Origin of the sequence: Couchioplanes caeruleus (assembly GCF_003751945.1) — a bacterium.
GTDB classification, from domain to species: domain Bacteria; phylum Actinomycetota; class Actinomycetes; order Mycobacteriales; family Micromonosporaceae; genus Actinoplanes; species Actinoplanes caeruleus.
This window is the reverse complement of the sequence record NZ_RJKL01000002.1, coordinates 57,672-113,220: the sequence shown is the minus strand read 5'-3', so window position 1 is coordinate 113,220 and position 55,549 is coordinate 57,672. Positions and strand designations below refer to the sequence as shown.

At 68.0% G+C, this 55,549-nt stretch carries 57 protein-coding genes and 2 pseudogenes (1 of these 59 running past the window's edge); 31 read left to right on the top strand and 28 right to left on the bottom strand.

Going from position 1 to position 55,549, the window contains the following annotated elements:
• Positions 1–188: 188 nt before the first annotated feature.
• The 5 genes from EDD30_RS42235 to EDD30_RS37995 form a co-directional block, all read right to left on the bottom strand.
• The gene (locus EDD30_RS42235; protein ID WP_425321287.1) at positions 189–776 is read right to left on the bottom strand and encodes a hypothetical protein; all 588 of its coding nucleotides are present in this window, start codon (positions 774–776) and stop codon (positions 189–191) included.
• 509 nt (positions 777–1,285) lie between these two features.
• Entirely contained in the window at positions 1,286–2,149 is an 864-nt protein-coding gene (locus EDD30_RS38600) for a hypothetical protein (RefSeq protein WP_143162626.1), read from the bottom strand.
• The gene (locus EDD30_RS38005; protein WP_071804586.1) at positions 2,146–6,114 is read right to left on the bottom strand and encodes a polymorphic toxin-type HINT domain-containing protein; all 3,969 of its coding nucleotides are present in this window, start codon (positions 6,112–6,114) and stop codon (positions 2,146–2,148) included. The genes EDD30_RS38600 and EDD30_RS38005 overlap by 4 nt, the downstream gene beginning before the upstream one ends.
• Positions 6,115–6,561: 447 nt before the next feature.
• Complete coding sequence (locus EDD30_RS38000) at positions 6,562–7,050, bottom strand: hypothetical protein (protein WP_071804588.1); 489 nt, start codon at positions 7,048–7,050, stop codon at positions 6,562–6,564.
• Between the two features lie 138 nt (positions 7,051–7,188).
• Positions 7,189–8,904: a S1 family peptidase gene (locus EDD30_RS37995; protein ID WP_071804590.1), complete on the bottom strand. Its 1,716-nt coding sequence runs from the start codon at positions 8,902–8,904 to the stop codon at positions 7,189–7,191.
• Positions 8,905–9,352: 448 nt separating this feature from the next.
• Between EDD30_RS37995 and EDD30_RS42230 the strand changes: the two are divergent.
• A pseudogene (locus EDD30_RS42230) lies at positions 9,353–9,513 on the top strand (SAM-dependent methyltransferase); the annotation flags it as partial.
• A 6-nt stretch (positions 9,514–9,519) separates the two neighbouring features.
• Here the strand turns inward: EDD30_RS42230 and EDD30_RS39650 are convergent.
• Together EDD30_RS39650 and EDD30_RS37985 are read right to left on the bottom strand one after the other, a co-directional pair.
• Complete coding sequence (locus EDD30_RS39650; RefSeq protein WP_071804591.1) at positions 9,520–9,912, bottom strand: hypothetical protein; 393 nt, start codon at positions 9,910–9,912, stop codon at positions 9,520–9,522.
• 771 nt (positions 9,913–10,683) lie between these two features.
• Complete coding sequence (locus EDD30_RS37985; protein WP_211277737.1) at positions 10,684–12,174, bottom strand: tyrosine-type recombinase/integrase; 1,491 nt, start codon at positions 12,172–12,174, stop codon at positions 10,684–10,686.
• A 119-nt stretch (positions 12,175–12,293) separates the two neighbouring features.
• Here EDD30_RS37985 and EDD30_RS40145 point away from each other — a divergent pair, with 119 nt between their 5' ends.
• Positions 12,294–12,515 carry a hypothetical protein gene (locus tag EDD30_RS40145; protein WP_211353786.1) on the top strand — a complete coding sequence of 74 codons (222 nt, stop codon included), beginning with the start codon at positions 12,294–12,296 and terminating at the stop codon, positions 12,513–12,515.
• A gap of 495 nt (positions 12,516–13,010) precedes the next feature.
• Here the strand turns inward: EDD30_RS40145 and EDD30_RS37980 are convergent, their stop codons facing one another.
• Positions 13,011–14,084 carry a tyrosine-type recombinase/integrase gene (locus EDD30_RS37980; RefSeq protein WP_071804593.1) on the bottom strand — a complete coding sequence of 358 codons (1,074 nt, stop codon included), beginning with the start codon at positions 14,082–14,084 and terminating at the stop codon, positions 13,011–13,013.
• A gap of 79 nt (positions 14,085–14,163) precedes the next feature.
• Here EDD30_RS37980 and EDD30_RS37975 point away from each other — a divergent pair, with 79 nt between their 5' ends.
• Positions 14,164–14,337: a transposase gene (locus tag EDD30_RS37975; RefSeq protein WP_123678931.1), complete on the top strand. Its 174-nt coding sequence runs from the start codon at positions 14,164–14,166 to the stop codon at positions 14,335–14,337.
• Positions 14,338–14,384: 47 nt separating this feature from the next.
• Here the strand turns inward: EDD30_RS37975 and EDD30_RS37970 are convergent, their stop codons facing one another.
• Positions 14,385–14,636 carry a hypothetical protein gene (locus EDD30_RS37970; RefSeq protein WP_071804595.1) on the bottom strand — a complete coding sequence of 84 codons (252 nt, stop codon included), beginning with the start codon at positions 14,634–14,636 and terminating at the stop codon, positions 14,385–14,387.
• Positions 14,637–14,891: 255 nt separating this feature from the next.
• On the opposite strand from EDD30_RS37970, the gene EDD30_RS37965 reads away from it, so the two are divergent.
• A complete protein-coding gene (locus EDD30_RS37965; RefSeq protein ID WP_071804597.1) occupies positions 14,892–15,518 on the top strand; it encodes a maleylpyruvate isomerase N-terminal domain-containing protein in 627 nt (208 codons plus the stop codon).
• Positions 15,519–15,524: 6 nt separating this feature from the next.
• Here EDD30_RS37965 and EDD30_RS37960 read toward each other — a convergent pair whose 3' ends face one another.
• The 4 genes from EDD30_RS37960 to EDD30_RS39645 form a co-directional block, all read right to left on the bottom strand.
• Positions 15,525–16,721, bottom strand: coding sequence for an IS110 family RNA-guided transposase (locus EDD30_RS37960; protein ID WP_211277739.1), 1,197 nt, complete (start codon positions 16,719–16,721; stop codon positions 15,525–15,527).
• 1,166 nt (positions 16,722–17,887) lie between these two features.
• A complete protein-coding gene (locus tag EDD30_RS37955) occupies positions 17,888–19,261 on the bottom strand; it encodes a hypothetical protein (RefSeq protein WP_071804601.1) in 1,374 nt (457 codons plus the stop codon).
• Positions 19,258–19,551, bottom strand: a complete 294-nt coding sequence (locus EDD30_RS37950; protein WP_071804603.1) for a hypothetical protein — start codon at positions 19,549–19,551, stop codon at positions 19,258–19,260. The genes EDD30_RS37955 and EDD30_RS37950 overlap by 4 nt, the downstream gene beginning before the upstream one ends.
• 121 nt (positions 19,552–19,672) lie before the next feature.
• Positions 19,673–19,834: a hypothetical protein gene (locus EDD30_RS39645; protein ID WP_170047216.1), complete on the bottom strand. Its 162-nt coding sequence runs from the start codon at positions 19,832–19,834 to the stop codon at positions 19,673–19,675.
• Here EDD30_RS39645 and EDD30_RS37945 point away from each other — a divergent pair.
• Complete coding sequence (locus tag EDD30_RS37945; RefSeq protein WP_071804605.1) at positions 19,833–20,069, top strand: hypothetical protein; 237 nt, start codon at positions 19,833–19,835, stop codon at positions 20,067–20,069. The two genes, EDD30_RS39645 and EDD30_RS37945, sit on opposite strands and share 2 nt — an antisense overlap.
• Complete coding sequence (locus tag EDD30_RS37940; RefSeq protein WP_071804607.1) at positions 20,014–20,436, top strand: hypothetical protein; 423 nt, start codon at positions 20,014–20,016, stop codon at positions 20,434–20,436. The genes EDD30_RS37945 and EDD30_RS37940 overlap by 56 nt, the downstream gene beginning before the upstream one ends.
• 31 nt (positions 20,437–20,467) lie before the next feature.
• On the opposite strand, the gene EDD30_RS37935 is transcribed toward EDD30_RS37940, so the two are convergent.
• Positions 20,468–21,196, bottom strand: coding sequence for a hypothetical protein (locus EDD30_RS37935; RefSeq protein ID WP_143162628.1), 729 nt, complete (start codon positions 21,194–21,196; stop codon positions 20,468–20,470).
• 348 nt (positions 21,197–21,544) lie between these two features.
• On the opposite strand from EDD30_RS37935, the gene EDD30_RS37930 reads away from it, so the two are divergent.
• Entirely contained in the window at positions 21,545–22,405 is an 861-nt protein-coding gene (locus EDD30_RS37930) for a ParA family protein (protein WP_170047218.1), read from the top strand.
• 244 nt (positions 22,406–22,649) lie between these two features.
• Entirely contained in the window at positions 22,650–23,414 is a 765-nt protein-coding gene (locus EDD30_RS37925) for a ParB/RepB/Spo0J family partition protein (RefSeq protein WP_143162629.1), read from the top strand.
• A gap of 93 nt (positions 23,415–23,507) precedes the next feature.
• On the opposite strand, the gene EDD30_RS37920 is transcribed toward EDD30_RS37925, so the two are convergent.
• Complete coding sequence (locus EDD30_RS37920; protein ID WP_244945704.1) at positions 23,508–24,665, bottom strand: tyrosine-type recombinase/integrase; 1,158 nt, start codon at positions 24,663–24,665, stop codon at positions 23,508–23,510.
• Positions 24,662–25,825 (bottom strand): pentapeptide repeat-containing protein, encoded by a 1,164-nt coding sequence (locus EDD30_RS37915; protein ID WP_148088185.1) that lies wholly within the window; start codon positions 25,823–25,825, stop codon positions 24,662–24,664. The genes EDD30_RS37920 and EDD30_RS37915 overlap by 4 nt, the downstream gene beginning before the upstream one ends.
• 110 nt (positions 25,826–25,935) lie before the next feature.
• On the opposite strand from EDD30_RS37915, the gene EDD30_RS37910 reads away from it, so the two are divergent.
• A complete protein-coding gene (locus EDD30_RS37910; protein ID WP_143162630.1) occupies positions 25,936–27,015 on the top strand; it encodes a coiled-coil domain-containing protein in 1,080 nt (359 codons plus the stop codon).
• On the top strand, positions 27,012–27,569 hold the full coding sequence (locus EDD30_RS37905; RefSeq protein WP_071804620.1) for an HNH endonuclease: 558 nt from the start codon (positions 27,012–27,014) through the stop codon (positions 27,567–27,569). The genes EDD30_RS37910 and EDD30_RS37905 overlap by 4 nt, the downstream gene beginning before the upstream one ends.
• 515 nt (positions 27,570–28,084) lie before the next feature.
• Here EDD30_RS37905 and EDD30_RS37895 read toward each other — a convergent pair.
• A complete protein-coding gene (locus EDD30_RS37895) occupies positions 28,085–28,390 on the bottom strand; it encodes a hypothetical protein (protein ID WP_143162631.1) in 306 nt (101 codons plus the stop codon).
• Between the two features lie 96 nt (positions 28,391–28,486).
• The gene (locus EDD30_RS37890) at positions 28,487–29,341 is read right to left on the bottom strand and encodes a hypothetical protein (RefSeq protein ID WP_071804623.1); all 855 of its coding nucleotides are present in this window, start codon (positions 29,339–29,341) and stop codon (positions 28,487–28,489) included.
• A gap of 144 nt (positions 29,342–29,485) precedes the next feature.
• Between EDD30_RS37890 and EDD30_RS37885 the strand changes: the two genes are divergently transcribed.
• From EDD30_RS37885 to EDD30_RS37870, 5 genes are all read left to right on the top strand, one after another.
• On the top strand, positions 29,486–29,962 hold the full coding sequence (locus EDD30_RS37885; RefSeq protein ID WP_071804625.1) for a hypothetical protein: 477 nt from the start codon (positions 29,486–29,488) through the stop codon (positions 29,960–29,962).
• A gap of 72 nt (positions 29,963–30,034) precedes the next feature.
• Positions 30,035–30,604 (top strand): hypothetical protein, encoded by a 570-nt coding sequence (locus EDD30_RS37880; protein WP_071804627.1) that lies wholly within the window; start codon positions 30,035–30,037, stop codon positions 30,602–30,604.
• Positions 30,585–30,989, top strand: coding sequence for a hypothetical protein (locus tag EDD30_RS37875; protein ID WP_071804629.1), 405 nt, complete (start codon positions 30,585–30,587; stop codon positions 30,987–30,989). Before EDD30_RS37880 ends, EDD30_RS37875 begins: the two co-directional genes overlap by 20 nt.
• Before the next feature lie 157 nt (positions 30,990–31,146).
• Positions 31,147–31,275, top strand: a complete 129-nt coding sequence (locus EDD30_RS41695) for a hypothetical protein (RefSeq protein ID WP_280526232.1) — start codon at positions 31,147–31,149, stop codon at positions 31,273–31,275.
• On the top strand, positions 31,268–31,570 hold the full coding sequence (locus EDD30_RS37870; RefSeq protein ID WP_084556360.1) for a nucleoside triphosphate pyrophosphohydrolase: 303 nt from the start codon (positions 31,268–31,270) through the stop codon (positions 31,568–31,570). Before EDD30_RS41695 ends, EDD30_RS37870 begins: the two co-directional genes overlap by 8 nt.
• Before the next feature lie 14 nt (positions 31,571–31,584).
• Here the strand turns inward: EDD30_RS37870 and EDD30_RS37860 are convergent.
• Together EDD30_RS37860 and EDD30_RS38595 are read right to left on the bottom strand one after the other, a co-directional pair.
• A pseudogene (locus EDD30_RS37860) lies at positions 31,585–34,211 on the bottom strand (Tn3 family transposase).
• Positions 34,212–34,392: 181 nt separating this feature from the next.
• Complete coding sequence (locus tag EDD30_RS38595) at positions 34,393–35,724, bottom strand: hypothetical protein (protein ID WP_143162663.1); 1,332 nt, start codon at positions 35,722–35,724, stop codon at positions 34,393–34,395.
• Positions 35,725–36,112: 388 nt separating this feature from the next.
• On the opposite strand from EDD30_RS38595, the gene EDD30_RS38590 reads away from it, so the two are divergent.
• Both EDD30_RS38590 and EDD30_RS37845 read left to right on the top strand, forming a co-directional pair.
• Complete coding sequence (locus EDD30_RS38590; protein WP_143162664.1) at positions 36,113–36,889, top strand: hypothetical protein; 777 nt, start codon at positions 36,113–36,115, stop codon at positions 36,887–36,889.
• A gap of 39 nt (positions 36,890–36,928) precedes the next feature.
• Positions 36,929–37,141 carry a hypothetical protein gene (locus tag EDD30_RS37845; protein WP_071805182.1) on the top strand — a complete coding sequence of 71 codons (213 nt, stop codon included), beginning with the start codon at positions 36,929–36,931 and terminating at the stop codon, positions 37,139–37,141.
• A 555-nt stretch (positions 37,142–37,696) separates the two neighbouring features.
• On the opposite strand, the gene EDD30_RS37840 is transcribed toward EDD30_RS37845, so the two are convergent.
• Entirely contained in the window at positions 37,697–38,128 is a 432-nt protein-coding gene (locus EDD30_RS37840) for an oxygenase MpaB family protein (protein ID WP_084556357.1), read from the bottom strand.
• Positions 38,122–38,562: a hypothetical protein gene (locus EDD30_RS37835; protein ID WP_084556358.1), complete on the bottom strand. Its 441-nt coding sequence runs from the start codon at positions 38,560–38,562 to the stop codon at positions 38,122–38,124. The genes EDD30_RS37840 and EDD30_RS37835 overlap by 7 nt, the downstream gene beginning before the upstream one ends.
• A gap of 292 nt (positions 38,563–38,854) precedes the next feature.
• Here EDD30_RS37835 and EDD30_RS37830 point away from each other — a divergent pair, with 292 nt between their 5' ends.
• Positions 38,855–39,691 (top strand): PilZ domain-containing protein, encoded by an 837-nt coding sequence (locus EDD30_RS37830; RefSeq protein ID WP_170047244.1) that lies wholly within the window; start codon positions 38,855–38,857, stop codon positions 39,689–39,691.
• Positions 39,692–39,992: 301 nt separating this feature from the next.
• Here EDD30_RS37830 and EDD30_RS37825 read toward each other — a convergent pair whose 3' ends face one another.
• Complete coding sequence (locus EDD30_RS37825; protein ID WP_071804710.1) at positions 39,993–41,063, bottom strand: replication protein RepA; 1,071 nt, start codon at positions 41,061–41,063, stop codon at positions 39,993–39,995.
• A 990-nt stretch (positions 41,064–42,053) separates the two neighbouring features.
• On the opposite strand from EDD30_RS37825, the gene EDD30_RS37820 reads away from it, so the two are divergent.
• The 3 genes from EDD30_RS37820 (at position 42,054) to EDD30_RS37810 (ending at position 43,833) form a co-directional block, all read left to right on the top strand.
• Entirely contained in the window at positions 42,054–42,374 is a 321-nt protein-coding gene (locus tag EDD30_RS37820; protein ID WP_071804707.1) for a hypothetical protein, read from the top strand.
• Between the two features lie 187 nt (positions 42,375–42,561).
• Positions 42,562–43,518: a hypothetical protein gene (locus tag EDD30_RS37815; protein WP_148088184.1), complete on the top strand. Its 957-nt coding sequence runs from the start codon at positions 42,562–42,564 to the stop codon at positions 43,516–43,518.
• Between the two features lie 9 nt (positions 43,519–43,527).
• Positions 43,528–43,833 carry a hypothetical protein gene (locus EDD30_RS37810; protein ID WP_071804703.1) on the top strand — a complete coding sequence of 102 codons (306 nt, stop codon included), beginning with the start codon at positions 43,528–43,530 and terminating at the stop codon, positions 43,831–43,833.
• 131 nt (positions 43,834–43,964) lie between these two features.
• On the opposite strand, the gene EDD30_RS37805 is transcribed toward EDD30_RS37810, so the two are convergent.
• The 5 genes from EDD30_RS37805 to EDD30_RS37785 all read right to left on the bottom strand — a co-directional run bounded on the left by EDD30_RS37805 (position 43,965) and on the right by EDD30_RS37785 (position 49,051).
• Positions 43,965–46,289, bottom strand: a complete 2,325-nt coding sequence (locus EDD30_RS37805) for a hypothetical protein (RefSeq protein ID WP_123678927.1) — start codon at positions 46,287–46,289, stop codon at positions 43,965–43,967.
• Positions 46,290–46,914: 625 nt separating this feature from the next.
• Entirely contained in the window at positions 46,915–47,199 is a 285-nt protein-coding gene (locus EDD30_RS37800; protein WP_071804699.1) for a DUF6879 family protein, read from the bottom strand.
• A gap of 215 nt (positions 47,200–47,414) precedes the next feature.
• Entirely contained in the window at positions 47,415–48,269 is an 855-nt protein-coding gene (locus EDD30_RS37795; RefSeq protein WP_071804697.1) for a helix-turn-helix domain-containing protein, read from the bottom strand.
• Positions 48,270–48,290: 21 nt separating this feature from the next.
• On the bottom strand, positions 48,291–48,851 hold the full coding sequence (locus tag EDD30_RS37790; RefSeq protein ID WP_071804695.1) for a DUF6879 family protein: 561 nt from the start codon (positions 48,849–48,851) through the stop codon (positions 48,291–48,293).
• Positions 48,851–49,051 carry a hypothetical protein gene (locus EDD30_RS37785; protein ID WP_071804693.1) on the bottom strand — a complete coding sequence of 67 codons (201 nt, stop codon included), beginning with the start codon at positions 49,049–49,051 and terminating at the stop codon, positions 48,851–48,853. The genes EDD30_RS37790 and EDD30_RS37785 overlap by 1 nt, the downstream gene beginning before the upstream one ends.
• A gap of 216 nt (positions 49,052–49,267) precedes the next feature.
• Here EDD30_RS37785 and EDD30_RS38585 point away from each other — a divergent pair, with 216 nt between their 5' ends.
• The 10 genes from EDD30_RS38585 to EDD30_RS37740 form a co-directional block, all read left to right on the top strand.
• Positions 49,268–49,579: a hypothetical protein gene (locus tag EDD30_RS38585; RefSeq protein ID WP_143162632.1), complete on the top strand. Its 312-nt coding sequence runs from the start codon at positions 49,268–49,270 to the stop codon at positions 49,577–49,579.
• A 71-nt stretch (positions 49,580–49,650) separates the two neighbouring features.
• Positions 49,651–50,310, top strand: coding sequence for a GGDEF domain-containing protein (locus tag EDD30_RS37780; RefSeq protein ID WP_170047222.1), 660 nt, complete (start codon positions 49,651–49,653; stop codon positions 50,308–50,310).
• Entirely contained in the window at positions 50,307–50,753 is a 447-nt protein-coding gene (locus tag EDD30_RS37775; protein ID WP_071804689.1) for a hypothetical protein, read from the top strand. Before EDD30_RS37780 ends, EDD30_RS37775 begins: the two co-directional genes overlap by 4 nt.
• On the top strand, positions 50,750–50,998 hold the full coding sequence (locus EDD30_RS37770; protein ID WP_071804687.1) for a hypothetical protein: 249 nt from the start codon (positions 50,750–50,752) through the stop codon (positions 50,996–50,998). Before EDD30_RS37775 ends, EDD30_RS37770 begins: the two co-directional genes overlap by 4 nt.
• On the top strand, positions 50,995–52,419 hold the full coding sequence (locus EDD30_RS37765) for a coiled-coil domain-containing protein (protein ID WP_244945703.1): 1,425 nt from the start codon (positions 50,995–50,997) through the stop codon (positions 52,417–52,419). The genes EDD30_RS37770 and EDD30_RS37765 overlap by 4 nt, the downstream gene beginning before the upstream one ends.
• Complete coding sequence (locus tag EDD30_RS37760) at positions 52,419–52,835, top strand: hypothetical protein (RefSeq protein WP_071804685.1); 417 nt, start codon at positions 52,419–52,421, stop codon at positions 52,833–52,835. Before EDD30_RS37765 ends, EDD30_RS37760 begins: the two co-directional genes overlap by 1 nt.
• Positions 52,836–52,906: 71 nt before the next feature.
• Positions 52,907–53,326, top strand: a complete 420-nt coding sequence (locus EDD30_RS37755; protein WP_123678926.1) for a hypothetical protein — start codon at positions 52,907–52,909, stop codon at positions 53,324–53,326.
• 16 nt (positions 53,327–53,342) lie between these two features.
• Positions 53,343–53,810: a hypothetical protein gene (locus tag EDD30_RS37750; protein ID WP_071804681.1), complete on the top strand. Its 468-nt coding sequence runs from the start codon at positions 53,343–53,345 to the stop codon at positions 53,808–53,810.
• On the top strand, positions 53,810–54,844 hold the full coding sequence (locus EDD30_RS37745; protein ID WP_071804678.1) for a hypothetical protein: 1,035 nt from the start codon (positions 53,810–53,812) through the stop codon (positions 54,842–54,844). Before EDD30_RS37750 ends, EDD30_RS37745 begins: the two co-directional genes overlap by 1 nt.
• A 91-nt stretch (positions 54,845–54,935) precedes the next feature.
• Positions 54,936–55,549: the beginning of an ATP-binding protein gene (locus tag EDD30_RS37740; RefSeq protein WP_071804676.1), read on the top strand. Its footprint extends 1,429 nt past the window's final position; 614 of the gene's 2,043 nt are visible here — the first part of the coding sequence; the start codon lies at positions 54,936–54,938; its stop codon lies beyond the right edge, outside the window.

Genomic DNA, 55,549 nt, shown 5'->3' with positions numbered 1-55,549 from the left:
GACGCCGTAGCCGATGACCACGCCAAGGGCCAGACCTGCTGCGACGCCGCACCACGTCACGATGGCCGTCACCGTCACGTTGGTGAACCACTCCAGCAGGAAGTGGGGCATCACGCTTTCCAGGGTGGGTAAAGATGTCGGGCTTCGCGGCGGGGTGTTTCCACCGGCGTTGACCTGCCGTAACTCGATCATGGGCGGGCCTGTCCATGCGAACTGATAACGAAGCGATGGCGAAGTGATCGCGAACCTGGTGCGGGTGGCGTCCACACAGGTTCACGGCGACGAGGAACCGGCAGCCGGGCACGGTGCGACCTCCTCGAGGGCGTCCAGGCAGGAGAGGGGTTCCTACCTTCACCAAGCGCATCCGGGGCTGGCTGGCGTACAAACACCTGCTCAACGGCGCTGCCCGCGCACCTCGGGGTGCGCGGGCAGTAGGAGAAGGGAAGACGGCTCGGCGGCCCCAGACTCGTTACCGCTCGAGGCCCGCGGGCTGATGGCCGACGGGCGATGCCAGGTAGAGCGCCAGGGCGGCCAGGGTCAGGCCGCAACGGATCTCGCCGGAGACGATCGCCTGGCGGGTGTCGCCGCTGCTGAGCCAGCGCGGCGCCGCGACCGATTCCATCGCCTCGGGCCTCGCCATGACGGCGGCGCGCACGTCGACGCGTACGACCGCGCAGCTGGACTCGATCAGCCCGGTCTCGGCGTAGACCTCGCCGAGCATCTGCGTCGAGGCGGCCAGCCTCTTCGCGCAGCTCCCGGATGGCGGCCGCGCACACGGTTTCGCCGGCGTCGACCGCCCCGCGGGGAAACTCAGCGAGACGTCGCCGATGAGATACCTGTACGCCGGTACGAGCGCGATGTCGCCGGCGTGGACCGGTAGGACGATGACTCCGGCGCTGCGCCACCGCCAGCGCAGGTAGGTGCCCGCAACGCCGGCCGCCGAGACGACGGCGTCATTGAAGAGCTCACCGAACCGGTTGCCGAAGACCCGCACCTGACGCCGATCCAGTAGCTCCCACCCATCCGCGCTGCCGGGTGCGGCGGATCGGGGGCGGGGCGCTGTGCGTCGGGGGGGACGGCACGGTCTGGGTGACTCCATCATGCTTTCGATGCCCGACTAACCAAGTAGGCATCGAGATCCCTCATTGTTGTCGGACTGCCATGCAACGCCGCCAACGCCTATCGTTGGCGGCGTTGCACGGGAATCGGGCCGGGATACTTCATATGCGGCCTAGCGCCAATTTCGCACGCAATCTCCCTTACTGCCAGCCTGCGTGCTAAACCCCTACTTGCGCCGATCTGCCTCGTTGAGCATGCGTTCCAAATCTTCAGCGATGTACGACTGTCGGTAGGTGCCATCCAAGAGGCCTACTTCCCTAGCCTCGTCAGAGCCGATCAGCCGAATTTCGCCAGAAGCCTTTTCCGCAGCTCCGAACTCGCCAAGATCAACGCCGGGCCACTGCAGGTCCGTTCCATGGTATATCTCCGGATCGGACGGGAAAAGTGCCAACAGATCCTCGTCATGACCGACAACCTTCCACGCCCCCGTGGCAACGAGCCGATCTTCTGTGTAGAACGGAACCCGGAAGATCGCCGACGCCAGGCTTGCCCCTACCGGCCTCGGCACGTCGACCGTTCCGCCGAAGATTCCTAGTGCGGTTCCAAAGCGGTTTCGCGCAACAATCGATGCAAGTCGGAACTTGCCGCTATCAGATGGAATGGCAAGTAGATCGCCAATCCTGGGCTTCGAAATCTTCTTGGGACCGCTGACGGTCAGCCTTGCCACCTCTTCGCCAGTGACATCCCGAAGCAGAACCGCTGGGTCCTTTAGGCCCGACATGACCTTAGGGGCTAGCTTCGAAGGTGACAACGCCTCATCCTTCGACGACTCGACCAGATGGGCGATAAAGGCGGCCGCGTTTACGAATATGGAGTCATTTAGATCGGCCACCGCTGATTCATTGGGGCACACATAGGGCTCACCATTCTTCAGCTTCGCGCTGAAGGTCAGCGGCGCCGGGAAGGCCCCGTAAGTCGCCCAGCCAAGGACCTCGATCAATTCGCCAAGGAACGGCTTTCTCCCGACCTCGTCCGTGAATTTGGTGGTCAGTGCGGCAAGTGTGAAGCTATTCTCATTGTTCTCGCTCACGGACATCCCCCAAGCTTCCATGCCTCGTAGGCCTCATACTCCGCCAACTTGGTGGCGCTGAGCGGATTCTGACGGTTCCCACGATAGTTGCTTCCGTCACGGCCGATATAGGTGCCGTGCTGCTCGGCGAGTCGCTGCTCCATGAGACGCGACTCCCCATACGTCCTCGTGCCGGGTGTCACTCTCATGACATCTCCATTGGCGGGATTGAACCGATCCTTGTGTTTGGTGCGGTGGCGATATTGAACGTTCGCTAGACTCTCACCTGGCCCAAACATCCCAGAATAGTACACCTTTCCATCCTTGTCGACGAGTACGTAGTTACTGAATCCTGGTCGATCGAGGTATTTTCTCCTGCTATCTCCACCCGTGTTGTGGACCAGAACTGGAGTGTTCCCGGCAAGGACAAAATAGGTATGGAAATCAGCGACCGTGAGGTTGTGCATGTACCGCTGACCGCTGTGCAGCTTTGTCTCAATAATCGCGGGAGTGTCAGCACCGAGACTGCGCAGGGCTGTGCCGGGTTGCAGATCTTCGGCGTGAGTCCATTCCTTGCTGGTGTCGTTCCAAAAGGGGTGGCGCTGGGTTGTTTCGAGTACGGCGCGTTGGCCGTTCGTCGTTCGGATGGTGATGTCGGCGAGTTCGGTGTCGAGGTTGCGGTGCAGCGCGGTGACGGGCTTCGGCTGAGTGTTGCCGGTTTGCGGGTCGGTGGCGAGGACGTGGTCGCCGGTGCGGATGTCGCGGATGGCCTTGTGGCTGCCGTCGGCAAGTAGGACGGGGGTGTCGGGGGCGAAGCTATCGGCCTTCTTGCAGGCTTTTTTCTTGAGTTTGTTGAGGTCGCGGAGGAGTTCTTGGCCTCGCATGACGTTGCCTGCGAGCCCTACGAAGGGGATCATGGAGAAGGCGCCGAGTGCGGCGTCGCCCCATTCTCCGTTGATGGCGGAGATGAGGACGTCGGTGCCGTCGCAGAAGGTGCCGATGCCGAAAACGTCGATCATCCCGCACGTGGTCAGGGCGAGCTGAGCGCGCAAACGCGTCCGTTCGCTCCTCTCTTTGCCCCACTGTTTCCAAGCGGCCGTTTCGGCGGGACCACAGATTCCGTTGCCGAAGTGCATCGCGGTGGGGCACTTCAAATCGGTGAGCCCAAGTTGTTTGCTGAATCTCGCGCTGCAGAGTGGCTCCAGGGCCGCTTCTCTGTCCTGGCAGGTGAAGCCGCCTTGCTGCTTCTGCTTGTCCCGGTGCTGTTTGGCGGCGGCGTTCTCTTTGGCCTGGGCCGCCTTCTCGGCGTCAGTAGCTGCTTTCAACGCGGCGGTGGCGTCTTTGCCGGCGGCGAGCGCGGCGTTGCGGGCGTCGTCGGCGTCGTCGCGGGCGCGTTGGGCGGCGTGGACGGCGCGGACAGCGGAGTCGGCGGCATGCGCCGCTGACGTGTCGGCGGCGGTAGCGGCCTTGGCCGCTTGGGCCGCAGCTGTGCGGGCGGTCTTGGCGGACGCGGCGGCCTGGTCGGCGGACTTCTTGGCCTGCTTGTGGGATTTGGCGGCGTCACCGGCAGCAGCGACGGCCTGCTGCGCCGCGGTGTCAGCGAGTTTCTTGCTGGCGTCGGCCTTGGCGGCGTCGCGGTTGGCGTTGGCCGCGGAGATGGCGGCCTTCGCGGCGTCCTGGCGGGCCAGAGCCGCAGAGTGGGCGGTGTCGGCGACGTAGCGTGCGGCGGTCGCGGCGTGCATCGCCGCGGCCTGGTCCCGTTCGGCGGCCCGATACTGCCCGACCTCAAGGAACGCCCGCCGCATGGCGGCGGTGCCTTCCAGCGCGATGTTCGCGGCGGCCTTGACCTCCGGTCCGCCGGTACGGGCCAAGTCACCCACGGCGATCTTCTCGTCGTGTTCAGCGGCCTCGTACTGGCCGGTGCGCAGGAACTCGGCGGCGTCCTGGGCGGTGCCGTCCAGTGCCTTGTTCCCGGCGTCCTTCATGGTCGGGCCACCGGCGCGGATGAGGTCACCGACGGCGATCCGGTCGTCGTGGACCTTGTCCTCATAGTCCTGGGTGGTCAGGAACCGCACTACGTCGGCGTGCGTGCCGGTCAGCGCCTTCTCCGCGGCGTCGCGTTGCGCCGGCCGGGTGGTCTGCTCGGCGAGCAGACCGACGCGGGCCCGGTCGTCCTGCTCCGCCGCGGCCAGGCGACCGGTGGTCAGGAAATGACGCATCTCAGGTTCGCCGCCGGCCAGGGCCTGTTCCGCCGCGGCACGTGTCCACGGCGAGCCGGCATCCATCAGCCGCAACGCCGCCCGCCGACCACGATCGAGCACCACCTCAACGGACGCCCCAGCAGCGGACGCCTCGGCCAGCAGTCGGGTGGTCTCGGCATCCACGCGCTGCAACTCGGGTACGTCGCTCCGGTCCGGCATCGAAGGCACCGCAGCTTCTTCTTCGGCGGCGTCATGGGCCAATTGCATGGCGTCTTCGGTGTCCAGCCGCAACCGTTCGGCGTCGAGTTCCCGCGCCGTGGCCGCCACTTCCGCGGCCTGCACACTGGCGTCCGTGGCGATCTTCGCCGCGGCCTGCGCCTCGGCGGCTTCGGCGTTGGTGTCCTTGGCCAGATCGGCGGCCTGCCCGGCGTTGTCGGCGGCCTTCTTCGCCGCCGCTGCCGCGCGGCGGGCGTGCCCGGCGGCGTCCCTCGCCGCGGCACCGGCCTGCTGCGCCGCCGCCTTCGCCCGGGCGGCCAACCGCTCGGCCTCCTGCATCGCCCGGCGGGCCTGCCCCGCATACATCCGCGCCCGCGCGGCGGCCTGCTTCGCCCGCGCGGACTGCGCCCGAGCCTGCGCCGAGTGCTGACTGGCCTCATCGGCGGAGGCCGCCGCTTGATCCGCGTTGCCGGCCGCGTTCACCACGGCTCTGACCGCGTTCAGCGCTTCTTCGAGCGCGACCGTGGCCTGGACCGATGCCTCGCCGGCATCCTGCGCGTTCTGCGCCGCCGCGTTCGCGGCGTCGGCGGCCTTACGCGCATCCGCCGCTTTCGCTTTGTCCTTCCACGCCGCGTTGGCCTCGTCCCGCGCCCGGGAAGCGGCCTGCCCGGCCCGCGCGGCCGCCGACGCCGCGGCCGAGGCGGCGTTCGCTGCCACCCGCGCCGCCTTGTTCGCCGCCCGCGCCGCGCCGATCGCTTCGCGCATCGCATCCGCAGCCTGCGACGCCGCGTCCGCCGCCCGGCCCGCGGCACTCGCCGCACGCTGCGCGGAGTTCTTGGCCGCCGCGGCTTCACGCACCGCGATCTTGGCTGCCTTATCCGCCGCAACAGCCTGCTTGGACGCCTTGCCCGCCAGCACCTTCGCCGCCGCGGCAGCATGCCTAGCCTGCTCACGGGCCGCCTTCGCCCGCGCGGCCAGCTGCGCCAGCGTCGCGATCTCCTCGTCCCGCGCCTGCGCCACATACTGACCCCGCGCCAGGAACTCCCGGACATCATCGATCGTGCCGTCCAACGCCGCGGTACCGGCAGCCTGCACCGCCGGGCCACCCGCGTTGACGATCATCCCGGCCGCGTAGAAGTCGTCGTGTTCCCGCGCGGTCTCCAACCCCTCGGACAGGAACTCAGCGACCGCATCATCACCGGCATCCAACGCCCGGTTACCCGCATCGATGACATGCGGACCACCGCTACTGATCGCGTCACCGACCCGGATCCGCTCGTCATGCACCCACGCCGCATCGAACCCAGACGCCAGGAACTTGCGCACCTCCTCCGGGTTGGTGCTGTCCAGCGCCGCATTCGCCGCGTCGGCAACCGAAGGCCCACCAATGATGCCCGCCATCCCAACCTGCATGCGGTCATCGTGAATCTGTGCGTCCTGCCATCCCTCATCGAGGAAAGAACGGAGTTCGCCGTCTGAGCTGAGCAGCGCCTTACGCGCTGCGTCGGCCACCACCGGGCCACCAAACTTCGCCAAATAAATGGCATTGGCGCGGTCGTCCGACGTCACTTCCCAATCCGGCTCCGCGGCCCGAGCCGGCGTCGCCAAGAGACTGGCCACCATCGTCGGCACTGTCAGCGCCGCGATCAGCGGCCGACACCGGCGTGCCGTCCTACGGCCATGACGTAACATCACAAACCCTCCACAATCGAGGTGGGACCGCCCGCTATGGGCGTGAAGAGAGAACAGGTCCGCCGGATGAGGCGGTAATCGTGAGGAACGCGAGGTGCCGTGGCTACATCAATCGATGCAGCCACGGCGACAGAAGCCTCGAATGAGAGGGTTTCCGGCGGTCAAATCGTTAGATCGACGAGGCAGCAAGGCAAAGCCGCTTGGTTAGTCCGCAGATCGACAGGCAGACCAAGAACCGGCTCGAGGCTTTGTTCCCCTTGTCACGGCCTTGATGGCGTACAGCGGGTGGGCGCCGACACCGCGCCGATCTAGCTGCTCCGCGCCTTACTTCATCGAACGAAGCTCAACGAGGGTATTTCCGGGGCCGGGACTGACCGGCAGGACGGCCCAGGTGGTGTCCGGGACTGAAACCGGCTCGGGTTCAGGAGCGCCGTTGATTGTGACCTCTGCCTCGACCTTGTGTTCGCCGTCGCCGCGGATCTGGTAGGTCTTCTGCAGCTCCAGGGCAAGGTATCCGTCGGTGCCCTTCACATCGAAGCAGAATTCCTCACGGCGCACGGAGCTACGGATGCGCACCAGGTTCGCGCCGCCGTTCGCGCATTCCACGAGAAGGATGCGTCCATTGCCTCGGAAGAGCTTGATTCCCGGAGTGGCTTCCCCGTTGGGGTAGGTGTAGTCCTCCACGAGGGACCCGTCATTCGCGGTGGTCGGGTTGTCCTCGGCGCTTGCGATGTTCGCCGTCAGGCCGATACCGGCCGCGCCAGCAGCGGCAAGGGCGAGGCCAGCCGTCAAGAGCTTGGTGAAAGTCTTCACTGTCCGATAATCCTTATCTGAGATCTACCGTTTCAGGTGCCACATGACGCGAGGTGCGGGGCACGTGTCGACGTTGGCTGGGCAGGCCTGCATGCCGGTCCATGTCGTGACCGGCAGGGCAGGCGGTCCGTTGTTGCGTCAGGTGCCGGTCGTCAGCCGGATTCGCGTCCAGTCCCAGTTGCCGCGGCCGGAGTCCCAGGCCATCCGCGGGGCGGGTGTGCCGGTCACGTCGGCGAACAGGAAGAGTTTGGTCTGTGCGTTGTCGTTGTTGTAGAACGCCGCGATCTCGGCCTGACCGTCGCCGTCGACATCGCCCGCGACCAGCTTGGCCCGGTTGCCGGCCCACATGTTCGCGGTGGAGTCCCAGGTCATCCGCTTGGTGAGCCTGCCCGCAATGTCGTCGAACAGGAAGAGTTTCGTCTGCACGTTGGCGTACTGGTGGAATCCGGCGATCTCGGTGCGCCCGTCGCCGTCGAAGTCACCCGCGACGTGGTCCGCCTTGCTCCAGTCCCAGTTGCCGCGGCCGGAGTCCCAGACCTGGGCCGGGGTGGGCTTGTCCATCACATCGGCGAACAGGTGCAGCTTCGTCTGTCCGTTGTCGTTGTTGTAGAACGCGGCGATCTCGGCCTGGCCGTCGCCGTCGACGTCGCCCGCGAGCAGCTTGGCCCGGCTGGCGTCCCACTTGGTCGCGGTGGAGTCCCAGGTCATCCGCTTGGTGACCGTCGTGGCGAGGTCGTCGAACACGAACAGTTTGGTCTGCGCGTTGCCGTAGTCATAGGACCCGGCGATCTCGTCGCGGCCGTCGCCGTCGAAGTCACCCGCGACGTAGTCCGCCTTGCTCCAGTCCCAGTTGCCGCGCCCTGAGTCCCAGGCCAGCTTCGGGCTGGTCTTGGCGTCGGCGGAGGCGAACAACCACAGCTTGGTCTGCGCGTTGTCGTAGTTGTAGAACGCGCCGACGTCCTGCGTGCCGTCGCCGTCGAAGTCGCCCTCCACCGCCTTGACCCGCGCGCCGCTCCAGGAATTCGGACCGGAGTCCCAGCTCTGCGTCGCCGTGAGCGCCGAGCCGCCCTGGTTGGCGAAGGTGAACAAGGCGGTCCTCACACCGTCGTAGCCGTAGAACGCCCGGATGTTGTCGGCGGTACGCGCGGTGGTCTGGGTGATCCAGCCGGCCACGTCGTCCACGCGGGTGTCCACCGCGTCCTTGCCGGTGTCGGACGAGCCGAGGCAGCCGCTCTGCCCGGCGGTGCGGTGAATGGCGACCAGCTCGACCCGGCCCCCCGTCTCGCGCAGCAGCGGCCCGCCGGCGTCGCCCTTGCAGATCCCGGCCGCGGCGTCCTGGCGTGCCAGGTCCACGGCATCGACACGCACTCCGCTCACCGCGAAAGCGGCGACGTGCAACTCGTCGGGCAACCACTGCGTCTTGGTACGGCCGAATCCCGCAGCGCGCAGCACCTCGCCGATCGCCGGCGCGGCCTTGCTGATCGCCACCGGCGTGACACCAGTAACTCGCGACTGGAGCTTGGCCAGCACGATGTCGCGCTCAGCGTGCGGCACGATCCGGGTGACGGCCAGCGGCTTCGCCGCGCTCACCACGCGGCCTACGGTCACCGAGGCGGCCCGAGGCGGGGCCCCGGCCACAACCGGCTTGCCCGGCTCGGCGAAACAGACCGCAGACGTCACGACCCACTGCGGCGCCACCAGCGCACCCGAACAGGCACGGACCCCGCTGACGTCGATTCGCGCGGCGAAGCCGTACGCGTCGTTCGGCACATTCGCGCTACCCCCGACGGCATGCACCGGCGTCGCACCGAGCAATCCCGCACCCAGGGCCGCCAGGACGGCGCCCACCACCATTCGCGATCGAGCAAGCCTTATCAATTTCGTTCCTCAGGTCAGAAGCGTCCCGACGGCACAGTCACAGCCGGACGATCGCGCAGCCTAGCCTGCCGAATCCACCCATCGACACCGATCCCGATCTTGGTGATCTACGACCAGATGCGGCCCACAATGGGCGCTCACCGAGGGTGGCGCTATCGACCATTGCTCACAGGGAGATTTCGCTATTGCCACTTTCCCTGGTGGCTGCGTGCGCTGGCCAGGCGGCTGCTCAGCGGGCCGGGACGGTCTCCCGTCACAGAAAGTCGATCTCGCTGCGTAGTTTCCAAGCCCGCCCGCCGTGCAGGGCCCAAAGTCGCAGCATCGACCGCGCCGGGTGTGATGGGATGCACACGACAGGAACGCCGGATGGCGAGCCTGTCAAAGGGTCACGGGTCATAGGCGCAGACTTCGGCGAGTGGCTGCTAACAGAGCGATCGCCTTCAGCGAACTGGCTCGCGTCGTCAAGCCCGGGGGCTATCTGGTAACCGCGTTCAAGGCCGGAGACGGCAGCTCCAGCGTCGAGGTCGAAGCATCCGCCGTGGTGTCGAATTCGACGCCTACTGGCTGTCGCCGGAGGAGATGGACCCCGGCTCACCGCCGACGCGGGGCCGCGACGGTGGCCAGCAGCCGGACCGGGGTGCCGTCGGCCGGCAGCGCCTGGCCGACGTCGACGCCGTCGGTGCTCAGCCGCTCCAGCCGGATGATCTCGGCGGTACGGTCAGATTTATGAGCACCGACGAGGATCGCGACCGTCTTGCCGAGCAGCTCCGCGGACTGCCGGTTCGTGAGCTCGTAGATGTGCTGCGGCGCGTCCTTCCTCGCTATGCCGAGGAGAGCTACGGGATGCGGACCAACCTCGTGTTGGCCACCGTGACTGTCACCGAAGGCGAGGACGGCACACTTACTGATTTCGTGGCATGGCCCGACCGTGATTACTACGACGGTGGACTCGGCCTCGACCAGGGCCTGTGGGAGGACGGTCACTGCGAGCGGTGCGGTATCGATGTGACCTCGAACGCCAAGCGAGCGTTTTGCCCGGCGTGCGGTGGCAGGTGTGCGCTGACCTGATTTTGGAGAGCGGCGGCGGATGAGTGGATATCAGCTTGCGGCGGCCGCGGTCGGGAAGGCTCGAGCCGAGTTGTAGCTGGTGCGCGCCGTCAGGCAATGGTGCCGATCATGCGGTTGAGCAGGTGGCGCTTGCCGGGCAAGCACTCGCCAAGCGGCACACATTATCGGCGGCATGAGCGGACGTCGTCCGCTGACCTGGATGTACGGAGCACACGTCGTTCTTGCTATGGGATCCTCAGTTCCGGAAACGGGTCGAGGAACGGGTGCCGCCATGCGCGATGGTCAAGGGTTGGATGTCGCTGAACAGCTCGTCTTCCAACCGCTCGAGGACTCGCCCCTCCCCTTGTGGGAGCTGCGATGGGCTGAGGCGCCTTCCTGGGAAGTAGTGGCAGAGGTTCTGGGGCCGGGCTTGGTCTCGTTGGCCGACCGCGGCCTCATAGAAGTACGCCGCTTCAATTCCTGGCCCTCCCCATGGGAGCAGGGCGTTCAGGTGGTAGGTGACGACCTTAAGCGAGAGAGCGTTCGCGCTGAGGTTTGGTCGGGGGACTCGACGGCCGGAACAGTCGCCGCGCATATCACCCAAGCCGGTATTCAATCGGGCCTTCTGTAGCCAGTCGGCCTTGATCCGTATCCGCTCTTCAGCAGAAAGAGCGAGCTGGCAGATGGCGGCGTCATTCCACCTCACACTTACTCATCGTGACGGCGTTTCGTGATGGCGAGAATCGGGAGCAAGGTTGCAGTGGCAGGCACTCCGATCTGTCGCGGGGTCGAACCAGTCGGGGTGGGAACGTCGACGAGCCGCTCGAGCAGCTGCTCGAGAGCGACCTGACCGTCGTCGACCGCGGCGCGCTCGTCGTCGGTGAGCGGGATGCTGGCCAGCATGCGTTGGAGGTTGTCCTTGGCCTCGAGCAGCTGACCTTTTGACGACGCTTTCGGCGTGTAGAAGTCGCATCGGGCGCAGGCCATACGGTGCTGGCATTGCTCGAAAAACGTGTAGGTGCAGTAGCCGTGCCCCATGTCGTAGTACTGCCAGGGCTCGCCAGCGGCTGCCGCGCCGCTGGCGACGGCGTCGCGGTCGACGAGAACCTCGATGGTGCGTTGGTTGCGGGCGAAGTATCCGGCGTCGTTATAGGCCCTGGCCAGCGTGTTCGGGGTGATCTTCGCGTAGTGCTGGGTGGATTCGGGGCTGCGGTGGCCGAGCCAGGCTTGCAGCTCGAACAGGGTCATGGGTTCCTTGGCGTTGTAGAGCTGGCTGGCGATGGTGGAGCGTGCTCGGTGGCTGGTGATGTTGCCGCGGACATCGGCGGTGGGGACGCCGGCCTTGCGGCAGAGCGCCGGGATGATCGTGCCGTTGAGGTAGGTGTTGGCGACTCGACGGGCTCTCGTGGCGAAGAGCAGGTCGACGTGCTCGCTGGTCTTGCGGTCCAGCATCTTCGGCTGCTGCGGCCGGACGCTCTGCCATGCCTCGATCGTCTTGCCCAGCAGCGGGTCGACGGGCTTGGTGAACGACGTACCGGTCTTATGCGTGGGGACGTCGAGCAGGCAGACCGCCTCGCGGGCCAGCACCTCGTCGGAGTCACCGGGAATGGGGAAGCCGTCGTGCTGCCAGCGGACGCAGCCGACGCGGAGGCGGACGATCTCGTTGCTGCGCAGACCGCTGGACAGCCAGGTCAGCGATAGAGCTCGGAGGAGTTCGAGCGGGTAGCGCAGGCTGTTGAGACTGGTAGGCAGGTCTTCGGGTTCGATGTTGAGTCCGGCCCACAGCAACTTGGCCCAGATGTCATCGGCGATGACGCGGGGATCGGGTCCGAGCATCGCGTGGATCGTTCTGGGCGTGGACAACGCGCGTAGGGGGTCGAACCGCCGGGGGATCCACTCGCATTCGTGCAGGTCGCGGAAGAACGCCCGGGTCGCGGTGAGGTAGCCCGCCTTGGTGTGCGGTGCGACCGGCTGTCCCGCCCTTTTCTCGTGGGCGGCGAGCTGCTGGACGTAGTCTCCGACACGGAGATTGTTGACCGCGGCGACCCAGGCCGTGCAGGTCTGCCGGGTCCATTGGCCGGCTCTGTGATCTGCGGGTGTTCGGTGGCGAGCCAGCGTCCGACCTTCGACAGCAGGGAGCGGTGGTTGTTGCGGACCTTGGGCGACAGCGTGGAAGTGGTGTGCCAGCGTTCGACCCATTCGGTCCACGATCGTGAGGCGCCCTCGATTGCAGGCATCCGACGGCGGTTCGGAGGCGGCGGCGAGGAACAGTGGCCGAGGGCGGCCGCTGCCCGCTGGATCCCGTATAGAGCGCCGAGATGCCGCTCCGGCATGTCAGGGTGCTGCCGGATCCGGTGGAACGCTTCGGTGGTCAAATCGTGCAGCATCGGGCTGCGGTTGAGAAGGAGCGCCTGACACAGGACCGGAGAGATCCGGGAGTCGACATCGTCCTCGACCTGATAGCCCCAGCCACGAAGCACGTGCGCCACCTGCTGCTGTGCATCGTCGACAGGATCTTTGCCGAACACGCGCCAGGCTAGCGGCAGGCGATGGAAACGGCCCAGCCGGTCGAACTCGGTGAAGCCGCTGAGCAGGAAGGCGTAGGCGGCCAGGTATGCGCGCGGTCATACCGGCCCATCCGGGCGCGTTCGCGGCGAACTGGCTGGCAGTGCTGCCGATCAGAGCGAGCCAGTCCTCGGCCGACCAGGCCCAGACCGTCCGGCCGTGTTCGACAGACCGCAGTAGAATCAGGGCGATGGCGTCGTCGACGCCACGGCGGTACCAGCCGTCCTCGGGACACCACAGCGATGAGCGCACGTCATCGAGCGGGCGAAGCAACCGTCCAACGCCTTGCCAGTGAGAGGCCTGCGCGTCGTAGCCACTGGGGCGTCGGCGAAGGTCCGTCCCCAAGCAGACAAGTACCTCTCGTTCCGCGTCGGCGAGTTCGGGACGCCGGTCGTAGCGGTCCGGGCGGACTGGCCACGGCCAGGACCGGGCCGCGTCCGTCGCGACGGCGGACGCCTGGAGCAGCGCGGTCATCGCGAGGCCGCCTCGCCGGCGGGCTCGCCCAGGCGGGCCAGCATCTTCACTCGCCAGCCATGGATCTGCTCCATACCGCGGTTGAGCTTGGCAGCAAGGTCACGGCCGGACAGGTGGATGTAGGTGAGCGTCGACTCGGTGTTGCGGTGGCCGGCGAAGGTGGCGATCGCGTGCAACTCCCAGCCCATCCGGGCCAGATCGGTCAGGCACAGGTGTCGCGTGGTGTGGGTGGAGAACCGGGGAGTCTCGGCGGCGAGCGCGATGCGTCGGATCACCTTCGACCACGTCCACAGGGTCAACGGCTGGGCGTGATTGCGCCGTGATTCGGACAGAAACAGCAAGCCGCGGGCCCGGCTGATCGTCGCTCGGTGCGCCAGATATCCCGACAGCAGGACCCCGGTCGGCGCCGAATACGGCACGACCCGCTCCAGCCGGTTCTTGGTCGTCTCTGCCCGCACTCGCAGCGTGCGGTGCGCGGGGTCCAGGTCGTCGGTGCGTAGCGAGCACAGCTCCTCTCGGCGCAGCGCCGCGTCGTAGGCCAGGGCGAGCATGACGCGATTGCGGATGGGCTCGGCCGCGGCGACGTCCAGAATCGTGAGCCACTGCTGTTCGGTCGGGATCCACGGCAGCTTCGTCATTCTGGGGACCAGTCCGCGCTCGTGCCCGCCCCGGCGTCGGCCCGGCGTGTAGCGGCCGCGGCTGACTGGGTTGGACTCTCGCAGCCCTTCCTCCATCAAGTAGTCGTAGAATAGCCGGACCGGTACCAATCGCTGCTGGATCGTGGCGTTGGCCAGGCCGGATCCGGAGTCGATCGAGATCACGTTGACGCCGCGGTGACTGGGACGTGCCGTCAGCTCTCGCACGTAAACGGCTATGTGCGCGCGGTTCGCGGTGAGCGGGTCTACGCCCGTGCGGTCGCACATCGTCAGGTACTCGGCCAGGCCGCGGGCGTAAGCATCGATCGTCCGTGGTGCCCGGCCGAGATCGGTCCAGACTTGCAGCCACTCGGCCGCCCGCTCGTGGCGCCCGAGCACCGGCCACTTTTGCTGCAACATCGTTTCAGTGCTCAACAGCTCACCTCAGTTCCGTGGTCGTACGACAAGCAAGGATCTCCCTGCCGTCTGATTCCACGTAACTAATAGCTGGATCGTGGAACGCTCACTGTCCTGGCTGATGCGCGCCCGCCGCAACTCCCGCGACTACGAACGCATACCCGAGCATGCCGAAGCCCACATCACCTGGGCAAACATCACCCTCATGACCCGCCGGATCACCCGCGCGAAGAAGCAGGAGGCCACCCTTCCTGCGACGCTGGCCGCCTAACGGTTCTACGCAGAACCCCGCTACCGACTCAGCGCGACGGCGCGCGGCTAACGCATCAAACGGCGGACGGTCGCTGCGATCGACAGCACGATCGCCGCGATCGTCAACACAATGGCGGCCACCAAGCAGACCCACTTCACTGCCGCCGCGGCTAACAGCGCTGCCTGGCTATCCCAGGAGCCCCACAAATACTGCTCGGCCACGAGGCCAACGATGGTCAACACGAACGCCGCTCCCGCTGCCAACCACAGCTGGGTCGAGCTGACGCTGCGCTTCCCACTCGTCGGTGTCACGTTCATGGATACAGCCTGCCATCCAGGTTCCCGCCCCGTGCACTCACCCCACGTCACGCTGATCATGGCTCTCAAGGCGTTCGGTATAGCGTCACGGTGACGCCATACCGAACGCCGGGCCCACGACTCTCGGTCAGCCCCAACCGCACTAGCTGCGAAACAGGATGCGAGACTTCCCAATGTCGTTGTCAAGCGGCGGGTGGCGGCAGGGTGGGCGTGATGGGACGGCGCGGCGAGGTTGATCGGCCTACTCTCTGCACGATGATCCGACATGCCTTTCTGGAAGCCGCTGAGGCCGCCGCGGCCCTGCTGCGAGAGCCGGTCTTGGCCGAGCGATGGTCCAGTCCCAGCGCGCTGTCCGACTTCTCCACCGGCGGCCTCGCCCGGCACCTCGCCAACCAGATCACCCACACCGTCACCTATCTCGCCGCCGCGCCTGGCCAGTCCGCTGTTCCGGTGCTGGAGCACTACACCGGTAACAGCTGGGTGACCTCGGGTGTTGACAGCGCCGATAACGCCGACATTCGCCACCGCAGTGAACAGGCCGCCGCCGCGACGACGCCCGACGATCTCGCCGACAGCGTCGGCGCCGCGTTGCACGAGCTGCGGGATTCGGTGCCGGCGCAACCTAAAGGCCGCATCGTCGATCTTGGCGCCTGGGGCCTGACGGTCGATGACTTCCTGCTGACCCGTGTGATGGAACTGGTCGTGCATGCCGACGACCTGGCCGTCAGCCTGGACATGGCCACGCCGTCGATGCCCGACGCCGCCACCGAGGCGACGATTCAGCTGCTCAGCCGCATCGCGGCATGGCGACACGGGCCGATCAATGTGGTCCGGGCCCTAGCTCGGCAGGAACGGGCACCCGTGTCGATTGCCGCTCTCTAACGGTGCTCACACCGGGGCGCTGACAGCCTCTTGGGTTCGGTAGAGCGACCCGTCAGGCACCATGGCCCACAGCACGTTGGCTCGGCGTCGGGTCAGGCAGAGCAGGGCCTGTTGGTGGTTTCGGCCTTCTTGGCGTTTGCGGTCGTAGTAGCTGCGTGAGGCGGTGCAGGTTCTCAGGCTGGCCAGCGCGGATAGGTAGAAGGCGCGCAGTAGGCCGCGGTGGAAACGGGTGGGGCGGCGCATGTTGCCGTTGACTCGGCCGGAGTCACGTGGCACCGGCGCCAGGCCGGCGAAGGTGGCCAGGCGGTCCGCGCTGCCGAAGGCTGTCAGGTTGCCGCCGGTGGCGGCGAGCAGCTCCGCTCCGAGGCGAGGTCCCATCCCGGGCAGGCTTTCGATCACCTCGGCACTCGGATGCTGCGCGAACCGGGCCTCGATGAGCGCGTCGACCTGAGCAATCTCGGCGTTCAACGCCAGCACACCGGCGGCGAGGCGGGCCACGATCGTGGCCGCCAACTCCTTGCCGGGCAGCGCGGTGTGCTGGGCCTGGGCGGCCTCGACCGCGACGCGGGCGAGGTCGGCGGCTGCCCGCACGTGGCGGCCGGCCAGCCATGCCTGCAGGCGCCGCACCCCCATGCGGCGGATCGCCCCGGGTGTTTGATAGCCGCTGAGCAGGATGACCGGTCCCTGGTTGGTCAGCGTCAGCGCCCGCTCCAGGGCGGGGAAGATCTCCAGCAGCTGGGCGCGGAGCCGGTTGATCTGCCGGGTGCGGTCACACACCAGATCCGTGCGGCGGGTGATGAGGATCCGCAGGTCCACCGTCACCTCGTCGCCCGGGCGGATGACACCGAGGTCGCGGCGCATCCGGGCCTGGTCAGCGATGACATACGCGTCCTTGGCGTCGGTCTTGCCCTGCCCACGGTAGGACGCCGAAGCACGATGCACCGCCAAGCCGGTCAGGTAGACCATCGGCTGCTGGGCGGCCAGCAACAAACCGATCAGCAACGTGGCGCCGCCCCGGTTGACGTCCACAGCCCACACCACGTCCTGCGAGAGGGTCCGCACGTCGCTGACCAGCCGCAGCAGCTCCTTCTCGTCGTTGAAGACCCGGCGCGACAACAACCGCTTGCCCTCGCAGTCGATCACCACGCAGTGATGATGTTCCTTGCCGATGTCCACACCGGCCCAGATCTTCGGCATCGCCACCTCCGCCAGCCGCTCGTCGTGATCAGCCCGCAGACGACCTCGCCGGCACTGTCCTACAAAGCGATCAAGCCGCGCATCCCAATCAGCGGTCGAGTCGTCACGGAGTCTCGGGCGGCCAAGTCTTTGAAGCCATCCCGCGGCAACAGCCACTGAGCCATACCCGAGACCCTGGGGTCAACCGGTCCAACGAACGACCGCTGCGACCCGTCTCTGCAACGTAGGACAGCCACTGAGACAGAAACACCGAGGGCGGGTGGCAACCGCACGCGGCTGGATCGATCTTCGCCATGACCGACGGGGTGCAGGCGGGCCGCTGCGGCACGTGAAGTCGGGCGGCCAGGGCCTCGGCGGATTCTCTCGGGGGCAGCGGTCGTCGACGGCCGCGAAACCTCACGGCGCGGTGTCCGAGCAAAAGGTTCGCCGCGCCCTCAGCGCGGGTATTCGGATGCGTCCGCGTCGATACGCGCCGACGATCGGTGCGGGGTTGCTACCCCGGCGCCGCGGTTGCCAGGAGCGGGTTGCTACCTGCCGGGCCGGCGACTTGCTACCCCAGCTCGGGGCGAGTTGCTACCCCTGCAGCCGGCAACTTGCTACCCCCAGGCAGGTCTATTTGCTACCCCTGCAGCCGGCGACTTGCCACCCTCACGCGCGGGTGTTTCTACCCGTCGGCGCTAGCAACCGGCTGCCCGGTCCGCGCGCGGTTGCCACCCCCACCGCCGCCCATATGCGCCGCTGGCAATCGGCGGTGTTTCTACCCCTCGACCGGCACGTGTTGCTAGGCCCTTGAGCTGCCGTTTTCCACCCACCGTCGTCCACCGCCGAGGCCACTTGCCTCCCCGCCAACGGCGGTGTTTCTACGCTCAGAGAGCAAGGTGTTTCTACCCCTGGCACGGCAGGATTGCCGCCTTCTCTAGGACCAGTTGCCGCTTGATCGGGCGCAGGTTGCTACCCCCTTTGCAGAGGCGGACTTGCCACCCGCCAGCGGGGGCGGTTGCTACCCAGCGGTCGAGTCACTTGCCACCCCGACCGCCCCCGGTTGCCACCCGGAGGCCGACGCCCACTTCGCGCCGGGCAGGCGCCCGGCCGCAGTCCTCACATGAGGAAGGGACGGCCCCGGCCGGGAGTGCAACCTCCCGGCGGGCGCCGTCCCTCCACCCTGCAACGGGTCAGCGTGCCATCGCGGGTTCCCGGGTGCTGTGGCCGCCGGCGGCCGCGGCGGCCGGCTCCGGCGCGGTGCCGCTTTCTCTCGACCGGGAAGGCTGCGACGGCACCGCGGCCGGCGCGGGCTCGTCGGCGTTGTCGCGCACCGCTCGGGTGCCGGTGTCGGCCGACGCGGCCGCCCCCTCCTGCATCCGCAACTCCTGCAGGCGCTGGGCGGTGAGCAGCCCGTCCTTGCCTGCGGTGCGGATCTTGCTGAGCGTGCGCAGGGCGATGCCCGTGCGCTGGCGCAGGATCTGATTGGTGGCCGTTGGTTCCGCGGTCATCGTCAGCCAGACAGTCAGCCACTGCGCGTAGTACTTCGCCGTGCTGGGGACGGCCGGCTCCGCAGCGCGCTTCTCAGAGGCGGTCGACTTCTCCCCGCGAGCGGCATCGTCCGCGGCGCGAGGTCGGTGACCGCTGACCGCCGCCGGTTCCTCCTGCGGTGTGGGCTGCGGCTGCGCCAGAGCCGGCGCCGCCGGCGCGACCGCGCTTGGGGTTACGGCGGCGGCGACGGTCGGTGTCGGCATCAAAGCCGCCAGGACTCCGGGCTGGGTAAGCTGCTCGGCCTGCCCGGCCCGGTTGACCCGGCGTTGCACCTCGGCGAGGTCGTCGTCGGTGGCGGTGAGGCTGAGTCTGGCCAGCTCGGTCTTGACCTTCACCTTGCGCTTCTCGTCCAGCTCGCCGTTGTGCAGCCGGTGCGCCAGCATCGCCATCTTCGTCAGCCGCCGGTCAGCGATCATCTTGGCCAGGTCGGGATCCTCGTCCGGGATGAACCAGCCCCGCCGCTCGGCGATCCGCATCGGGCTGTGCGCGAAGCGGCTGCGGCGCGCGCGCTGGCCGGCGGCGGTCAGCGCCGCCCACCACATCAAAAAGATCATGACGGGAATGGCCAGGCGCAGAATCTTCTCGGTCGTGGTGGGCGCGCCGCTGGCCACGACCACACCGGACATCAGGGCGATCAACGCCGCCACATAGAGCATCGAGCCCGGATGGCCCGGGGTGATCACCTTACCGTCGGGCCCGTACACGGTAGTGTTGCGGTACTGCTCCGCGGCGAGGCTGGTCGCCGTGAGGAAGCAGATCTCGAACACCGCGAAGACCAGCACCGCGAACAGTGCCGGCAGGCGCAGGGTGTCGATGGCGATGTACCACATGCCCTCGGCGTTCAGCATCAGCGCCAGGTTCATCGAGGCCGACAGGGCGATCGGCCGCAGCGGCCGCCCGCTCCGCTTGACCCGCACGATCATGACCAGCAGCAGCACCAGGCCCAGCACACCGGTCCCGGCCAGCAGCGGCACGGCGTAGTCGTACGCAAACGTCGTCAGATCCGCCCAGCTCACCGGGCATCCCCTTCCTCGACCGTGTCCAGCGTCGCCGCCTGCACCGCCTCGCGGCGTTCGCGACGCAACTGCTCCAGGTACGCCGGCAGCTGGTCACGGTTACTGATCGCCAGTAGCAACAACGCGTCGATCACCTCGTGCTTCTTGATCTGCGCACCGCGGCGCAGCCACTCCTCCTCGACGGCGGCCGCGAACCGCCGCACGAGGTCGACCCCGTGATACAGGGTGTCGCGCTTCATGGCGGGGAACACCGCCTCCGACGACGCCGCGTCTGCTACCGGTGCGCTCATCGAATCCCCCGCGCTTCGAGAACAATCATGATCGCGGCAGCCTACAACAAGTAGGACATGTACTACGTGTTGGACACGGCGGACACGTACAACACGTTGGACACGGGACGGGGGACTCCCCTCAGCCGAAGAACCCGACCATGGCCAAGGTGGTCATCCCCGGAGCTCCTGGAAGATCCTCGGCGCGCACGTCCGGCTCGACCGATACATCCCCGGCACCTCGCGGGCCGACAGCGGAGGCGGCCAGCACCAGCGCCTGCTCGGGCGTAGCGTCACGAATCATGGGCGCGGCGATGCAAACCCCCGACGGCACATGGCGGGTGGAGCCTTACCTGCGCCCCCGTACGCGCTCGTGGTGGTATCGCCTGGTCGGCCCGGCGAGCGACAACGTGATCGAGGATCTCTCGATCGGCGCCGTCGAGCGGCTGCTCACGGAGATGGGCTACGACCTGGCCGATCTCGTTGACGTCCCCGCACCCGGCGGCGGCTCTGACCGGCGGTCGAGCGAGAGCGCCTGACCGAAACTCTGCGAAGCACTCGTCGACGAATCTGGCGAAAGGACTTGTACGTGAGCGACTGGAACGGGGCTTCCAGCCGCAGACCTCCGTCGTCGGCAAGACACTGTCCGCGGGAACCGTCGCCTACGGGCTGTATGCCAACCCCAAGAGCGGCAACCAGGGCAGCATCTTCACCGACGGGCAGATCACCGGCTGGGACCTGCACCCCGGCGGCGACCCGGGCGAGGACGCCACCAGCGACGAGGTCCTGCTCAGCTACCTGTATCGCTCCAGCGCGGCCGGCTACGCCTGCGCCTACGTGGACCTGCGCCCACCGAGCGCCCGCCCGGTCACCGGCCCCGCGGACACCTGGGTTCTGTTGCCATAGCGCGACTACTGGCGCGACTGATCCGGCCGAGTCACCAGAGCAGGCGCAGCCCCTGGGCCAACTGCTCGCGCACGACAGGGTTCGAAGCCGGTCGCGCCACCGCCGGACGAAGCAGGTGCACGGCCAGGGCGACGGCGGTACACAGGTCCTGCGTCGGGCGCCGCGAATTCAGCAGGGTGCCGGCCGCGTCGATGTTGCGGACGAGCTCGTCGTGAGCCGGCCCGTCGTCGACGAGCTCGAGCAGTTCCTCGCGGCAGTCCACCAGTGTGTCGGCGAGCGCGCGCAGCTGCGCGCTGTGCGCGTCCAGCCATTCGCGGGCCCGCCCCTCGTCACCAAGACTCCGCTCCCCCGCCGCGGCGCGCTTGCGTGTGAGCCGCGTGCGCCGGTCGTAGACAGCCTGGCGACTGCGCAAGCCCATCGGCGCGCCGTAGGTGACCGGGTGCACGCCGAGCTGGTAACCGGTCTGGAGCACGGAGAAGAGCCGCCGCTCGTACCGGGCGGTCTCCCGTTGGCGCTGATACTCCACAAGCACCGCCCGGTGCTCCAGCTCGGCCGCCCGCACAGAGGGCCCGACCCGACGATGCGCCTCCGTGTACTCCACCACCGCGTCGACGTCGAGATCGTCGAGCACGGTCGCAGGGAAGGATGCGTCCAGATCCGGGTCGCCGGCCTCCAGCCGTAGCTGCCGGATACAGGCCGCTGCCTGCGCGGCGTCAGTGATGCTGTAGCGCGGGACTGGCACCTGAGGAGTACGACTCACACGTCCAGCATGACAGGTGTAAAGATAATCTTTACACCTGTCGCACCCCTGGCGACGCCCGCTGCTCCCTATCCCGTGACCTGGGGTTATGCACGACGACCCTGCACTTGATTGAAGCCGAACCCCGCCTTCATGACGGCTCGGCGCCGGAGCCCCGAAGCCGCGGCGCTCGCAGCCCACCCTGCGGTTCTCCCGTTTTTACGGCCGTAAAACCGGGTTGGATCGTTCCCGGTTCGCCGCACTGGAGTGAGACGCGCAACGAGGCGCCCTAAGCGTGGTCAGGTGCGTGCGCAGGTAGCGGTGTGGTAGTGAAGTGACGCAAGTTTCTCAATCCATGGAGCCTGGGCCGTGACTAATGATGAATACCTCGAGTCAGACCTGCCCGATGAGGTGCCAGGCGGCCGGCACAGTGCCCCAGTGCCGGAGCGCGGCAAGGGTGCATGGTTGGCGCAGTACGGCCTAACCCCGAGCGACCTGGCGGGCTTCACCGTAGTGGTAGCGGCGTACAAGGGAGGGGTCGGCAAGACGTTCCTCGCGTACGAAATGGCCTACCTGCTGGGAGCCGTCCTCCTCGACCTGGACTGGGACAAGGGCAACGCCAGCGGAGCGTGGGGCTACCGCGAGGAACAACGCGTCAACCGGCCACTTCTGGACGCGCTTGAGACCGGCCGTGTGCCACGGCCGCTGGCCGGTGGACCGTGGCGACCCGACCTCGTTCCCTGCGCCAAGGAGTTCGGCCACAACCAGCCCTCGGCCGAGCGCATGACGAAGACCATCGAGCGCTGGACGGCGCAGTGGGGGCAGGAACTGCAGTGCCCTGTGGTGATCGACACCCACCCGGGCGGGACGCCCTCCACATTCGCGGCGGTCGCGGCGGGCAACCTCGTGCTGACGCCTGCGGTGCTCCGCGAGCGCGACATGGCCGCCACGGAGGACATGCTCGAGGAGCTGAAGTCCTATCCCCTGCTCATCGTGCCCAACATGGTGCCGCTGAGCCCGCCGGAGCGCTACATCACACGGCTGGAGCACGCGGCTGGACGCGCTCAGGCCCCCATTGGACCGGAGATCAGTGAGTACAAGTGGCTGGGGGGCCGGACCCGGCGCATGGCCGTGACCGCGACCGACCCAGTGCCCAAGCGGGCGAGTTCTCTCGTAAGCGAGCTACACAAGTTGGGGGAAACGGTGGTGGGTTATGCCCGAGCAGCGTGACGAGGTGGCGCCGGTTCAGCCGGCGAAGGGCCTCCGTGACCGCAAGGCGGCTGCGGCAGCTCGCCGGCAACCACGGAGCGTGCCGCCGCCGGCCCACATCCGTCCGGAGCCGGTGACGGTCACTCCCCTAGCGGCTGCCGTAAAAACCGGCGCCCGCCCGACGGTCCCTACCCAGACGACGGTCGCGGCCGACTCTGTGGCCCCCGTCCCGCCGGCGGGCTCGTTCTCGGCTCCCATCGCTAAGGTGGCGCCCAACCCTCGCAACACCCGCGACATCGACACCCGCCCGGACAAGCTTGCGGGCCTGCGGGCGTCGCTCCGCGAGCTTGGCCAGATGCAGCCTTCCGCGTGCGTCACCAGGTCGTCGTACCTCGCCCTCTTCCCGGAGGACGAGGAGACGGTCCCCCACACCTTCGAGTGGGTGCAAGTCGGCGGCGGCCGCCGCCGGGCAGCGCTACTCCTCGAGGGCATGGAGACCATTGAGATCCGGGTTCGGGACAGCCTCGCGGCGACCCGCGTCTCCTTCATTCGCGCGATGGCCGACGAGAACCTCGCGGACGAGTCCCTCGACGTCGTCGAGGAGGCGTTGGTCGTGCAGCAGCTCCTCGCCGAGCTTCAGTCCGGCAACGCCGTCGCCGAACTCCTGGAGCGCACCCCCGGCTGGGTTTCACAACGCAAGAACGTCCTCCTTCTGCAACCCGAGGTTCAGGAGCAGATGCGCACCTCTGGCGAGGCTCGCCTGTCGCTGGAGGAGGTCAGGAAGGGCAAGTGGCACCTGGACAGCCGGGAAGAGCAACTGGCCAACTTGCAGGCTTGGCGCCGCCGCCGCGGCCTGATCAACATGGACGCCGAAGCAACTCCCCCGCCAGCACCACGGCCACGTGTATCTCGAGTTCAAGCTGCGATTCAGCGCCTGGGAAAGACCCCAACGGCGATCGCTCAGACCCTGCGATCCGAGCTCTCCGCCGAGCAACGCCGGGAGCTGGCGAACGAGCTCCTGCGCGACTGACCGACCTTCGGCACGTTTTACGGCCGTAAAGAGCCTGTCCTCAGGACGCTCTTTACGGCCGTAAAAATTCTGCTGCGATCTCACAGGGAGGCGTCAGCCAGCTAGCACCGCCGGGGGAGTGAACCCCCGCTGACTGGCGCGGCGGGCGCCGAGGATGAGGGAGGGGTCGCGGTCGAGGTTGTGTCGGTCGCGGTCGTAGCGGCGGGTGGTCCGGGGGTCGGCGTGGCCCATGGCGTCCTGGACGTCCTCGAGCGGGACGCCGGCCTCACGGGCGGCGGTGGCGAAGGCGTGCCGCAGGGAGTGCGGTGACAGCCGGTCGGCGGAGGCGATGCCGGCGGCTGCGGCGAGGCGTCGGAGCCGGATGAAGACGTTGGGTTCGGCGAGCCGGCCGGCGGCGCCGTCGGTGCCGGTGGTGGCGAACAGCGGCCCGGTGAGCTCGGAGACCGTGACGCCCTGGGCGGCGGCCCGGGCGGCGAGGTATTCGTCGATGGCGTCCGAGGTGTGTGAAGGCAGCGGCCGTTCCCGCTCCTCTTTGCCCTTGGCGAGGAAGCGCAGGGTGCGCTTGCCGCTGTTGTGGGTCAGCTCATCAACGTCGCGGTCCAGTGCCTCGCTGACACGCAGCCCGAGGTCGGCAAGCAGGCGCAGCAGGGCCCGGTCGCGTAGCGCGGCGAGGTGCCGGGCGCGACGGGCCGGAGTGGGCTGGGCCTCGGCGTTAACGGCGCGGTTTGCGACCTCGTGATCGGCTTGGTCGAGCAGCGCGTCGACCTCATCAGAGGTGAGTCCGGCGGTGGGGGAGTGGCACGACACTCTCGGTCGTTTGAGACCGGCGGCCGGGTTGCGGGCGACCTGGCCGTCGGTGTTGACGACCAGGTGGGTGTACCAGCTAGACACCGAGGCGAGGGCTCGAGCCACAGTGGCCGCCTTGGCGGTGCGACCGGCCGGGCCCTGCAGCTCGCGCCAGACCCGGTACTGGGCCAGGTCGGTGGGCCGGGCGGTGAGCGGGTCGAGGCGTTCGCGGTCGCACCAGTGCAGGAACGTGGCCAGGTCGCGGTCGTGGGCCTTCTCGGTGTGCACGGATTCGGCTTCGAGCAGCCAGGCCGCGGTGAGCCGGCGCACGCTGTACCGGGAGCCGTCGTCGGCCGGCAGCCCCGGGTAGGCGGCGACTCGGGCGGCGACGTGCGCCATCCGGGCGCCCAGGGTCGGGCCGGACCTCGGGGCCGTGGCTACCGCCTGTGTGGCCTGCGTGGTCATGACAGGTCCTTGGGTAGAACAGTGCGCTTGTCAGTGCGGCAGTGGGCGAGCTGGGTGGACGTTAGGCCCAGAGCAGCCTTGAGGTTGGCGCCGCTCAGGTTGGCGCCGCTCAGATCGGCGCCGCTCAGATCGGCGTCGGCCAGGTGAGCGCCGGCCAGGTCAGCGTCGGCCAGAACTGCGTCGGTGAGGTTTGCGCCGGAGAGATCAACATTCCACAGCTCCGCGGCGGTCAGATCGGCTCCGGTCAAGTCGGCGTCGGTCAGGTTGGCGGCGGTCAAAAACGCGCGACGCATGCGAGCGCCTTTCACTGAGGCACTGGACAGATTGGCATGGCGCAGATCGACTTCGAGGAGCAGCGCTTGGTCTATGACGGCCTCGTGAAGGTCGGCGCCGTGTAGGCGCGCATATACAAGGTTGGCTCCGGTGAGCGTGGCCCGGATGAGGGTGGCGTCCTGCAGATAGGCATGAGTGAGGGCTGCGTCGACGAGGCGGGCTTGATAAAGGTTCGCCTTGACCAGTCGGGCTCCACGCAAGTCGGCGTAGTACAGGCCGGCGCCGGTGAGGTCGATCGGGCGGGTTTCCTGCCGGTGTGGTCGACGGCCCAGCACGGTGAGGGCGGCCTGGACGTCGGTGGTGGGAGACGGCCAGTCGTATCCGTCCGGTGGGTCATAGACGACACCGTCAACGTCGGGAGTCGGTGCAGTGCGCTTGAGGCCGATGGTCTGGTCGCGGACGAAGGCGGCGAGGACCTCGACCACGGTGGGGTGCTCGCGCTCGGACTCGGTCATGAGGTGTTCGAGGGCGTAGATCCCTCCGAGGCGTTCGGTGAGCTTGTCGGAGGCGAGCTGGGTGATGGCTTTGGTGTAGCGGTCGGTGAGCTGCCCGCGGCGGGTCAGGAAATACGTGCGGGCGGTGAAGCCGGCGCCGGTGGCCAGCACGAGGCCGCCCACCGCGGCGAGCAGCACTTGCCGAGTGGCGTTGCGCGCATCCGCCTTGTCCTTGCCCTGCAAGTGCTTGGCCGGGGTGGCCCACCACGCGATTGGCCCGAGCAGCGCTACCAGCAGTCCGGCCGCGGCTAGCAGCGCCAAAGGCAGCCAGAAAGCGGGGGAGCGCAGTACCCGTCGTAGTCGAGGTACAGAGGGAGAGCCCGCATACGCCATCTCCATAGGATAACAGTCATTATCCTATGGTACTTACTCTTGCGCAGTTAGAGTTATCGGACTGGTTAGCCGGGTTAGAGTTTCTGCTAACTAACTTGTAGTCTTCCGGAATGAGTGCGGAGACGGCCGGTGAGCAGGCCAAGACGCTGCCTTGTGAGCGCTGCGGGCGTCCGATTCCGCAGAACAGCACTGGTGGACCGCGGCGACGGATGTGCAAGCAGTCGCCGGATCACCCGGGCAAGTCCTGCCGCGAGGTCGCCGACGCCGAACGCGACGCCCTGGCCCGCGTCGGGCTCGGCGAAGCCGCCACCGCCCTGCGCCCCGAGCTGGAGGCGCTCCGCGAGCTCGTCGGGCCCTTCGGCGGAGCCATCGCTGCGCTCGAGGCCCGCCTCGCACAGATCGAGCAGGTCGCGCTCGACCAAGTCCAGGACGCCCACGACCAGCAGCTACGCGCCGAGGCCGCCCAGCGCACCGCCGAACGCGAAGCCCGCGAGGCCGAGCAGCGCACCACCCGCGCCTACGAGGTACGCGACGAGGCCATGGCCGAGCGCGATCTCGCGGTGGAGGACGCCGGCCGGTACCAGCGCGAGGCTGACGCGGCGATCAGCCGCGCCGTCGAGGCCGAGCACCGGCGCGGGCAGGCCGAAGGCGCCGCGACGGAGCAGCGCCGTGCTCTCGACGCCGAGGTCGAGCGCCGCACCGCGGCGGAGGTCGAGACCGATCGGCTGCGCGCCCAGGTGCAGGCTCAGCAGCGGGAGCTGGCGCAGGTCCGCGACGAGCTGGTCGACGCGGAGCGCCGGGTGGGGGAGGCCGGTACCCGGGCCCTGGCCGCCGAGGCCGAGATCCGTAGCCACGAAACGGAGAAGGCCGCGTTGCAGGCTCAGGCCGCGCGCGACGCCGCCGCCCTCGAGCAGCTGCGCCGCGAGCACGAGGAGCTCGACCATCGGCTACGCCAGGCCGACCAGAAGGCCGACGCCGCGGCGCAGCGCGCCGATGCCGTGCGCAGCGAACTCGACACCGTCCGCGCCGAGGCACAGCGCCGGGCCGACGACCTGGCCCATCAGGTCACGGCCGCGGAGCAGGCCCGCGACGACGCCGAACGCCGTTACACCGGCCTGCTCGCGGCTCTCGCCGGCGGCGGCTTTACCGCCACGGCCGGCGACCAGCCTGCGACAGGGGAGCGGCGGTGACCGGGCCGCTGCCCGCCGGGATGATCGGCTACCGGGGCGACGACGACGTGGTGCTGCGGCTCGCCTTGTTCGAGCTGTGGAAGTCGCGCTGCCACATGTGCGACCAGCCGCAGCTGTTCGGCAACACGCACATCGACCACATCATCCCGCAGAAGACGACCGACCAAGAGCTTCGCGACCTCATCACCCAGCACGGCCTGCCCACCGACTTCCACCTGCACCGGCCCTCGAACCTGGCCTTGATCTGCTCTAACGACAACAAGCGCAAGGGCGCCCGCCTGCTTCCGCTGCACTCCCGCGCGATGACCGACCTGCTTGACTTCGCGAGTAGGCATGCCGCCGAGGTGGAGCGCTTGGTCAGGGCACACGCCTCAGCCAACGGGGTGGCCCGGAACCTGATCCGGTCACCACCGCGGACTTACATGAACCGAAGACCCGCGACGCGTTCCTGCGGCACAGTCCGACGATCGTGCAGCACTCGGGTTCAATCCGGTTGCAGCAGGAATCTCGGGATTCCTGCGTCGTGTCCAGCTCGGTACTTGTTGATGGCCTGACAGGGACCGATTGGCGCTCGTGCTGGTCCGAGTGGCCCAGTGCCTGCGTGACGCTGCGTGAGGGACCATTTTGCTGTGCACGAAGATGCCCAATCGTGGAGCGACCCTGACCAGGCCTACCAAACGGTGACTAACTGGTTCCCACCTGGCGCCGGGCCACTACCGCCACGGGCAGGGCGGCCGCCAGTCGTTCTTGCCAGCGGAGTGCCTGCGGGTCCGCCGACAGTGATACCAGTCGTCATCTGGACCATCTTTTTCGGTGTTTTCGGCATAATTTCCGCAGCTCTTCGCGGCGACAAGGCTCGGCGACTGGGCGCAGACCAGAGCCCGTATTGGATCGCCTGGGGGGTCACCTGCTTCCTGAGCATCGTGCTGTGGTGGCTGGTAGGCCAATCAATAGTCGCCACCGCGTAGCCGCGCCGGTGGTCGGTGGGGTGTAGTGGCGCAGCGAGAGCTGGGTCAGTTCGAGCAGTTCCTCGATGCGGCAGCCGGTCCAGCCGCAGGGCTTCGACTTCTCAGCGCACGTCGTGCGAATGGGCCGCCGAGTCTTCACCGTGTTCCTCGTGCCACTTGCGGAAGCGAGTCTCAGGCCATGCCTCGGGCATGAAGTCGGCGGGGATGGAGTCCCGCAGAGCCGTCCCTCGGGCGATGTAGAAGCCGTGCTCTACGGCCATCACGATGAGCGAGTCGAATTCGATCTCGGCCCTCTTCAGCTCGTACTTCGCGTCGATGCCCCTACTGCCGGGCGCTTCGAGCGCGTCGGCCAGGCGGCGCTTCACGCGGCCGACGAAGAGGTCCTGTAGTTCCGTGTAACTGATCATGTCACCTGTCACTGTGGGTACGTTACGCAAGCCTCTGACCTGCGGAATCCTTCGAGAGGGCCGCACCCGGCTGCCGCCCGCGATGCGGCGAGTTCGTCACCTACGGCGATTGCCCTGCCGAGACGGCATGAGCTTGTAGAGATTGGCCCGGTCTGTGTACAGGTTGCGCGCCAATTCAGCGATGTTCATCTTCTTGTCTGCGTCGGTGTCATGCCTGTCGATGCTCTCCAGGATGATTCGCAGCGATTGCCGGGCTTGAAGCAGAGAAGCGTTCGCTGCCTCGCGTTGGATGAAGGCCTCAGCGACCTTCCGCATGCCCGGCGGCACAGGGATGTCGAAGTTGTTGCGGACTTCTCGGGCGAGTTGAGTCGCCTTGTTGGCGTATCGGCCGTGGGCTTCCAGCGGCTCCTCGTCGACCCAGAACTCGATGGTGCCGTTGTGCTTCGTCCGAATCGTGTACCAGTTCTGGGCTCGAACGACAAGGACAGCGTCTAGCCCCCAGCCGGTGAAGAACCGCAGCTCGGGAGAGTTGATCGCCAACTTCAGCAGCAGCCGTCGTGCGTCCGCGCGAGCTTCGTCTACCGACGTGTAACCGGCGCGGACGGACACTAGTTCGTTGGTCTCTTCGAAATGCCAGGATGGCCACTCATCGAGGTCGGCGCCCATCTCATCGTGGTACTTGAAGATTCCGTTCTTCTTCGCTTGGCGGTCGCCCGGGACCTCGGTGTAGACGATCTCCAGGACGGCTGGACCGTATTTAGGCAGATCCCATACCTCGATCAGGGTCTGGTCGATCCGGTAGAACTCCGGCGGGTCGAGGGCGGGAACCTCGCCCTCGTACTCGTCGCTCGTGATCCGCTGGATTGCTTCATCGATGGGGATGCGTGCTTCGTCGTTCAGCGGTTCGCGAACGGTCTCGGTGAGAGATGCGAGGGCCTCGGGGTGTTTCAAGAGTGCCTCCAGGTGTGTAGTAGGTACACGGTACACACCATGGGGTGACGATTGTCAAGGGCACTCCAGAGCTGTACGAACGGCCACACCTGACCGGGTGATTACCTGGGTAATCACAGGTGAATAGCGGCTATATTAGAGGTCATGTCAGACTTCGTTCCCGTTCCTGTTCCCGCCCACCTCGTCACCGATGTGATGGCCTACATCGCGCGCCGGACGTCGGGGCAGCAAGCCGAGCGCACCGACGAGGAGTTGATGGTCAGCAACCGTTACGGCCGGTTCCCTGACTGGCCCGTCGAGCGCCTTCGGCAGGTGCTTCTCTCGGCGGAGGCCGGTCCGCGGGCTATGGCTGACGTCTTGGACGCTCTCGGACCTCAGCCGGAGGAAAAGGTCGCTCTCAGCCGGCTTGCCGCTGCTACTGGCCGTAAGCCTGACTCGATCAAGAGCTCGCTCGCAGCGTTCACCAAGTGGGTGAAGAGAGAACTCAACGATGGGACTGAACCACGCAATTGGCCCGTCAATTACCAGGCACTACCGGGCGAGCACGTGGCGAAGGAAACCCACTACTGGATTACTGCGGTCACTGCTGAGCGGTGGCTGCGCTTGCGACGCGATGGCTGAGCCTAGAAAGCGCAGGACTAACCCGGCGCAATCTTCCCGGTCTCCGATCACGCTGACGGTGCAGGAGATCACATGAAGCCCGGCCAGGGACCACGCATCATCGCCACCGCCGCTGAACTCGCCGCCACAGCTGCCGCCTTTGCCCCGCAGGTGCCGGTCGTCATCGACGTCGAGGAGATCGAACCCGGCGCCGACCCGGACCAGCGCGACACCTGGGTCGTGCTGGCCGATGCCATCACCGTCCCCGCCGGCGACGACGGCAGGCCAGCCGGTCCGAAAGCGCACCGTGAGTTCCGGGAGAACGCGCCGGCGGTCGTGCAGAGGCTCGCCGAGATCGACGAGGACGCCATCGACTTCCGCATCACCCGCATCATCATGGTCGACTTCGACGAACGCGACTCGATGCCCGTCGCCCTGACCCTCGACACCCGCGGCCGCGCCGCGGAAGCCGTCATCAAGGACGTCTTCGGCTCCACCCTGCCCGACGCGCTGCGCGGGGGCATGGTCCTCTTGGCGGAGCAGGCCGATGCCCACGCCGAGGCCATCGTCCAAGGCTGCCGGCGCGGGAGCGACAACCGTCAGCGCGGTCGAGCCGGTATCGCCCCTCAGCGTCGAGCTCACGGTGACGGAGCTACGGCGTGACGGCGCCCGGCTGATGGTCGGCCTCGCCGGCGAACTGCACGGCTCGTACAGCGCCACGCTGACCCGGAACAATCCGTGGGGCGACGGCACCGACGACGTGCCTCTCACCGCGTACGTCGACCTGGCCGTCGAATTAACGATCGGCTGGGACCTCGCGGGTATGCCCGGCACCCCGGATCAGGCGCAGGTCGAGGTCACGGCGGACCTGCTGCAGCAGGCAGACGACGACCTGATGGCCGACGCATACGATCAGCGCGACGACGCCGCACCGCCGAAACAGGCCCGTTCGGAGGCCGAGGCAGCGGTCCGGCTACTCGAGGCTGCCTTCGGGCAGCGCCCCGGCGCCACGGACCAGGGCGGAACAGGGACGTTCAAGCGCTCGTGACATCACAATGGAACATCGCCGGCGGAATCACACTCGGCGCGCTGTTGACTCGCGCAACCCCCGGCGTGCAGCCCGACTACCTTTCCCTGGTGTCGAATCGCCAGCTCGACCGTTGGGGAACAACGGAACGGTCAGTAGCGCTAAGCATGATCTTGCGGTGATCGGCACGGTTGCGACAGCGGGAGCCCTTGGCAGCGAGCCGCGCGAGTGGCTGCCTGCACCGAGCAAGGATGATGGCGAGATGTCTCGCGAACAGAAGATCGTCTACGGCAAAGCTCGTGCGTGATCGTATTCCGGAGATCATCTCCGCCGGTGGTCAGACTCCAAAGGTCCGGGTGCTGGGCGCCCAAGAGCTACTTCCCGCGCTGATCGCGAAACTGCACGAGGAGGCGGAGGAAGTCGCCTCCGCCGAGCCGGCCGCGCGACTTGGCGAACTCGCCGACATCCACGAAGTGCTCGCCGCTCTGACGGCCGCACTCGGCTTCACCGAGGCCGAAGTGGATGAGGCGGCCGCCAGCAAGCGCGCCGAGCGTGGTGCGTTCGCGCGGCGCCTTTGGCTCGACGAGGTGCTCATCCCCTGACTCGCAGAAACGTTTCAGTTGCGAGACGGTTCGCCGTCGACGAAGGCCAGCACATGCAGCGTCTTGAAAATGCGCCCATAGCCGGCCAATGCCTCGCCGAGCTGGGTAAGGTTCCCGCCGGCCGACAGCACCCGCAACACGTCGTACGCCGAGACCTGCCCGGTGTGGATCGATCCGACGATGCGCAGCATGTCGGGCCAGTGCCGGCGAATCCGGCCGAGGTCGACGACCCCGCGGGCGGTCGCGTTCAGCGGACCGTAGTCGGCGGTGCGGTCGATGCGCCACAGCTTGGCGTCGGGCAGGTCGGCCAGCTGCGGCCGGTAGTCAAAACCCAACAACTGAAGCAGCCCGAAGACAACATCGCTGTAAGAACCGGCGTCGGTGATGATGACCTCCGGGCGGCGGCCGCCGTCGCGGCGGTACAGCAGGTCGATCAGGTGCATCGAGTCGCGCGGGGTGCCGGACAGCACCATCCCGGCGGTGCCGACGGCCTGGTCGCTGACCATGTTCAGCCAGGTCGCACCGCGGCGCTGGCCAGCCCGCCGCCCCACGCCCGGGCCACGCCGATGCCGTCCTGAGCGTCGATCAGCACCACGTTCGCCGCGGCGTAGGTCTCGGGCCGCAGGTAGTTCGCATCGACGTGGCTGATCCGGCCCCGGGTCAACGCCGACACCCCCTCGGAGACGACCGGCACGAAGCCGACGTTGAGCGCGTGCGCGGTCAGCGTCGCCGCGATCGTCACGTGCAAGTCGTCAAGGCGGGTCGCCGACCCGGACAGGGCGGTGAACGCGCCGGCGAAACCGGGGTACCAGGCCATTACCTCCAGAATCAGCTCACCCAGATCGATGCGCGGCAGCATCGCCTCCACCCGGCTGCGCAGGTCGACCAGGCTCGGTGGATCCGGCACCGCGGTGACCTTCTGTGCGTGCAGCCGGCCTTGGTCATCCAGCCGGGCCGCCGTGTCCACACTCAGCCCGGCCGCCACCTGCCGCCACGCCTCATTCAGCGCCGCGGCATGGCCGGCCAGCAGGTCGCGGGGTTCCTCGGGCAACTGCAGCGCGTTCAACGCCGGCGCTTTCGCCTGTTCCCAGGCATCGCCGTCGAGCAGCCGGGCCCGCGGGTCACCCCAGTGCTCGGACACCGCGGCGAAGATGTCACGGCGCTTGAGCCGCTGATGGAACTGCTCGAGCACGCAGAACACATACGCGGCCTTGTCCACCGTCTCGGCCGGCCGCTCCTTCGGGAAGACGAGCCGCTGCCACCACCCGGACGGCACCACCTCCACCTCGATTCGGCGGGCGTCGAGGAACCCGGCGGCGACCTTGCGACCCTGCCGCGCATCCAGCAGTTCCGGCAGCCCGTTCACCGCGTACAGCACCGGCGCGGCATCGGCCGTGGCACCGAACTCGATCACCTGGCACAGCAGCGGCACGAAACCGCGCACCGTGGCCATCCGCTCCAGCAGATGCGCCCGCCACTCCCCGTCCGGGTCGGCGTCCACCGGCGGCAGGATCTCCGCGATCCCGGCGACCGCCGCGCGCAGCTCGGCTCGGGACACCACGCTGTCGATCGCGTCCCACACTTGCTCGAGGCGGACCTGCTCGCCCCACTCGGCGGCCTCCAGCACCCCGACCGCGGCCGCCAACTTTCCGGCGTGCCGCGACACCTTCGGATAGCGGCGTAGCTTCTCCTTCTTCGACTGCCGCTCCGCCCGGCTCAGCAGCTCCATGGTCATCAACACGTCGAACAGCTCCAGCGCGTCGTCGACCGACGTTGCCTCCAGCGCCCGGACCGTGGCCAGCAAAGTCGCGAGCTTCCGCGCATACGGATGCCGGCGCAGCGTCGGCGCCTTCGCCTCCAACCCGTACCCGGCGAGCTCCCACACCCGCCGCCGCGGCACCACCCCGACATCCACGCCACCCAGGCCGAGGCCGGCGACCTCGCCGGCCCGTTGCAACGCCCGGACCATCCCGGTGCCCGACGTCCTGGTCACCGGCGTCCGCAACCTCTCCAGCTGCGAGAATCGGGAACCGTCCGGCACGTCGAGCAGATCCTCCAACAGCCGGGCCTGATCGGCCGAGACCAGCTCGGACAACCGCTGATACAGCCGGTCGGTGGCCTGCGCCCGCACCTGCGCCACCAACCGAGCCAGAGTGCTCACCGCCGGCAGCAGCACCTTGCGCTCACGCAGCCACCCCACCGCCGCTTCGAAGATCGCCTTCGGGCCATCGCCCGTCGTCCAGGCCCGGTCATCAATCCAGTGCACCAGGTCCGACTCGGCCGTAGTGAAGTCGCTGTATCCGTACCCCCGGGCGATCTCCCATTGGTGCTCGAACCGGGTCTGCCTGCGCCGCAGATACTCCTTGACCACCGATGGATCCGCCGCACCGACCTGCCCAGCGACGTAGTCGACTGCCTCGCTCGGCACATCCAGCGGATCCTCCAGGAACAGCCCCAGAGCCCGCACTGTGGCCACTTGCAACCCGAACCCGATCCGGTTCTCATCCCGGCGACGTCGAGCGACCAGGTCCCGATCAGCGTCATCAAGGAAGAACAGCCCCTCCAACTCTGTGGGCGTCAACGTCTCTGGAAATCGGCCGTACGCGGCCGCCTGCTCATCAGTGAGGAACTCAACCGGCACAGGCCAAAACGGTACGAGAGATCGAGGCCGATCGAAGTCCGACTAACGGTCAGCCGACCGTGACGACCGACCTACCCCGAACGTGTCCAGCGGTATGCCCGAACCAACATCATCCTTAGCGCTACTGGCCGTTCCGTCGTCCCAACGGCCGATCCCTGGGGGCAGGCTGCCGGCGATCAGTTCAGCGGTTTAGGACCGGCTGCGCAACGCAAACCTCGTCTGGCTCATCTCCAGCCGTAATCTGAAACCGGACGAGCTCTCCAGGGGTGACGGACACCGTGACCCTGTCGCCCGGGCCATACGTGATCGGATCCGGCGGGTTGTCCGCTGAATTCCGGCTGTAGGCCTTGGTCGTCACACCATCCACGGTATTGCCGATCTGCACGAAAGCCCCGATGCGGGCGCTGGCGTTGTATCCCGGACGGTCATGCACCCCAATGGTGAATGTCATCGTCTTGACGTCGGCCGGTGTCACGGCCTCCCAGATGGCCTTCCCGTCGGTGGGGGTGAACAAGATGGAGTTCGGCAGCGCGGCGCCGCCTACGGTCCGGCATGTGGTGACCTTGGCATTCAGTGACGACTTCGGCGTGACCGAGGTTAGGTATTCGAGTGCGGACTGTGGAGCCGACGTGGTCGTCGGGCGTGGCGAGGTTGGCTGAAGGCCCACAATCTCGACCCTTCCACCCTGGTCGTCCCCCGTCCCGGTACCGGGGCGGGTCTGCCCGTCCGAAGTGGTTCCGGGGCTTCCGTTTCCACCGTCCGGACCGGCCGGTGGTGCGGAGGGGGACGTTGCGGGGCTGCTCGAGGCGGCACCGGGTGCGGGGAGGGCGTTGCCTGTGGGGCAGCCAGCCGCACTGCAGGGGGGCGGCACGGGATTTGCACGATCCCAGGGCGTGGTCATCACCATTCCAGCGACCAGCAGTGCCGTGGTGGTGAGCGCGAGGAGTACCGCGATCCGAACAGGTCCGTTCAAGGAGTGGAGACGGGAGCGGCTCTCATGCCGATCTGACGTGGTCGCCACGCCCAGCGGGGCACCCGTGGGGGTGGGAACGAGCTTCGCGGCAGATGCCCTCGGCTCTACAGCAGGCAGCGCAGTCGTCTCCCGCTTGGTCGCCGGTTCGGGTATCTGCGGCGCATCGGCGGGCTGCGGCGACTCGGCGGCCGCGGCGGGAGCCTGCCCAGGTCTGTCGGGCTCCGTGGGCGCGGAGTCCGGTGCAGCGTCGCCGTACAGCCCCTTGTAGCACTCGGTGATCGCCAGACGTTCCGTCTCGGAGGCCGAGCACAGCGTCAGGTACGAAGACAGGGTCTCGAAGGTAATCTTCTTTTCCCGAAATATCCGCTTGACGGTGGCCTCGGAAAGATTATCTAGATTTGCCCCTGCGGCGGATTTGGCAATTCCCGTAGGTGATGTCTTGTTGAGTCGGGCCTTGCCAAGGGCGAGGAGGAGTTCCATGAACCCCTGTTTTGAAGTGAGCGATGCCGGGTCGAAAGACCGCTCTGAATCAGCTGACATCCGGCGGATCCTAGGGCAGGGGCGCTGGTAGCAAAAGAGCGCATCAGCGCTCTTGTTTCGCCTGGACTCTCGTCTCATGCCTACCCCATGAATCACGGGGATGTCACGGGCCTAGCCGTACGGGACGTGGGCCGTTGGCTCTGACCCCCTCTATGACCCTGGGTCCGCTGACCCTGGTCCAACCCGGGTTGGCAGGTCACGACCCCCACCCTGGCCAGCGCTAACTAATTGGCCCAGGAATGGACCATTGCGAACCTGGGGGATGGACGGACAAAACTGGAGATCGTCCCGCCGGGCAGCCAGAGATATTCGGCGACAGACATCTTTTGCCCGGCTCCTATCGCGTGGGCCGCTGCCGCGCTCCGCGCATTTTCGCGAAGGAAGTGGAATGAACACCTCTCCCAACCCGACGGGTGGGACGCGCCGCACCGCGTCTCCTCCACGTGTCCTGCTCCTGTTGCTGGTGGCTATCAGCACGGCGCTGACCGCCGCCCTTGTTCCATCGACCCCCGCCGTTGCGGCACCCAGCCCGCAGCCCGGCAGCCTGCTGCGCCGTCCCGGTGTCGTGCCGCCGCACTGGAGGATTCTGCCCCGGCCCGTCGTGCCGCCACCGGCAAGGCTCGACTGGTTCACGGCGATCGCGCATCCGGCGGCGAGCGATCCGTGCCCGGACCCGAATGCGGCTAACCGGTCTTTGCCTGCCTTGACTGACTATCGCCGAGACGCGCTGTCCGGCGGGCTTCGCATGGAGAGCTGGATCCGCGTTTCCCGCAACGTCGGCAAGGTTTCCGGCGAGCCGACCCGCATTTGGTCGGTGGCGAAGCCCCGCGGCTATCACGGGTCGGTGGTGGTGGTCCTGCACAACAAGTGCGGCGACGTCATCGGTGTGACCGCGCCGCGCCGCTGGGGGGTTGACGGAAAGTGGGTTATCGGGGGCACCCATGATCGCCGGGCGTACTGGGAGCAGGATCTCGGCGTGGAGATCACCAGCCGAGCCACTTCGATGAAAATCATTCACTCACGTGATTCCGATTCACTCGTCACCACGGTTCTGCGCTATCTGAAGGAGTCGTGTCAGATCTGGGACGTCACGGTGACGCCCCTGACCGGGAAGCCGTGCCCGTTCCGGATGCCGAAGATCCAGATCCCGTGGCCCAAACGCTGACGCCGAATCCCGACCACGTGATCCAGTAGGAGGTTGACGATGAACAAGAAGCATGAGGAACTGGCCGGTCAGTACGCCAAGCGCATCGCTGTGGCAGCCGCGGGTAGCGGTGCCGGCCTGCTGGCTAGGAAGGCGGCGGTGGGCATCGGCCTCGCCGTGGGTGGTCCGGCCACAGCCCTGCTGGCAGCAGTGGTCAGCACCGTCGCGAGCGCCGCTGTCGCCGACGCAGTGAGCGACCTCGACGAGTCGTAGTCCGCCACCGTTACGGCCTGCCGCACACAACCCGCCGGGGGTGACAACTCATAACGAGTCGTCACCCCCGGCCTATGTGTCTCAAGTCGCGGTGGCGTCGCGATCCGCTCGGCAGTGTCTCGCTGATCAGCGGTGGCTGTTCTATGGAGCCAGCGCGCCCTGGAATGTGGCATGGACCAGGACGACAAGACGATGGCCCTCTCCCGAGCCGGCCGGTTCGAGGCGGTCATGGCTCGCTACGAGGAGTGTCCCTGCCGTCATCTGCTGCGCGTGCAGGCCGCCTTCCTCCAACTCGACGAGGCCGAGCATCACACCACCACCAGACGATCAGTGCGGCGGCGTAGAGCATCTGGTCCTGTCCGGTGGCTCGAGGGGCGCCCGGGTGCAGAGGCGGCTCGGTCCGCGGTCTCGAACCAGGGCCGGGCGCGGGCCACCTCGACGGCGTCCAAGGCGATACGCAGCGCGTTCTGTGCCTGGTCAAGGTACTGCGCGGTCGTCGAGACCACGTACAGCCCAGACGATCCCGATTCAGATGCTCACCACAGGCGCCTGGCGTCAGCCGGGTTGCTGCGGTCCGCTGGGTCCCAGCGTGGCGAGGTCGTAGCCGTCGGGGTAGGTCTTGCCGGTGATTCCCTCGTCGAGCCAGCCGCGGGTGCGGGGCCGCGCTCCGTGTCGCAGCCATGCGGCCCGACCGCCCAGTGCGGCGGTCAGGAGGGCCTTGGCCCAGCGGGGTGGCGGGGTGACTCCGGTGGCGTGGCGTAGCGGCGGGTCCAGCATTGTGCGGATGATGCCGCCGGACAGGAGTGTCAGGGCACGGGAGGAAGCACCGAGCAGGCCCTCGGTCGCCGCCATCAGTTGCGCCGCGGCCGGGGTGTAGGCGAAGCGCTGCGCCTCGTAGGTGTCGTAGAAGGTCTCGTAGGCGTCCCACGTCGTCGGGATGTCGGTGATGTTCATGCGCCGGCCCAGCGTGGTGTAGAAGGTCAGCATGGCCGTGCGTTCGTGACAGCCAGCGGCCGCCAGCCGTGCTGGTCGATCCATCGGGCGGGCGCGAAGAGGAAGGTGCCCAGCACGTACCGGTAGTCGTCGTTGCTGATGGTGAACCGACGGTGGATCTGGTTGAGCCGGCGCGTGGCGGTGCGCCCGTACGGATGGTCGAGCCCGTACTTGATCAGGGTGTACATGAGGATGCCGGTGTCGTCGGCGCGGCGGTCGGTGCGGTGGATGGTTTCTCCGGTTGCTGCCAGGACCTCGGCGATGGAGGGCACGGCGAAGGTGCGCCAGAACGCCAGCAGCAGCCCCATCCGGGTGTCGAAGGGGAACTCGTACAGCGCGGTGGCCTGGTAGATGGCGTGGTAGTCGGCGACGGGGTCACGGCGGCGGATGTCGGCGAGGCGGTCGTAGCATCCGCGACGGTGCAGCATGGAGGTCATCCTTGGTCGGTGGCCGGCACGCTGGGTTCGGGTCGTGGAGCGGGGATCTGGTCGAGGGCATGTCGCGTACCTTCTGCGCTCCCGGTACTGAGGTCAGGAGGGGGCGCCGACAGCGCTGCAGATGCAGGAGCGAGGCCGGCAGACGGGAGTGGACGTCTCTCAACCCTGGTTCCGCAGGTGGAGCACGGTTTGGAACGTGCCGGAGCGGCCCCACCAGCCGTATGCGCCTTCGCGCCAGGCGAAGCCGCGGCGGCCGGAGTCGGCCGCGTGCGGACGTCGGCCCGTGTTGGCCGCCGACGACAGGGTCGCCGTAGCGTTGCTTCGTCCGCGAGAAGATCCTGCTCGGTTCTACGCTGATCGGGTGGACAGTTGGGCAGAGCGGGTCGGTTCGACGGTCACTGTCAACGGCGTTTCCGCCGTCCTGATCGCGGCGGATCCGACAACCGGCACCCTGGACGTCGAAGTTAAAGACGATCTTGGGGTCAGTCCGTTTGATGTAGTACAGCTGATCCACACGCCGCCGGTAAGCCGATGGTGGGCGGCGGTGCGAATGGTCGACGACGGACGGGTCCGACTGGGCCGCCCTACCCGTGATGACACCGACCGGCGCCAGTACCCGCGACGGGAACTGAACCTTCCGGTGACGGTGTGGTGGCCCGACACCTCGGTGGACAGCGTCGGTCACACCCTCGACGTGTCGGTCGGCGGCTTCGCCGCTGTGCTCGACCACGCACCACCGGAGGGAGCCGACGTGGCGGTGCGGATAGACGGCTCCTATCAGCCGCTGCTGGCAATCGCCCGGTGCATCACCGTGCAGGACCGACAGGCCCACTTCGCCTACACCGACATCGGCATGCAGGAGTCGGAGCTGGCCAAGCACCTGGTATTCACCCGCCCCGCCCGCACCTGGGACGGCACCAGCACCGACGCGGTTCTGTGGTCCAGCGTCGGCGCCCAGCCAGTCACCGCCAAGCCGACCCGGATAGCCTGCGTGGTGTCCGGCGCCCAGCAGTACCCAGCCCGCAAGGAACACGTGGTCCTGAAGATCAACGACGCGCTACTTCGGGCGAGGGTGGTCACGGTCGCCGGCGGGGTGGCCCGACTCGCTTGGCTGGACTGACCCGCCCCGGCCACCCGGTCGAACTTCTGGGCCCGGATGCGGGCATGGCGATGGCCTGTCGTACGCCAGTGCCGTGCCCGGCAGGCAGACGAACAGAACACCCAGCTCAACCGCGCCGAGGCCGGCAACGGCCCACCGCAGACCGGACACAACCGCGGTATCCGCTCATCCGAACCCCGCCTCGCGGCCGACGGCTGCGGCGCCAGCGACAACCAGCGGCGAGCACAGGCCCTGCCAACGCCTACCCCGCGAGCCTAGAACCAACACCAGCGCACTGAACGGGCGACCGTTGGCCATCTGGTTACCGGGTGCTCCGCTGGCAACGGTCTGGCTGGCTTGGCACCGGAGATGCCTCGTCCGCTGCTGCGGCGGCGGTCCGGCGTGCGGGCAGGCTGGCCGCGGCCTGAGCGCGCCGCAACCCGTGCATTCCGCGCTCAGGCACGTGCGGCGGGCTTGGCCGCAGCTCCAGGCCGAACTTCGTCTCCTCGACCTTCGCCTGGTGATAGACGGCCAGCACGGTCGGGAGCTGGGCCAAGATGTTGCGCTTGTTCTCGGCCACCGCGCGGCTGCGGGCGCGGTTCGGGGCACCGACATCGGGCAGGCCGTTCTTGCCGAACTGCGCGGTGAGTTGTTCCCACGTGAGCGTGACCGGCTTGGTGAGCTGCCGCAGTCGGTAGGTGAGCCAGGCGTACAGGTCCATGGCCAGCGCGCTGTCGCCGAATATCCGCAGGGCATCGAGATTCAGCGGGAACGAGTGATCGATGATCTCGTCGTAGAAGTCCTTGGACAGCTCGATATACGACCCTTCGACCGGGTGGGTTGGGTTCTCTCCGCTGCGGTCCCACCACACCTTCCACGAGCGGGCGATGCGCATGCCGGCGCCCTCGTCGGTGAGGTAGCGCGGGTCGTCGTCGAAGTCGCGCTCGACGACGAGCTGGGCGCGCACCAGGCGCCGAACCTGCTCACCGACGAGGGTCTTGGATCCGGTGCGGCCGCCGGAGGCGGCCAGGCCGAGTTCCTTCATGAACCCGCTCTGGCTCGGACCCAGCTCGATCATCGGGGTCTTGTGCCGGACCGCGTAGCCGCCGAGGAACGCCAGCAGCAGACGGCCCTTCGGTCCGTACGGCAGGCCGACGTTGCTGCCGTCCTTCGGGTTGATGCCGGCGGTCCAGGTGGCGGTCCACCCGTTGTGACTGCGGCTGAGCACCCGGTGCTCCTCGACGGGCCGGACCTTCGGAAGGGTCGGCTTCACGCCGGGCAGCAGGCACATGGCGGTCACCAGCGGCGGGAAGCCGATCGGCGGATCCGTCCGAGCGTCCATCTCGGCGATCTGCTCGAGCAGCTCCATCTGCGTGAAGGTCGGCCGGGCCATGCCGCACAGGCTGCCGTAGCGGCGAGGGTCGATCAAACTTTGTTCGGGGTGCGCGTGTCGCGCCGGCCGGGCGGGGCGGCGGCATGCTCGGCGCCGGCGCGGGCGGCCGAAGAACTACAAGCAGGCTACGAGGATCAACTACAAGGGGCCGCCGAAACAGGCCTTTGAGCTGCGTAAACGTGGCAGCGTGACGGGCCATAATGCCAGGCGGTACGGGCCGTAATGCCAGCCAAGCCCGGCTTTTGACGGGCCGTAATGCCAGCAGGATCAGCGTTGTCCACAGGGGCGCGAGGCGGGTAGCCCGGCTTTCAGGCCGTCTGGGACCGGCCGTGACGGGCCACAATGCCAGCACAACCCGGCGAACCTGTGGACAGGGACGGGCCATAATGCCAGCACAACCAGCAACACCCGTGGGCCTTGCGTAGCTCCTGCCGCGATGTCCGGTTCAGCGTACGGGCGGTAATGCCAGCCGACGCGAGTATCGCTCATGTGACGGGCCACAATGCCAGCACAACGTCTCCGTCATCCACAGATCGGCCGTCGTCGCACAGCCGCCGGCGGCGGGAAGTCGACGGGCCATAATGCCAACCACCTCGGCCTCGTCGCGCTCGTCCCCTGCGGTGCGGACCTGTACCTCCTCGAGCGGGAGGAGTGCGGCAAATCCGGCAGAGTTCCCACCCTCGGAGCGGGCCGTATGACGGGCAACTATGCCAGCGGTGAGCTGGGCAAACGAGGGAATCGTTCTAGTGCTCCAGCCGGATTGTGATCATGTCCCGAGGAGGGCTTGTCGGGCGTAGTGGCCGAATCCTGGCTCTGGCTTGGTGTCGGCGGATGGACCAGAGCGGCGGGCCCGGCGCGGCGGCGGGCGGGTTCGATGATCACGACGTTGCACAGGTGGCGTCGCGACCCGGATTCGGGGGCGCTGGTGTGGCTGACGCCCGCCGATGATCGTGGGTCGGCGAGGCAGAGGATGCCCTGTACCCTCGTGCGATGTCGTTTCGTGAGGAGCTTCGGCACCAATTCGCGGCGGAGTCGGAGAGTGATGCCGTCGGGCGCATCCGGTTCTACGCCGCCGGACTGAACATCCTGGGTGGCATCTTCGCGTTCGCCCTGATCTTCATGATGGTGGGCGGTCGCCTGTCGTGGGCCGCCGCACCCGGATGCGCGCTCCTGATCGCCGGTGCCGTGTGGGGAGTCATGGTCCAGCTGACCAGGGACGTCTTCGCGGGGCGACAGCGCCTCTGGTGGGCGTGGGGCTGCACCGTTCTCGGCGTCCTGGAAATCGTCGTGGTGGCGAATCTGGCGTCCTGAACGGAACGGCTGTGCAAGTCAAACGGGGGAGAGGCAGTTCATGACGTTCACCGTGGTCCCGGAGGGTCTCGACGGATACGCGAAACAGGTCGACCGGGCTAGCGGGGACGCCCGCGCGATCGGCGGTTACCTGCACCGGTACCCGCCGCCGGACGGAACGTGGTCCAGCGGCGGGTTGATGAAACTCTTGGGCGAGAACGGGCCCCGCGCGTTCGCCGCCGCGGCAGCGAACCTTCACAAAGTCGGCACGTTGCTCGAATATGACCAGGACGGGCTGACCGATTCCGCCGCCTATTACCGCCAGACCGATGCGAACGCCGCGGCGCGCATGGACGCCACCCTGCCCAACCGTCCCGACCGCGCCGGCTTGACGGCGCTGGAGCAGGCCTGGGCCGGCAACCCCTGTGGTCCCTCGTTCGCCGACTCCCGCGATCCCTCCGGCCGCTTGGCCGCGGTGGGTGACGTCGAGCTGAGTCACCCTCTGGCCGTCCTGGACAACATCAGCATCTCGCACTGGGCGCTCAAAGGCATCGACTGGGTGTTCGGCTACGACATCCTCGGCGAAGCGACCGACTTCTTCCTCGGCGACTGGCAAGCCCTCGCCAAGGCCGGCAAAGCACTCGGCAACGCCGCGGACGCCACCACCGACCTCGGCTACAACCTACAAGGCGGAGCGATCTCGCTCCGCACGCAGTGGCAGGGCCATGCGGCCGAGGCCGCCGACCAGCACTTCACCGACATCGCCGCGAAGCTGGACGCGATGGCACATCCCATGCGCGTGGTGGCCAAGCAGTTCGAGCTGGCGGCCGAGGGCGCATACAACGCCGGCGAGGCCGTCTCCGGCATCATCAAGGGACTACTCGACGCGGCCATCATCGCCGGTATCGCCGCCGCGGCCGGCACCGTCACCGCGGAAACCGGCGTCGGCGCCGTCGTCGGCTACGGCGTTGCCGCCATCGAGGTCGCTCGCATGCTCGACATGTGGGCCGAGGCCACCAAGGTCATGGCCACCGTCTACTCCGCCACTCAAGCCCTCATCGGCGTCGCGCAGACCGGTGTGGCCAGCTTGGAAAGCGTGCAGATACCCGAGGTCGCGGGCGGTAGCTACCGCAATCCCCTCGCCCCCGAAGGCCCTCACCGATGAGGAGCATCGATGCATGACAGTGTGTACGAGATCGCCGGTGACCCTCGGGTCGCCAAGTTTCTGCGCACCAGCCTGACCGCCCTGGCCAACGGCTCCGATCCGCTGCTGCAGGAGCTGGCCGAAGGCGTGCTCTCCGGCCAGGTCAACCTCCGCGAAGCCGTCGCTTCCGACGCCTACGGCGAGGCACTCAGCTCAGCCTTCGAGCGCTTCTCGGCATACTACGACCAACTCGATGACGACGAGAAGCAACGGCTGACCAGCGAGGCCGCACAGCAACTCGACGACCTCCTTGATGAACGGCACCCCAAGCCATGACCAAGATGTCGCATCTGGCGCCTTGGAATCAGTCGCTTGGCGGCTATCAGGCGTAAGAATTGATCAAGTTGTGTGAGGCTCGCCCAGCCCTCGCAGTGCAACCTGGTTCACATGTCAGATTCCGAGGTCGTCTACGGATGACCTGCCGCGCAGCGAGGGACACGGTGGGAGAGACCGCTGCCCGGCTCGTGGACCGTCGGCCAGTCAACGAAGCCTGCACGATCATCGACCGTCGGCCGGCTCGCGCGAGCGGCGAGCTCGGCCTGGGCCGGGGCCATCTGCTCACGGTCGGCGACCTCGCCGGACCGGACACGGGCGGGACCCTGCGCACCGGCGGCGACCTTGCGGGCGGCGGCGAGCCCGGCGCGGGGGCCGGATCGTTCCGCGGCCGCGGTGGCGTCGCGCTGGTCGAGCTCGGCGCGTAGCGCCGCGGTATGCGCGGCCATGGTGGCCCGTTCGGCGGCGTGGAGTTCGCGTTCGTACGCTTCTCGAACCGGGGAGTGATGCGGCACCTGCGCAGTCGGGTGGGTGAGTGCCCGGTCGAGGGCCCGGGCCAGGTAGCTCAGTGGAGAGTGGGCGTCGCCCGCGGCGATGACCTGCCGTCGTTCGGCGGGGCGGCCGGTCAGGCCGTAGTGCTCGACGAGGTGCACGACGTCGCCGGCGGTCCAGTCCGGGCCGAGACGACTGCCCAGCGTGGCCGCGATCATGGCCAGCCGGCGGCCGTGTTCCCGGGCGGCGTTGCGGGGATTGCGGCGTCCGTCGTCGGCGTCTTGCAGGAATCGCCCGAGGTACTCCCAGCCGTTGGCCAAGGCCTTGGCCAACGGCTTTGCCCACCCCATGACCGCTGAGCGGCCATGACGCTGGGGCGGTGTGGAGCACATTCTGTAAGCCGTCCTAGGACGGCTAGACCCTGTGAGCCGGACCTCGTCCTTTGTCGGTGCTGGGCGCGAAGCGCCGCCGTTGTGGTGTGTACCCCGGCCGTGAGGCCGCTGCGTTTCGGCTGCGGTGACGTCGTCTGTAGCAGGGTGACCCCTGTAGAACCACAAACCGGAAGAGATTCTCTTCGAGAACCCCTTCGGGGAGTGGTCGCAGAAATTCGCCCACCGTCCTGCTTGGTCAAACGCGTTATCCACAGCCTCCGCGGCCGCGTCGCGGACCGTCCGGCGCGCCTGCGGCGGCACCCGAGCCATCGCGTCGGCCGGCGGGGCCGCGGCCAGGTTCGCCCGGCCGCGGGCTAGCACCGCCGTCTTCGTTGCCTGCTCGGCCTCGACGGTCCATGCCGGATCCACGGCCGCCTGCAGCGCCAGGTCGTCACGGCGCCGCTCGGCCTGCCAGGCTCGCGCATCGAGGACCTCGGCCTCGATCGCGGCCGCCGCCGCGACCGCCTCGTCCAGCTTCGCCTGGCACTCGTCCACGAGCGCGCCGGCGCGCTGCAACAGCTGCGCCAGCAGCGCAACCGCCGCCCCTAGGTACGGCGTCGCGGCCACGGGGGAGCGGTGCAGGGGCTGGAAGTCGTAGACGGCGCGCTGCCGCGGCCGGCCGAGCGCGCGGCGTTCCGCCACCGCCAGGATCCGGCCCTTGCGGGTACGCCTGGTGCAGCCGAGCTGGACCGTGCGGGCCCACCCGGTCGTCACCGTGCGCTCGGCGACGCCGGCCATCTGGGCCGTCCAGTACAGACCGGCCATCGAGCCGCGGCCCGACTCGCAGCACGCCGCCACCGCCATCACCGCCACCACCCGCGGGTACTGCGGCCGCCGGCCCCGCCGGCTCAGCCCCCGCCTCGTCCGCTCGGCGGCATCGCGGGCGAGGAAGTCCGCCAGCAGGTACGCCGCGCGGGCCCACCGGCCCGGACCCCGGGCGATCCGCAGCTGCCCGCGCGGGCCGGTCTTGGTCAGCCGGGCCTGCGCCGCCACCACCCGCGCTACCCGCTGACGCCACCGGGTCACCTGATCCAGGCGCCGCTGCGCGCGCCGGACCGCACGTAATGACGCCTCATGCGCGGCCAGCAGATCATCGACCCGGGCGGCCTCCGCCGCCGCCTGCGCCTGGTCGTCCTCATGCATCGCCCGCGCCGCCGCCAGCCAGGTGGCCTGATCACCGCACCGCCAACAGCCCCCCGCACCGTCCGACCGACCGCACGCCTCGCAGGCCAGCCGCGCCACCGCGGCGGCGTCCACCACGACCGGGGACGGCCCCCGCCCCGCACGGTGGCGGGTCCGCCGCTCACGCCGGCGCCAGCAGCTCAGGCACAGCGGGCTTGGATCACCCGGAACTCGATTCGGCAGCCCGAGCCGCGGCGCCCCGCTCCCGCGGGCCCGGCAATCGGTGCACCGCACCCGCAGTCCGGTCCAATGCTGCACCCGCAAGGCCTCGGGCACCTCGACCTCGAGCGCCATCTGCCCCGGCACCACCGCCCGCGCCGACAGCACCCGCAGATGTGCCTGACACGCCTGCACACCCGCATCCACCGCCGGCAAGAACCGCCCTGCGGCATAACACGCCGCGCACCAACCGTGAAGATCATCACGGGAGCGTGGGTACGCCATCACGGCGGTCATGACGCGGCGCCCACGTCATCACCGAGCGCACCCCGCACGGGAACCCATACAGAACCCAAGGTCAGCTTGGGTGAGACCACAATCGAGGTGGCAACAGATGCCATGGCACCGGCATCGCCGGACACGGGCAACGACGAGACGCGGGCGGGGCGCGCGCAGCATCCACCGGACACGCACCGGGCGTGTCTGGAGACGAAGAAGCACCCAGCCCGGAGGGTGGGTGCTATTCTTTCCTCCGAGCCTGAAAGCCTCAGACCCTGAACTCGCGGCCAAACGAACTGGGGTCTGGGGCTTGCTTTTTTATGGACTTAGATGTCGGGGTTTCTGGCCCTCCAAGATCAGGTCATGATGCGTCCGACGGATCATACGGCGCGGCCCGTTCGAAACCGGGCATCGACACGCGTCGGCTATGGCGATCTCGTGCGTGGTGCCGCCGTCATCCGCGCGAATTTCTATGCATGCCTTGCAGTGCTTGGTCAGTCGGGCTGTCCTGTTCGGACTTCCGTCTCCGAGCTGCGCCAGGTCAGGCAGCCGCACGTCCGTCGCTCTGACCGCGTGCGAGCGCGACTACCTTCCGCCTGAAAGCTGCCGCAGCCGCGACCGTGGCAGGCTCGGTCTCCAACTCGACGCGATGGCGATAGCCCGTCTCGGTGAAGTGCATGATCATGACTCGGGCGTCCGGCGTCGCTTCGTCGAACAGCCACCAGTCAGCATCAAAGGGAGCGGGCGAAGTCTGGGCCAGGTCGGTTCGCTGCAGGTAGTCGATCTGCTCGCCGGCCTCGATGTTCCACTTGTCCATCCAGGCCATCTAGCGCTGATAGTCGGTGATCGGAGAGTCGACTATGCGGACCCGCCACCTGGCGCATCCATGCCCCGATGTTGCGTGATGCTCACAGTGCTCGCCTCATGATCAATGACTACGTCTTGGGACCCCCTCCCGATCAGCTAGGGCGGTCGGTCGTCGCTGCGTGGGACCGTCCTGGCAACGTGCGCCGTACGACGTTTCTGAGCCGATGCCAACCGTCATCTAGGCAGCGCATCGCGGGCTTGAACCACGAGTTGTTTGGCCGCTTCGCCTTCGACAGCGTCTTCCCACAGGTCGTCGATTGCAGCGACGAACTGCTCGGCTTGCGTGCCGTAATAGTGGGTCTCAGCCGCGAAGGTTTCGACCGCGACGACGGTCTCCTCCTCGCCGATGAAGGCAGCGGTGGTGTTTTGCGGAATCCGACGTAGCTGTGTCCGTGTTGGCAGGATCCCGAACCGGACGTTGGGCATGCCGATCACCGGAATCAGGCGTGTGAGCTGGGCGCGCATTACATCGGGTGGACAGAGCAGCCACTCGAGGACCGGCTGTGCTAGCAGGAACTCGAAGCGGCGGTCGGTGTAGAGCAGCTCCTGGCGCTCAAGCCGGGATGCCACAGCTTTGTCGACGTCCACGACGTTCAGCTGGTGCAGGCGGACCATCTCGTCAAACATCGCCCGCGCGTACGCCGAGGTCTGCAGCATCCCCGGCACGGCCGTCAATTCGAAATCCTTGATGGTGTGTGACTGGCGAGCCAGTTCGAGGTAGCCCGCCTGGACCGGCCCCTGGCCGGCGCGCATCGCGCTTTTCCAGCTGCGATGCTCGGACTCCGCGTCTACCAAGATGTCGATGAGTTCGTCGGCGACCTGTTCCGGACCGTTTGCGGCGACAACCCAGCGGCGTACGTCGTCGGCACTCGGTTTGGTCTTACCTGACTCAATGCGGCTGACCTTCGAGTGGCTCCACCCGGTGATGGCGGCGATTTCTTGCTGCTGCTTACCCGCCCGCACACGTAGTTCGCGCAGGCGGGCTCGCAGTCCTTCAGGCCCGTCGAGAGCCTTTTCTAGGGGGTTCATGGTGCGTGGTGTCCTTGATCGCTAGGCGGCTGCAGGCCGAGCGTCGCTCAGCTCGCTGTGTCGGATCGCCAGATCCCGCCACGTCGCTGCCTGGCTAACGGTCGCCGCGTCGGTTGTGCTTAGGTACTGCAGTCGGCGGCCGTCAGGGTCATGCTTGATGAAGATGAGTTGCTGGTCGTCGATCAGCCACCAGTCCCCGTTGACGCCTGCGGTTGGCAGCAGGCCGACGTCGAGCGCGCGCTGTCGTGTCATGTAGCGGATGGTTTCGCCGGCGCCCACGTTCCAGGCGTCGCACCAGCGCTCGAACTGCTGATACGGCGTAGGTGGATCTTCCTGGACCCGAACCCGGGCGACCTGTACGCCGCGACCGGTCTGCTCTCCGATCCGACTGAACCAGTCGGCAAGCTCAGGCACGACCGTCGGAGCCTGGAACTCGCCGACCGCCCAGCGGTCGACAAGGCTCTGCTCATAGTCCTCGATGTACGCGGGCTGAAGTTCGAGCCGGAAAGCCGATCTTGCGGCACCGTGCAGCGCGGCGAAGAACTCGCCGCTGCCGATCTCCCGCCACATCGAGTTGTTCATCAGCGGCTGGCCAGCCGGTTCAGAACGTTGGCGGGCACGAACACCGCGACCTCATCCTCGCCGAGGTCACGCAGTTGGGCGATCTCGCCCGGCTGGAGCACCTTGCCCTGCACGACGAACCCGTCTTCGACCTCGTAGAGGGCGGGGCAGTTGCCGCCGACCGATTCGCTGTCCTTCCACATGAACTTCAAGGTCCGCATGGGTCTCCTCCCAGATCTGGTACCGCTCTTCGCATCTTTGCAGTCTCCTGCACGTGCACGCAAGGGCCCCGCCCGATCCGCCGCAATTGGCGGATCCGAGCGGGGCCTTCCTGCTGAAACGGCGGATCTGGCAGCTTCATTCTATGTGCACTTGCATGCACTTGCGCTGCGTGCGACAGTCCTTAAGAGAGAACGTTCCCGGCGGAGGAGGAGCGGGTGCCTCGCGAATCGATCAGCATCACGTGTCGCAACTGCGACCGTGATCGTCTTGCCAGCGACTTCTACAAGTCGGCCACGGAATGCATTGAGTGCAAGAAGGACAGGAGTCGTCGAAACCGCATGGCTGCGGCTCGCAAGCTCGTTCTTGCGGAACGACTTCTTGATCTCCTCACCGACCTGATCAACCAGGGCTGGCGTCCGTCTCTGTGTGCACACGGGCGGATGTCGGCCAACGAGGAGCGCCTCGGCGCGGAGGTGGGTCAGCTCGCGTCAACGCAGCCGCGTCAGACCAAGGCGGTGAACGCATGATCGCCGAGATACTGGCCGCGGTGAGCGGTCTAAGCGCGTCAGCGCTACCAGCCGCGTTGATCCTGCGACGGATGCGCCGCAGGTTGGCCACGACCCGCTGCCAGCTCGACGAGGCTCGGCGCCAGCTCGGCCGGGCCGAGCATCAGGCGAGACACGACGCGCTGACCGGACTGGCGAACCGTCGCGGTATCGAGGCTGACTTGACCGCCCGGATGGTCTCGGGCGACTCGTGGGCGCTGATCCTGCTCGACCTGGACGAGTTCAAGTTGATCAACGATAGGTACGGCCACGACGCCGGGGACCAGGTGCTCGTGGAGACTGCGCGTCGTCTCTGCAGGGTGGTGCACCCGGGGGATCTGGTGGGTCGGCTGGGCGGCGACGAGTTCGCCGTTCTGGCCGCCTCACCGGTGGGTGCGATCTCCATGATGCTGGCCCGCGACGCGGTCGCGGTGCTGAGCCAGCCGTTCCTCATCGACAGCGGCATCCGCATGGAGGTGACGGCCAGCGTCGGCCTGGTACAGGTGATGCCGGGCGACGACCCCATGACGCTGATGCGGTCGGCGGACGTGGCGATGTACCGGGCGAAGGCCTCCGGCGGGGGCACCGCGGTGGAGTTCGGGCCGCTCGAGCGACGGGCCGCCGGGGGAGAGGCCTACCGGCCGCCGCAGCGGCTGCGTGACATGCATCCGCACCGGGTCCCGTCGGAGCTTGGGGTGGTGGTCGCGCGATGACCGCCGTCCGCGCTACCGCGATCGAGTCCCCGGACTGGCGTGCGATCTTCCCGGTCCCGCCGGACGCCCGGCTCTACACGATGGGTCCGTACTGCCCGATCGACGACACCGTCCTGCAGGAACAGGTCGACGGTTTCCGGTGTTCGAGCTGCTCGGCGGCCTGGGACTTCTTCGGCCTGCACGGGCGATGGCCCGCGGCTGCGCCGCGGACTGCTGTCTCGCTGCCGGTAGTGGCGGCCGGCCTGGCCGGATATGCGATGGCCGCCGCTGGGATGGTCGCAATACTCGCTCGGCTCGGCGAAGGCGTGGTGTGGCTGCTGGCCGCCGTGATCGGCGTTGCTGCGGCGTACCTGCTGGTCGCGGCGTGGCTGTCCGGGTTGATTGAGGAACACCGCTGCCGGCGCAACCGGATGCACATCCCGGATGGCGAGGTGGCCCGGTGAGCGCGCAGTTGATCGTGCGGGTTCATCTGGACTGGACCGCGCCGGGGCACTACGAACCGAAGCAGGCGCGGCCGTGCCGGCTGGGTGACGGGCCGACCCGGATGCGTGACGCCTCCGGGCGGCCGTGTCACCAGGAGTGCGCGGAGGACGAGATCGCCCGCGAGCTGTACGGGCGGGGCCAGGCCCTGATCGCTGACGAGCGGGTGCCGTCGCCGGCCGCCCGGGCGCGTGGCGGTGCCCGATGAGTACGGCCCTACCCGCCGAGCAGGGCCGCAAGCCGAGCATCGACGCGGCGTGGATCGCGATGGCTGCCGCGGTGATCCTCACCGCCAAGGGCGAGTTCGACCTGGCCATCCTGGCCCATTTCTCGCCCTGGATCGCCTGGATGTTCCCGGTGATGCTCGACGTGTACGTGGTCACCGCGTTCCACCGGCGTCGGTGGAAGGACATGGTCGTCGGCATGCTGCTGATGATCTTCTGCCAGGTCGCGGTGCACGTGCTGCCGGTCTTCATCACCGCGGGCGAGCAGACGCCCTGGGGCTTGGTGGTGGCGGTCGCGTGCGTCGCGCCGATCGTGGTCGTCCGCGTAAAAATCCTCACTGGCCGGACGCGGCAGGAGATCGCAGCGGACGACGAGGCGGCCCGGCAGGCCGAGGAGTTGCGGCAGGCGCGCGCGGACACCGCCGCCGTGCGCCGCGAGCTGGCGGAAACCCGGACCCGCGCCGAGGCGGAAATGCAGGCGCGGGAGAACGCGGAGACGGCCGCGTCCGAGGCGGAAATGCAGACCGCTCAGGCGGAAACGCGGGCGGCCCGGGAGGCGGAAATCCGGGCCGACGTCGAGCGTGCCGCGCAGGCGCAGGCGGAGACCGAGGCGGAAATCCGGGCGGAAATTTCCGCCCGGGCGCAGGCGGAAATTTCCGCTGCCGAGCGGGCTACCGAGGCCGCCGTGGAGGCGGCTCGGGCCGCGCAGCAGCGCGCCGCCGAGCAGGCCGAGCTGGCCCGTCTCGCGGAGGGCCGGCTGGCCGAGGCCCGCGACGCCGCCGACCGGGCCGCCGAGGCTAGGGTGGCCGCCGAGCAGCGCGCCACCGCGACCGTGCGGCAGGCGAGCATGGCGGCTGAGCAGGCAGAACGTGACCTGCGGCAGCAGCTCACCGCCGTTGGTGACACCGCCTCGACGGCGCAGCGGCAGGCCCGGGAACTGGCCGGACAGGTCGCCGCGCTGGGTGCCCAGCTCGAGGAAGCGCGGGCGGCAGGTGAGCGGCAGTCGATCGCCCGGGTGTGCGCCGAGCAGCAGCTCGCCGAGGCAGAGCAGGCCCGCACCGCGCTGCTCAACGAGCTGGAGCGGGTCCGCCGGCAACTGGCCCGGGCGAGCGAGCAGGTGGAAACGAAGGCGGAAATCAGCCGCGGCCCGGACCGGAAATTTCCGGTCGCCGTGCCGGTCCGGCTGCCGGAAAACCTGCCGGTCGTCGAGACAGTGCGACCGGAAAAGGTCGCCACGGTCCTGGTCGCCCGGGTGACCTATCCGGACGCCACCCTGGCCCAGCTCGCCGAGATGACCAAGATTTCCGACCGCACCATCGGCAAGGTCCTGCGCGCTGTCCCGGCGGAAATCGCCGGCGAGGTCGGGCAGGTCCTAGCGCTGACTGACGGGAAGGCGGCGGCGTGATGAGCGATCCGACCGAGCAGATCACGAATGCGTCCGCGTTCGCGGCCGAGGCTTACGACCCGGCCGCGGCCCGTGCTCGGCAGCGAAACTGGGCCACGCAGAGCCGTGAACTGGCAAAACAACGAAATCGCGAGCACATCCAGCGAATCAAGCTGGAGCGCGGCTGCACTGACTGCGGATACCGGAAGCACCCTGATGCTCTCGACTTCGACCACCTCCCCGAGCATGGGAAGACGATCGCGGTCGGGATGCTGGCCGCGAGCGGGGCCTCCATCAAACGGCTCGACGATGAAATCGCGCGATGCGAGGTCGTATGCGCCAACTGCCATCGGATCCGAACCAGCGGACGGGCCAAGGCCAGATTCGATCAGAACACCGGACTGGACGGCCAGCCCGACTCGGAGGTCGCGTCATGACCACCGAACAGGTGACAGAAAGTAGGCGTCAAGTCTCCAGTGGAGACTCCGAAAGTGTCCCCGTATCGGACTTGGTCGAAGTGGAGGCGCCGAAAGTCTCCAGTCTCCAGTCGAGTCTCCACTCCTGGACGGCCACGCTGCGTAAACAACTGCGGGCCGGGCTCGGGTGGCTGCGGGAGTACCTGACGCCGCCGTCCGTGCTTGCGGAGGCCCCGGCGAGCGTGGCCGAGCTGCGCCGCTATGCCCGCTGGGGCGCCTGGACGTCGAGCACCGCAGGGCTGCTGCGCAACCTCGGGATCGGCTGGTACCGGCTGGTCGGCCTGCCGGTCACCGTCGTGTGCCGCTACGTCGAGTGGATCTGGCAGCGGCCCGGCCGGGCGATCCCGGTCTACCTGCTGTGGAAGTTGCTGATCTCCACCGGCCCCGGGCCGTGGGCCGCCGAGCACCTCATCCGTCCTGTCCTGGGCGTCCTCGCCTGGGTCCTGCTCTGAGAAGGAGAGAGCGATCATGGCGAAGGGCACCAAGGCGGCCATCCGGGCCGTGCAGCAGAAGGGCATCAAGGGCCTGGCCTGGGTCTCGTTCGGCATCGCCGTCGTCGGCGGCACCTTGTGTCCGGAGATGTTCATCGGCCGGTTCATCCAGGGCTTCCTGCACCTGTGGCCGTGGGAGTGGATCCCGCCGGTGCTGCTGGCGGGCATGGTGGTCGCCGTCTTCGTGGACGTCTTCATCGACCTGGTCCCGAACCAGTGGGCGATCTGGTCGGCGCTGACCACGCCCACCCTGGCGGCCAGCGTGGAGGCCAAGCTCGGCGACACGGTCTCGGGCTGGTGCCGCTCACTGCTCGACCTGATCGACGGGTGGCTCGCCGAGTGGATCACCGACTCGGGCACCGGACTGGCCATCGGCTGCATCGCCGCCGCGCTGATCATGGCCCGCCGGGTGGTCAAGAAGTCGAAGGCCGGCGGGGTGGCGTGATGTTCGACGTCGCCCTTTTCTGGCTGATCATCTGGGTGTTGAAGAACGCCGCGATGGACGTGTCGCACGCGGTCAAGGGCACCCCGAACCCGCGGTATGAGCTGAAGAAGGCCAAGGCGAAGGCGGCCGGGCAGGCCGTCCCGGCGCAGCCTCGCTACGGCAGCCGGGACTGGTTCAACGACTTGCTCTCCGACGGCCTGCAGGCGCAGACGGACTGGCGCCGGCGTAAGGCCGACGAGAAGCGCAAGGCCCGCGAGCTCGCCGAGGCCGAGCAGCAGGAGCAGGACGAGCCGGTCGCCGAGCGCGACGACCAGGAGCCGGGCGAGCAGGCCGGGGACGTCGTGCACGACGGCAAGCTCCCCGCGCATGCGTACGCCGGCAAGTGGTCCTGGTCGTGCCGGAACCCGAAGTGTCCGGGCAAGGGCTTCGACTTCGACACCGAGCAGGAGGCGGCCCGGGCCGCGGGTCAGCACCGGTGCCTGGACACCCAGATGCGCCCGGCCGAGGGCGTGCAGCTCGTCGAGCCGGGCTCGCAGGTGCCGACCCTGACCGCCCCGCAGGTCATGACCAAGGGCTCAGATCTCGGGGCCTCGGCACCGGTGGAGACGTCCGGATCGGAGCCCGGCGGGGCGCCGATCCCGGAGCAGCACGACTCGCCCCGCCCCGTGCCGGAGGACGGTCCGACGGCGACGGTCTACCCGTTCCCCACCAAATCCCAGGAGGACATCGTGAGCACCGAGGTCACCAGCGAGGTCACCGGCCTTGACCAGTCCATCAACTACGCCCGCTCCCTGGCCGCGTTCGCTGGGGAACACGAGATGTCCGGTAACGAGGGCTACATCGGGCACCTGACCCAGCGCAAGGTCACCGGGCAGGGCCTGCAGTCCGCGTACGACATGCAGGCCGCGTTCGAGGGCGCGCGGGTGGCGGCCGAGGCGCACGCCACGGAGCTGGAGAAGCAGCGCACGGTCCAGGAGGCGTACGACCAGGCGCCCGACGCCGGCGACAAGCAGTTCCAGACCGAGGGCCGCTAGCCCTTCACCCCGGGGGTCGGGCGGACTGGCCGCGCCGCCCGACCCCCGCACCGCACCTTGTTTCCCCTCGCAGATCCCGCGGAGGTATCCGGTGACCACCACGACCCACCCCAGCAGCGAGCAGCTCGTCGACGAGCCCACCACCGAGATGGCGGGTGTGGGTGCGCCGGAGTTGCCCGAGGCTGGGCTGGGTGCGCAGCTCACCCCGTGGGCAGTGATGGCAGCTTTGCTGGTCGCCGCCGGCGCAATCCGGGTGGCGCAGCACGCCACCGCCGCCGACGCGCAGATCGCCTACGGCGTCGCCGGGGCCGCGTTCACCGTCGCGGTGGTCGCCGCGACCGTCACCGGTAAGCGCCTCAAGTTGAGCCGCAAGCAGCGCCACCGGCTGCTGGCCGCGCTGTACCTGGGCGCCTCGTGGCTGACCTACATCAGCGCGTACGGGATGAGCTGGGGCGCGCTCACCTGCCTGAGCGTGCTCGGCGCCGGGCTGTCGCTGTTGTGGTGGCGTGAGCACCGCATTGGCCCCGGCGTCGACCCGGGCCGGCCCGTCCTGCACGAGCTCGGCGACCAGGAAATCTACATGCAGCGGTGGCACGACAACCTGGCCGGCAAGAGCAAGCAGTTCGCCGGGTCGCGGCTGACCGAGCCGCAGATCATCAGGGCCGGCTACCGGTACGTGCTCGAGCTGGTGCCCGGCGCGCACAC

What these genes read in the sequence shown, in the direction of transcription:
- EDD30_RS37995 (WP_071804590.1), bottom strand. Translation starts at nt 8,904, where the DNA reads ATGGTGGTGGGCGCCGTCCTGGCGGCCCTGGGTGCGGGATTGCTCGGT.
- EDD30_RS37985 (WP_211277737.1), bottom strand. Translation starts at nt 12,174, where the DNA reads ATGGGTCGAACGCTGGCACACCACTTCCACGCTGTCGCCCAAGGTCCG.
- EDD30_RS40145 (WP_211353786.1), top strand. Translation starts at nt 12,294, where the DNA reads ATGCCGCTCCGGCATGTCAGGGTGCTGCCGGATCCGGTGGAACGCTTC.
- EDD30_RS37970 (WP_071804595.1), bottom strand. Translation starts at nt 14,636, where the DNA reads ATGAACGTGACACCGACGAGTGGGAAGCGCAGCGTCAGCTCGACCCAG.
- EDD30_RS37965 (WP_071804597.1), top strand. Translation starts at nt 14,892, where the DNA reads ATGATCCGACATGCCTTTCTGGAAGCCGCTGAGGCCGCCGCGGCCCTG.
- EDD30_RS37950 (WP_071804603.1), bottom strand. Translation starts at nt 19,551, where the DNA reads ATGAGCGCACCGGTAGCAGACGCGGCGTCGTCGGAGGCGGTGTTCCCC.
- EDD30_RS37945 (WP_071804605.1), top strand. Translation starts at nt 19,833, where the DNA reads ATGGGCGCGGCGATGCAAACCCCCGACGGCACATGGCGGGTGGAGCCT.
- EDD30_RS39645 (WP_170047216.1), bottom strand. Translation starts at nt 19,834, where the DNA reads ATGATTCGTGACGCTACGCCCGAGCAGGCGCTGGTGCTGGCCGCCTCC.
- EDD30_RS37920 (WP_244945704.1), bottom strand. Translation starts at nt 24,665, where the DNA reads ATGACCACGCAGGCCACACAGGCGGTAGCCACGGCCCCGAGGTCCGGC.
- EDD30_RS37915 (WP_148088185.1), bottom strand. Translation starts at nt 25,825, where the DNA reads ATGGCGTATGCGGGCTCTCCCTCTGTACCTCGACTACGACGGGTACTG.
- EDD30_RS37910 (WP_143162630.1), top strand. Translation starts at nt 25,936, where the DNA reads ATGAGTGCGGAGACGGCCGGTGAGCAGGCCAAGACGCTGCCTTGTGAG.
- EDD30_RS37895 (WP_143162631.1), bottom strand. Translation starts at nt 28,390, where the DNA reads ATGATCAGTTACACGGAACTACAGGACCTCTTCGTCGGCCGCGTGAAG.
- EDD30_RS37885 (WP_071804625.1), top strand. Translation starts at nt 29,486, where the DNA reads ATGTCAGACTTCGTTCCCGTTCCTGTTCCCGCCCACCTCGTCACCGAT.
- EDD30_RS37880 (WP_071804627.1), top strand. Translation starts at nt 30,035, where the DNA reads ATGAAGCCCGGCCAGGGACCACGCATCATCGCCACCGCCGCTGAACTC.
- EDD30_RS38595 (WP_143162663.1), bottom strand. Translation starts at nt 35,724, where the DNA reads ATGTCAGCTGATTCAGAGCGGTCTTTCGACCCGGCATCGCTCACTTCA.
- EDD30_RS38590 (WP_143162664.1), top strand. Translation starts at nt 36,113, where the DNA reads ATGAACACCTCTCCCAACCCGACGGGTGGGACGCGCCGCACCGCGTCT.
- EDD30_RS37845 (WP_071805182.1), top strand. Translation starts at nt 36,929, where the DNA reads ATGAACAAGAAGCATGAGGAACTGGCCGGTCAGTACGCCAAGCGCATC.
- EDD30_RS37840 (WP_084556357.1), bottom strand. Translation starts at nt 38,128, where the DNA reads ATGCTGACCTTCTACACCACGCTGGGCCGGCGCATGAACATCACCGAC.
- EDD30_RS37835 (WP_084556358.1), bottom strand. Translation starts at nt 38,562, where the DNA reads ATGCTGCACCGTCGCGGATGCTACGACCGCCTCGCCGACATCCGCCGC.
- EDD30_RS37825 (WP_071804710.1), bottom strand. Translation starts at nt 41,063, where the DNA reads ATGGCCCGGCCGACCTTCACGCAGATGGAGCTGCTCGAGCAGATCGCC.
- EDD30_RS37820 (WP_071804707.1), top strand. Translation starts at nt 42,054, where the DNA reads ATGTCGTTTCGTGAGGAGCTTCGGCACCAATTCGCGGCGGAGTCGGAG.
- EDD30_RS37810 (WP_071804703.1), top strand. Translation starts at nt 43,528, where the DNA reads ATGCATGACAGTGTGTACGAGATCGCCGGTGACCCTCGGGTCGCCAAG.
- EDD30_RS37800 (WP_071804699.1), bottom strand. Translation starts at nt 47,199, where the DNA reads ATGGCCTGGATGGACAAGTGGAACATCGAGGCCGGCGAGCAGATCGAC.
- EDD30_RS37795 (WP_071804697.1), bottom strand. Translation starts at nt 48,269, where the DNA reads ATGAACCCCCTAGAAAAGGCTCTCGACGGGCCTGAAGGACTGCGAGCC.
- EDD30_RS37790 (WP_071804695.1), bottom strand. Translation starts at nt 48,851, where the DNA reads ATGAACAACTCGATGTGGCGGGAGATCGGCAGCGGCGAGTTCTTCGCC.
- EDD30_RS37785 (WP_071804693.1), bottom strand. Translation starts at nt 49,051, where the DNA reads ATGCGGACCTTGAAGTTCATGTGGAAGGACAGCGAATCGGTCGGCGGC.
- EDD30_RS37780 (WP_170047222.1), top strand. Translation starts at nt 49,651, where the DNA reads ATGCGCCGCAGGTTGGCCACGACCCGCTGCCAGCTCGACGAGGCTCGG.
- EDD30_RS37775 (WP_071804689.1), top strand. Translation starts at nt 50,307, where the DNA reads ATGACCGCCGTCCGCGCTACCGCGATCGAGTCCCCGGACTGGCGTGCG.
- EDD30_RS37765 (WP_244945703.1), top strand. Translation starts at nt 50,995, where the DNA reads ATGAGTACGGCCCTACCCGCCGAGCAGGGCCGCAAGCCGAGCATCGAC.
- EDD30_RS37760 (WP_071804685.1), top strand. Translation starts at nt 52,419, where the DNA reads ATGAGCGATCCGACCGAGCAGATCACGAATGCGTCCGCGTTCGCGGCC.
- EDD30_RS37750 (WP_071804681.1), top strand. Translation starts at nt 53,343, where the DNA reads ATGGCGAAGGGCACCAAGGCGGCCATCCGGGCCGTGCAGCAGAAGGGC.
- EDD30_RS37745 (WP_071804678.1), top strand. Translation starts at nt 53,810, where the DNA reads ATGTTCGACGTCGCCCTTTTCTGGCTGATCATCTGGGTGTTGAAGAAC.